At 65.5% G+C, this 54,789-nt stretch carries 58 protein-coding genes, 6 tRNA genes and 1 pseudogene; 46 read left to right on the forward strand and 19 right to left on the reverse strand.

The window, feature by feature from the left end; genetic code table 11:
* The first annotated feature begins 245 nt into the window (after positions 1–245).
* From tpiA to V3B46_RS20215, 28 genes are all read left to right on the forward strand, one after another.
* A complete protein-coding gene (tpiA, locus tag V3B46_RS20080) occupies positions 246–1,001 on the forward strand; it encodes a triose-phosphate isomerase (RefSeq protein ID WP_329892728.1) in 756 nt (251 codons plus the stop codon).
* Between the two features lie 31 nt (positions 1,002–1,032).
* A complete protein-coding gene (gene secG / locus V3B46_RS20085) occupies positions 1,033–1,470 on the forward strand; it encodes a preprotein translocase subunit SecG (protein WP_010486424.1) in 438 nt (145 codons plus the stop codon).
* Between the two features lie 51 nt (positions 1,471–1,521).
* Positions 1,522–1,606: transfer RNA gene (locus tag V3B46_RS20090), tRNA-Leu, on the forward strand.
* 111 nt (positions 1,607–1,717) lie between these two features.
* A complete protein-coding gene (locus tag V3B46_RS20095) occupies positions 1,718–2,074 on the forward strand; it encodes an NADH-quinone oxidoreductase subunit A (protein WP_008265012.1) in 357 nt (118 codons plus the stop codon).
* The gene (locus V3B46_RS20100) at positions 2,065–2,619 is read left to right on the forward strand and encodes a NuoB/complex I 20 kDa subunit family protein (protein WP_005410463.1); all 555 of its coding nucleotides are present in this window, start codon (positions 2,065–2,067) and stop codon (positions 2,617–2,619) included. The genes V3B46_RS20095 and V3B46_RS20100 overlap by 10 nt, the downstream gene beginning before the upstream one ends.
* A gap of 33 nt (positions 2,620–2,652) precedes the next feature.
* Entirely contained in the window at positions 2,653–3,402 is a 750-nt protein-coding gene (locus tag V3B46_RS20105) for an NADH-quinone oxidoreductase subunit C (RefSeq protein ID WP_005410462.1), read from the forward strand.
* Positions 3,399–4,706, forward strand: coding sequence for an NADH-quinone oxidoreductase subunit D (locus tag V3B46_RS20110; protein ID WP_006458796.1), 1,308 nt, complete (start codon positions 3,399–3,401; stop codon positions 4,704–4,706). The genes V3B46_RS20105 and V3B46_RS20110 overlap by 4 nt, the downstream gene beginning before the upstream one ends.
* Positions 4,707–4,803: 97 nt before the next feature.
* The gene (gene nuoE, locus V3B46_RS20115; protein ID WP_005410460.1) at positions 4,804–5,331 is read left to right on the forward strand and encodes an NADH-quinone oxidoreductase subunit NuoE; all 528 of its coding nucleotides are present in this window, start codon (positions 4,804–4,806) and stop codon (positions 5,329–5,331) included.
* A gap of 4 nt (positions 5,332–5,335) precedes the next feature.
* Entirely contained in the window at positions 5,336–6,676 is a 1,341-nt protein-coding gene (gene nuoF / locus V3B46_RS20120; RefSeq protein ID WP_005410459.1) for an NADH-quinone oxidoreductase subunit NuoF, read from the forward strand.
* The gene (nuoG, locus tag V3B46_RS20125; protein ID WP_329892729.1) at positions 6,673–8,907 is read left to right on the forward strand and encodes an NADH-quinone oxidoreductase subunit NuoG; all 2,235 of its coding nucleotides are present in this window, start codon (positions 6,673–6,675) and stop codon (positions 8,905–8,907) included. The genes nuoF and nuoG overlap by 4 nt, the downstream gene beginning before the upstream one ends.
* A complete protein-coding gene (gene nuoH, locus V3B46_RS20130) occupies positions 8,904–9,998 on the forward strand; it encodes an NADH-quinone oxidoreductase subunit NuoH (protein WP_006381129.1) in 1,095 nt (364 codons plus the stop codon). The genes nuoG and nuoH overlap by 4 nt, the downstream gene beginning before the upstream one ends.
* A 3-nt stretch (positions 9,999–10,001) precedes the next feature.
* Complete coding sequence (gene nuoI / locus V3B46_RS20135; RefSeq protein WP_006381128.1) at positions 10,002–10,490, forward strand: NADH-quinone oxidoreductase subunit NuoI; 489 nt, start codon at positions 10,002–10,004, stop codon at positions 10,488–10,490.
* Between the two features lie 9 nt (positions 10,491–10,499).
* Positions 10,500–11,156 carry an NADH-quinone oxidoreductase subunit J gene (locus V3B46_RS20140; protein ID WP_329892730.1) on the forward strand — a complete coding sequence of 219 codons (657 nt, stop codon included), beginning with the start codon at positions 10,500–10,502 and terminating at the stop codon, positions 11,154–11,156.
* Positions 11,153–11,458 (forward strand): NADH-quinone oxidoreductase subunit NuoK, encoded by a 306-nt coding sequence (gene nuoK, locus V3B46_RS20145; protein ID WP_005417921.1) that lies wholly within the window; start codon positions 11,153–11,155, stop codon positions 11,456–11,458. The genes V3B46_RS20140 and nuoK overlap by 4 nt, the downstream gene beginning before the upstream one ends.
* 7 nt (positions 11,459–11,465) lie before the next feature.
* On the forward strand, positions 11,466–13,643 hold the full coding sequence (nuoL, locus tag V3B46_RS20150; protein WP_329892731.1) for an NADH-quinone oxidoreductase subunit L: 2,178 nt from the start codon (positions 11,466–11,468) through the stop codon (positions 13,641–13,643).
* 23 nt (positions 13,644–13,666) lie between these two features.
* Positions 13,667–15,175, forward strand: a complete 1,509-nt coding sequence (locus V3B46_RS20155; RefSeq protein WP_024958700.1) for an NADH-quinone oxidoreductase subunit M — start codon at positions 13,667–13,669, stop codon at positions 15,173–15,175.
* A gap of 15 nt (positions 15,176–15,190) precedes the next feature.
* The gene (gene nuoN / locus V3B46_RS20160) at positions 15,191–16,651 is read left to right on the forward strand and encodes an NADH-quinone oxidoreductase subunit NuoN (protein WP_032128648.1); all 1,461 of its coding nucleotides are present in this window, start codon (positions 15,191–15,193) and stop codon (positions 16,649–16,651) included.
* Positions 16,652–16,778: 127 nt separating this feature from the next.
* Positions 16,779–16,855, forward strand: a tRNA-Met gene (locus V3B46_RS20165).
* An 84-nt stretch (positions 16,856–16,939) separates the two neighbouring features.
* Positions 16,940–17,016: transfer RNA gene (locus tag V3B46_RS20170), tRNA-Met, on the forward strand.
* A 367-nt stretch (positions 17,017–17,383) separates the two neighbouring features.
* Positions 17,384–17,974, forward strand: a complete 591-nt coding sequence (gene rimP, locus V3B46_RS20175; RefSeq protein ID WP_032128649.1) for a ribosome maturation factor RimP — start codon at positions 17,384–17,386, stop codon at positions 17,972–17,974.
* 4 nt (positions 17,975–17,978) lie between these two features.
* Positions 17,979–19,490: a transcription termination factor NusA gene (gene nusA / locus V3B46_RS20180; RefSeq protein WP_005410449.1), complete on the forward strand. Its 1,512-nt coding sequence runs from the start codon at positions 17,979–17,981 to the stop codon at positions 19,488–19,490.
* 92 nt (positions 19,491–19,582) lie between these two features.
* The gene (infB, locus tag V3B46_RS20185; RefSeq protein WP_329892732.1) at positions 19,583–22,228 is read left to right on the forward strand and encodes a translation initiation factor IF-2; all 2,646 of its coding nucleotides are present in this window, start codon (positions 19,583–19,585) and stop codon (positions 22,226–22,228) included.
* 90 nt (positions 22,229–22,318) lie between these two features.
* On the forward strand, positions 22,319–22,702 hold the full coding sequence (gene rbfA, locus V3B46_RS20190; protein WP_005410447.1) for a 30S ribosome-binding factor RbfA: 384 nt from the start codon (positions 22,319–22,321) through the stop codon (positions 22,700–22,702).
* A gap of 107 nt (positions 22,703–22,809) precedes the next feature.
* Positions 22,810–23,718: a tRNA pseudouridine(55) synthase TruB gene (truB, locus tag V3B46_RS20195; protein ID WP_164171626.1), complete on the forward strand. Its 909-nt coding sequence runs from the start codon at positions 22,810–22,812 to the stop codon at positions 23,716–23,718.
* Between the two features lie 173 nt (positions 23,719–23,891).
* Positions 23,892–24,152 (forward strand): 30S ribosomal protein S15, encoded by a 261-nt coding sequence (gene rpsO / locus V3B46_RS20200; protein ID WP_005410445.1) that lies wholly within the window; start codon positions 23,892–23,894, stop codon positions 24,150–24,152.
* 151 nt (positions 24,153–24,303) lie between these two features.
* Positions 24,304–26,412, forward strand: a complete 2,109-nt coding sequence (gene pnp, locus V3B46_RS20205; RefSeq protein ID WP_154353046.1) for a polyribonucleotide nucleotidyltransferase — start codon at positions 24,304–24,306, stop codon at positions 26,410–26,412.
* Between the two features lie 287 nt (positions 26,413–26,699).
* On the forward strand, positions 26,700–27,890 hold the full coding sequence (locus V3B46_RS20210; RefSeq protein WP_329892733.1) for a glycoside hydrolase family 18 protein: 1,191 nt from the start codon (positions 26,700–26,702) through the stop codon (positions 27,888–27,890).
* Positions 27,891–27,980: 90 nt separating this feature from the next.
* Positions 27,981–28,373, forward strand: coding sequence for a VOC family protein (locus tag V3B46_RS20215; RefSeq protein WP_329892734.1), 393 nt, complete (start codon positions 27,981–27,983; stop codon positions 28,371–28,373).
* Positions 28,374–28,502: 129 nt separating this feature from the next.
* On the opposite strand, the gene V3B46_RS20220 is transcribed toward V3B46_RS20215, so the two are convergent.
* From V3B46_RS20220 to V3B46_RS20230, 3 genes are read right to left on the reverse strand one after another with little or no spacing between them, the layout of a single operon-like run.
* Positions 28,503–30,062, reverse strand: coding sequence for a PepSY-associated TM helix domain-containing protein (locus V3B46_RS20220; RefSeq protein WP_329892735.1), 1,560 nt, complete (start codon positions 30,060–30,062; stop codon positions 28,503–28,505).
* A gap of 10 nt (positions 30,063–30,072) precedes the next feature.
* Positions 30,073–30,336: a membrane protein gene (locus V3B46_RS20225; protein ID WP_032128657.1), complete on the reverse strand. Its 264-nt coding sequence runs from the start codon at positions 30,334–30,336 to the stop codon at positions 30,073–30,075.
* Positions 30,336–30,632, reverse strand: coding sequence for a hypothetical protein (locus tag V3B46_RS20230; protein WP_005410439.1), 297 nt, complete (start codon positions 30,630–30,632; stop codon positions 30,336–30,338). Before V3B46_RS20230 ends, V3B46_RS20225 begins: the two co-directional genes overlap by 1 nt.
* A 428-nt stretch (positions 30,633–31,060) precedes the next feature.
* On the opposite strand from V3B46_RS20230, the gene thrS reads away from it, so the two are divergent.
* The 9 genes from thrS (at position 31,061) to V3B46_RS20275 (ending at position 38,851) form a co-directional block, all read left to right on the forward strand.
* The gene (gene thrS / locus V3B46_RS20235) at positions 31,061–32,962 is read left to right on the forward strand and encodes a threonine--tRNA ligase (protein WP_329892736.1); all 1,902 of its coding nucleotides are present in this window, start codon (positions 31,061–31,063) and stop codon (positions 32,960–32,962) included.
* A gap of 48 nt (positions 32,963–33,010) precedes the next feature.
* A complete protein-coding gene (gene infC / locus V3B46_RS20240) occupies positions 33,011–33,553 on the forward strand; it encodes a translation initiation factor IF-3 (protein ID WP_005410437.1) in 543 nt (180 codons plus the stop codon).
* 265 nt (positions 33,554–33,818) lie between these two features.
* Positions 33,819–34,016 carry a 50S ribosomal protein L35 gene (rpmI, locus tag V3B46_RS20245; protein WP_005410436.1) on the forward strand — a complete coding sequence of 66 codons (198 nt, stop codon included), beginning with the start codon at positions 33,819–33,821 and terminating at the stop codon, positions 34,014–34,016.
* Between the two features lie 11 nt (positions 34,017–34,027).
* Positions 34,028–34,387, forward strand: coding sequence for a 50S ribosomal protein L20 (rplT, locus tag V3B46_RS20250; protein ID WP_006380762.1), 360 nt, complete (start codon positions 34,028–34,030; stop codon positions 34,385–34,387).
* A gap of 192 nt (positions 34,388–34,579) precedes the next feature.
* Positions 34,580–35,575 (forward strand): phenylalanine--tRNA ligase subunit alpha, encoded by a 996-nt coding sequence (locus V3B46_RS20255; protein WP_005417865.1) that lies wholly within the window; start codon positions 34,580–34,582, stop codon positions 35,573–35,575.
* An 85-nt stretch (positions 35,576–35,660) separates the two neighbouring features.
* On the forward strand, positions 35,661–38,042 hold the full coding sequence (pheT, locus tag V3B46_RS20260) for a phenylalanine--tRNA ligase subunit beta (protein WP_329892737.1): 2,382 nt from the start codon (positions 35,661–35,663) through the stop codon (positions 38,040–38,042).
* A 27-nt stretch (positions 38,043–38,069) separates the two neighbouring features.
* Positions 38,070–38,369: an integration host factor subunit alpha gene (locus V3B46_RS20265; protein ID WP_005410432.1), complete on the forward strand. Its 300-nt coding sequence runs from the start codon at positions 38,070–38,072 to the stop codon at positions 38,367–38,369.
* Entirely contained in the window at positions 38,350–38,706 is a 357-nt protein-coding gene (locus V3B46_RS20270) for a MerR family transcriptional regulator (protein WP_005410431.1), read from the forward strand. Before V3B46_RS20265 ends, V3B46_RS20270 begins: the two co-directional genes overlap by 20 nt.
* A gap of 68 nt (positions 38,707–38,774) precedes the next feature.
* Positions 38,775–38,851 (forward strand) — tRNA-Pro (locus tag V3B46_RS20275).
* Between the two features lie 65 nt (positions 38,852–38,916).
* Here the strand turns inward: V3B46_RS20275 and V3B46_RS20280 are convergent.
* From V3B46_RS20280 to V3B46_RS20290, 3 genes are all read right to left on the reverse strand, one after another.
* Positions 38,917–39,357, reverse strand: a complete 441-nt coding sequence (locus V3B46_RS20280; RefSeq protein ID WP_329892738.1) for a GNAT family N-acetyltransferase — start codon at positions 39,355–39,357, stop codon at positions 38,917–38,919.
* Entirely contained in the window at positions 39,354–39,707 is a 354-nt protein-coding gene (locus tag V3B46_RS20285; RefSeq protein WP_329892739.1) for a DUF6713 family protein, read from the reverse strand. Before V3B46_RS20285 ends, V3B46_RS20280 begins: the two co-directional genes overlap by 4 nt.
* 88 nt (positions 39,708–39,795) lie before the next feature.
* The gene (locus V3B46_RS20290; protein ID WP_164171620.1) at positions 39,796–40,305 is read right to left on the reverse strand and encodes a DUF3011 domain-containing protein; all 510 of its coding nucleotides are present in this window, start codon (positions 40,303–40,305) and stop codon (positions 39,796–39,798) included.
* A gap of 240 nt (positions 40,306–40,545) precedes the next feature.
* Between V3B46_RS20290 and V3B46_RS20295 the strand changes: the two genes are divergently transcribed.
* Entirely contained in the window at positions 40,546–40,941 is a 396-nt protein-coding gene (locus V3B46_RS20295; RefSeq protein WP_100435043.1) for a hypothetical protein, read from the forward strand.
* 24 nt (positions 40,942–40,965) lie between these two features.
* Here the strand turns inward: V3B46_RS20295 and V3B46_RS20300 are convergent, their stop codons facing one another.
* Positions 40,966–41,658 carry an aspartate/glutamate racemase family protein gene (locus V3B46_RS20300; protein ID WP_329892740.1) on the reverse strand — a complete coding sequence of 231 codons (693 nt, stop codon included), beginning with the start codon at positions 41,656–41,658 and terminating at the stop codon, positions 40,966–40,968.
* An 85-nt stretch (positions 41,659–41,743) separates the two neighbouring features.
* On the opposite strand from V3B46_RS20300, the gene V3B46_RS20305 reads away from it, so the two are divergent.
* The 5 genes and pseudogenes from V3B46_RS20305 (at position 41,744) to V3B46_RS20325 (ending at position 44,059) form a co-directional block, all read left to right on the forward strand.
* A complete protein-coding gene (locus V3B46_RS20305) occupies positions 41,744–42,055 on the forward strand; it encodes an ArsR/SmtB family transcription factor (RefSeq protein WP_154353036.1) in 312 nt (103 codons plus the stop codon).
* Complete coding sequence (locus V3B46_RS20310; RefSeq protein WP_329892741.1) at positions 42,055–42,405, forward strand: SRPBCC family protein; 351 nt, start codon at positions 42,055–42,057, stop codon at positions 42,403–42,405. The genes V3B46_RS20305 and V3B46_RS20310 overlap by 1 nt, the downstream gene beginning before the upstream one ends.
* A gap of 37 nt (positions 42,406–42,442) precedes the next feature.
* Entirely contained in the window at positions 42,443–43,051 is a 609-nt protein-coding gene (locus V3B46_RS20315) for an ATP-dependent Clp protease proteolytic subunit (RefSeq protein ID WP_106468706.1), read from the forward strand.
* 98 nt (positions 43,052–43,149) lie between these two features.
* Positions 43,150–43,791 (forward strand): annotated as a pseudogene (locus tag V3B46_RS20320) (LysE family translocator).
* 94 nt (positions 43,792–43,885) lie between these two features.
* A complete protein-coding gene (locus tag V3B46_RS20325) occupies positions 43,886–44,059 on the forward strand; it encodes a DUF1328 domain-containing protein (protein WP_021202178.1) in 174 nt (57 codons plus the stop codon).
* Positions 44,060–44,081: 22 nt separating this feature from the next.
* Here V3B46_RS20325 and V3B46_RS20330 read toward each other — a convergent pair whose 3' ends face one another.
* The 4 genes from V3B46_RS20330 to V3B46_RS20345 all read right to left on the reverse strand — a co-directional run bounded on the left by V3B46_RS20330 (position 44,082) and on the right by V3B46_RS20345 (position 45,617).
* A complete protein-coding gene (locus tag V3B46_RS20330) occupies positions 44,082–44,414 on the reverse strand; it encodes an SMR family transporter (protein WP_329892742.1) in 333 nt (110 codons plus the stop codon).
* 13 nt (positions 44,415–44,427) lie between these two features.
* Positions 44,428–45,000, reverse strand: a complete 573-nt coding sequence (locus V3B46_RS20335) for a TetR/AcrR family transcriptional regulator (RefSeq protein WP_154353033.1) — start codon at positions 44,998–45,000, stop codon at positions 44,428–44,430.
* Between the two features lie 86 nt (positions 45,001–45,086).
* Positions 45,087–45,320, reverse strand: coding sequence for a DUF1653 domain-containing protein (locus V3B46_RS20340; RefSeq protein ID WP_329892743.1), 234 nt, complete (start codon positions 45,318–45,320; stop codon positions 45,087–45,089).
* 12 nt (positions 45,321–45,332) lie between these two features.
* Positions 45,333–45,617, reverse strand: coding sequence for a hypothetical protein (locus tag V3B46_RS20345; RefSeq protein WP_329892744.1), 285 nt, complete (start codon positions 45,615–45,617; stop codon positions 45,333–45,335).
* 403 nt (positions 45,618–46,020) lie between these two features.
* On the opposite strand from V3B46_RS20345, the gene V3B46_RS20350 reads away from it, so the two are divergent.
* From V3B46_RS20350 to V3B46_RS20360, 3 genes are all read left to right on the forward strand, one after another.
* The gene (locus tag V3B46_RS20350; RefSeq protein WP_057502001.1) at positions 46,021–46,227 is read left to right on the forward strand and encodes a hypothetical protein; all 207 of its coding nucleotides are present in this window, start codon (positions 46,021–46,023) and stop codon (positions 46,225–46,227) included.
* Positions 46,228–46,358: 131 nt separating this feature from the next.
* A complete protein-coding gene (locus V3B46_RS20355) occupies positions 46,359–46,922 on the forward strand; it encodes a DUF3011 domain-containing protein (RefSeq protein ID WP_329892745.1) in 564 nt (187 codons plus the stop codon).
* A gap of 169 nt (positions 46,923–47,091) precedes the next feature.
* Positions 47,092–47,295 (forward strand): hypothetical protein, encoded by a 204-nt coding sequence (locus V3B46_RS20360; protein ID WP_005417823.1) that lies wholly within the window; start codon positions 47,092–47,094, stop codon positions 47,293–47,295.
* Positions 47,296–47,448: 153 nt separating this feature from the next.
* Here V3B46_RS20360 and dxs read toward each other — a convergent pair whose 3' ends face one another.
* The 8 genes from dxs to V3B46_RS20400 all read right to left on the reverse strand — a co-directional run bounded on the left by dxs (position 47,449) and on the right by V3B46_RS20400 (position 54,751).
* Positions 47,449–49,356 carry a 1-deoxy-D-xylulose-5-phosphate synthase gene (gene dxs / locus V3B46_RS20365; RefSeq protein WP_329892752.1) on the reverse strand — a complete coding sequence of 636 codons (1,908 nt, stop codon included), beginning with the start codon at positions 49,354–49,356 and terminating at the stop codon, positions 47,449–47,451.
* Between the two features lie 105 nt (positions 49,357–49,461).
* Positions 49,462–50,127, reverse strand: a complete 666-nt coding sequence (locus V3B46_RS20370) for an HNH endonuclease (protein WP_019336875.1) — start codon at positions 50,125–50,127, stop codon at positions 49,462–49,464.
* 582 nt (positions 50,128–50,709) lie between these two features.
* Positions 50,710–52,500: an acyl-CoA dehydrogenase C-terminal domain-containing protein gene (locus V3B46_RS20375; protein ID WP_329892746.1), complete on the reverse strand. Its 1,791-nt coding sequence runs from the start codon at positions 52,498–52,500 to the stop codon at positions 50,710–50,712.
* Positions 52,501–52,565: 65 nt separating this feature from the next.
* Complete coding sequence (locus tag V3B46_RS20380; protein ID WP_106468697.1) at positions 52,566–53,042, reverse strand: LEA/WHy family protein; 477 nt, start codon at positions 53,040–53,042, stop codon at positions 52,566–52,568.
* Between the two features lie 164 nt (positions 53,043–53,206).
* Positions 53,207–53,758, reverse strand: a complete 552-nt coding sequence (locus tag V3B46_RS20385; protein WP_125894312.1) for a lipocalin family protein — start codon at positions 53,756–53,758, stop codon at positions 53,207–53,209.
* A 93-nt stretch (positions 53,759–53,851) separates the two neighbouring features.
* The gene (locus V3B46_RS20390) at positions 53,852–54,427 is read right to left on the reverse strand and encodes a hypothetical protein (protein ID WP_154264067.1); all 576 of its coding nucleotides are present in this window, start codon (positions 54,425–54,427) and stop codon (positions 53,852–53,854) included.
* 99 nt (positions 54,428–54,526) lie between these two features.
* A tRNA-Phe gene (locus tag V3B46_RS20395) sits at positions 54,527–54,602 on the reverse strand.
* Between the two features lie 73 nt (positions 54,603–54,675).
* A tRNA-Phe gene (locus V3B46_RS20400) sits at positions 54,676–54,751 on the reverse strand.
* Positions 54,752–54,789 lie beyond the last annotated feature (38 nt).

Below are 54,789 nucleotides of genomic sequence, written 5' to 3' on the forward strand. Positions count from 1 at the left end.
GGCGCGCCGCCCCCCCGCCCCCCCCCCCCCCCCCCCCCCGCGGGGGTCCCCGCCCCCCCCCCCCCCCCCCCCCCCCCCGGCCAAGCCCACCAATCCAACCGGGCTTTCTGCGACCAACCCAGCCAAACCCCCGCCACGAGGGGCTGCGCCGTTGGCTGAAAATCCATGTAACCGCTTACAAAGAAACGGATTTTTGCCGTAACGGGTATCATGACCGGCTGACTTCACACAGGAGCCACCCGCTCATGCGCCGCAAGATCGTCGCCGGAAACTGGAAGCTGCATGGCAGCCGTCAATTCGCCAATGAACTGCTGGGGCAGGTCGCCGCCGGGCTGCCGCTGGAGAGGGTGGACGTGGTGATCCTGCCGCCGCTGCCCTACCTGGGGGAGCTGGTCGAGGACTTCGGCGAGACCGGCCTGGCCTTTGGCGCGCAGGATGTGAGCAGTAACGAGAAGGGCGCCTACACCGGCGAGGTCTGCGCCGCCATGCTGGTCGAGGTCGGCGCCCGCTATGGCCTGGTCGGCCATTCCGAACGCCGCCAGTACCACCACGAAAGCAGCGAGCTGGTCGCGCGCAAGTTCGCCGCCGCCCAGCACGCCGGCCTGGTGCCGGTGCTGTGCGTGGGCGAGACCCTGGAGCAGCGCGAGGCCGGGCAGACCGAAGCGGTCATCGCCAGCCAGCTGGCGCCGGTGCTGGAGCTGGTCGGCGCGGCCGGTTTCGCCAAGGCCGTGGTCGCCTACGAGCCGGTCTGGGCCATCGGTACCGGCCGTACCGCTACCAAGGAGCAGGCGCAGCAGGTGCACGCCTTCATCCGTGGCGAAGTCGCGCGTATCGATGCTAGAATCGCTGATTCACTGCCCATTGTTTACGGCGGTAGCGTGAAGCCCGACAATGCCGGGGAACTGTTCGCGCAGCCGGATGTCGATGGTGGGCTGGTCGGCGGCGCCTCCCTGGTGGCCGCGGACTTCCTGGCCATCGCACGGGCGGCGGCCGCGAACTAATCCTAGAAGTTTTGTCCGAGGGCGGTTTCCAATGCTGATGTTGATCCTCAATGTCGTCTACGTGCTGGTCGCTGTGGCCATGATCGCGCTGATCCTGATGCAGCGTGGCTCGGGTGCGGCGGCGGGTTCGGGCTTTGGTGCCGGTGCCTCGGGTACGGTGTTCGGTGCGCGTGGCGCCTCGAACTTCCTGTCCAAGTCGACCAAGTGGCTGGCTGTCGTGTTCTTCGGCATCAGCCTCTTCATGGCCTGGTATGCCGGCCATGGCAGCCGCCCGGCGGCCGACCAGGATCTGGGTCTGATGTCCGCACCGGCGGCAGTTGCTCCGGCGGCTCCGGCGGGCGAACTGCCGGCCGTTCCGAAGGCCGATGCGGTCCCGGCCGCCCCGGTTCCGGCTGCGAATGTGCCGGCTCAGGCGGAATCTTCGGTTTCTGGTGAAGAAAAGCCTTCGGAAGGCTCCCAGAAAGACTGAAGCCGGTTACAATACGCGGCGCATCGGGAAGATAGTCTGATGTGATCGTTTGCCCAGGTGGCGGAATTGGTAGACGCACTACCTTGAGGTGGTAGCGACGCAAGTCGTAGGGGTTCGAGTCCCCTCTTGGGCACCATTTGTAAGTAAAGCGGGTTCGTCTGGCGCGCAAGGCGCCAGGCAGATTCCCGTCCACTCCCCCATGCCAAAGCGCCTGCAGGCGCAGCGGCAGAGGCAAGAGAGAATCGCTGTGCTGGCCGAATATTTGCCGTCTCTGCTGTTTCTGATCGTTGCCACCGGTATCGGCATTACGCTGATGCTGGTTGGTCGATTCCTCGGTCCCCGCCGCCCCGATCTGGAAAAGCTGTCGCCGTACGAGTGCGGCTTCGAGGCCTTCGAAGACGCGCGCATGAAGTTCGACGTGCGCTACTACCTGATCGCGATCCAGTTCATCGTCTTCGACCTGGAAATCATCTTCATCGTGCCGTGGACCCAGGTCTTCATGGAGCTGGGTGCCCGTTCGCTCATCACCATGGGCCTGTTCGTCGGCATGCTGTTCCTCGGTTTCATTTACGTCTGGAAGAAGGGAGCGCTGGAATGGGAGTGATACAGACTCTCGATGGCCTCATGAACAACCCCACGCCGGAAGGCCGGGTTGATGACATCCTGCGGCCGGAAGGCGACAACCCGCTGCTGGAAAAGGGCTTCGTCACCACCAGCGTCGATGCACTGCTGAACTGGGCACGCACCGGCTCGATGTGGCCGATGACCTTCGGTCTGGCCTGCTGCGCGGTCGAGATGATGCACGCCGGCGCCGCGCGCCTGGACCTTGACCGCTACGGCGTGGTGTTCCGCCCGTCGCCGCGTCAGTCCGACGTGATGATCGTGGCCGGTACCCTGGTCAACAAGATGGCCCCGGCGCTGCGCAAGGTCTACGACCAGATGCCGGACCCGAAGTGGGTCATCTCGATGGGTAGCTGCGCCAATGGTGGCGGCTATTACCACTACTCCTATTCTGTGGTGCGCGGCTGTGATCGCGTGGTGCCGGTGGACGTCTACGTCCCGGGCTGCCCGCCGACCGCCGAGGCGCTGGTGTACGGGATCCTGCAGCTGCAGAAGAAGATCTGGCGTACACAGACCATCGCCCGCTGACCCCTTCACCTGACAAGAGCGCGCCAAGCCCCCATGGCAGAGCAAGCATCCTTCATCGACCGACTCTCCGCACGTTTCGCAGGTGCGAAGGTCATCGTGGTCGAACCCCGCGGCGAAGTGACGCTGGAAGTGCCTGCCGCCGAGTGGCACGCCACCGCCCTGGCGCTGCGTGACGAGTTTGGTTTCGAGCAGGCCGTGGATCTCTGCGGCGTCGACTACCTCGGTTATGGCTCCGACGAATGGGACACCGCCGACGTGTCCTCGCAGGGCTTCAGCCGTGGCGTCGAAGGCAAGGCCCAGGGCCGTTTCGCGTGGGGCGAGTTCCCCACCGAGGAAAACGGCGCCGACGGTGCCCGCCCGCAGCACATGCCGACCCAGCGTTTCGCCGTGGTCGCCCAGCTGCGTTCGTACCAGCACAACCTGATGATGCACCTGCGCTGCTTCGCCCCTGACGAAGCGCTGCCGGTGGTGTCCTCGCTGACCGGCATCTGGCCGGGCCTGAACTGGTTCGAGCGCGAAGCGTTCGACCTGTACGGCGTGATCTTCGAAGGCCACCCGGACCTGCGCCGGATCCTGACCGACTACGGTTTCGTCGGCCATCCGTTCCGCAAGGACTTCCCGCTGATCGGCAATGTCGAAGTCCGCTACGACGAAGAAAAGAAGCGCGTGATCTACGAACCGGTCACCTCGGTGGAGCCGCGTGTCGGCGTGCCGCGCGTGATCCGCGACGACGCCCGTCTGCAGACCGCAGAGGGTGAGCGCGCGCAGGAGGCAGTGAAGTGAGCCACGTACACCAGGCCGGCGAGGCCTTCGCCAGCAACGCCGCCGAAAGCCGGCAGGAAATCCGCAACTACACCATGAACTTCGGCCCGCAGCATCCGGCCGCTCACGGTGTGCTGCGCCTGATCCTGGAAATGGACGGCGAAACCATCATGCGCGCCGACCCGCACGTGGGTCTGCTGCACCGTGGTACCGAAAAGCTGGCCGAGTCCAAGCCGTTCAACCAGTCGATCGGCTACATGGATCGCCTGGATTACGTGTCGATGATGTGCAACGAGCACGCCTACGTGCGCGCGATCGAGACCCTGATGGGCATCGAGGCGCCGGAGCGTGCGCAGTACATCCGCACCATGTACGACGAAATCACCCGCATCCTCAACCACCTGATGTGGCTGGGCTCCAACGCGCTCGACCTGGGTGCGATGGCGGTGATGCTGTACGCCTTCCGCGAGCGCGAAGAGCTGATGGACTGCTATGAAGCGGTCTCCGGCGCGCGCATGCACGCGGCGTACTACCGTCCGGGCGGTGTCTACCGCGATCTGCCGGACCACATGCCGAAGTACAAGGAATCGCGCTGGCACAAGGGCAAGGCGCTGAAGCAGCTCAATGCTTCGCGTGAAGGCTCGCTGCTGGACTTCCTGGAGAACTTCACCGTCGAGTTCCCCAAGCGTATCGACGAATACGAGACCCTGCTGACCGACAACCGTATCTGGAAGCAGCGTACCGTCGGCATCGGCGTGGTCACTCCGGAACTGGCCCATCAGTGGGGCATGACCGGCGTGATGCTGCGCGGCTCGGGCATCGCCTGGGACCTTCGCAAGAAGCGTCCGTATGCGAAGTACGATGCCGTCGATTTCGACATCCCGCTGGGCAAGGAAGGCGACTGCTACGACCGCTACCTGGTCCGCGTTGCCGAAATGCGCGAGTCCAACCGCATCATCAAGCAGTGCGTGGCGTGGCTGAAGGCCAACCCGGGCCCGGTCATGGTCAAGAACTTCAAGGTCGCTCCGCCCAAGCGCGAGGACATGAAGGACGACATGGAAGCGCTGATCCACCACTTCAAGCTGTTCAGCGAAGGCTATTGCGTGCCGGCCGGCGAAACCTACGCGGCAGTGGAAGCGCCCAAGGGCGAGTTCGGCTGCTACCTGGTCTCCGATGGCGCCAACAAGCCGTTCCGCGTGCACCTGCGTGCACCGGGCTTCGCCCACCTGTCCTCGATCGATTCGATCGTGCGCGGCCACATGCTGGCCGACGTGGTGGCGATGATCGGTACCTACGACCTGGTGTTCGGCGAGGTTGACCGGTAATGCCGTCCGCCACGCCAACGCCCGCTGCAGGCAGCCGGCGCAAGCCGGCGCCGCAGTTTCTGGAATTTCACGTTATGCATTTCGCTGAGGTCGGCCGATGAAGGCGACAGGTAATTTCGAGGCGGCGCGCGACGTCGACCCGATGGTGGTGCTGAGCGACAAGACCCGCGCTCACATCGATCACTGGCTGTCCAAGTTCCCGCCGGACCGCAAGCGCTCTGCCGTGCTGCAGGGCCTGCATGCGGCCCAGGAGCAGAACCAGGGCTGGCTGACCGACGAACTGATCGCCGGCGTGGCCAAGTACCTGGACCTGCCGCCGGTGTGGGCCTACGAGGTCGCCAGCTTCTACTCGATGTTCGAGACCGAGAAGGTGGGCCGCAACAATGTGGCCATCTGCACCAACATCAGCTGCTGGCTCAATGGCGCCGAGGACATCGTCCGCCATTGCGAGAAGAAGCTGGGCATCAAGCACGGTGAATCGACCCCGGACGGCCGCGTCTACCTCAAGCGCGAGGAAGAGTGCCTGGCCGGCTGCGGCGGCGCGCCGATGATGGTCATCAACGGTCACTACCATGAGCGTCTGACCCTGGAAAAGGTCGACGAGCTGCTGGACGGGCTGGAGTAAGGGCATGGCACATCACCACGAATCCAAGGGTCCGGTCGGCCCCGCGCCGCTGCCGCACCAGGTGGTCTACACCACCCTGCATTACGACACCCCGTGGTCGTACGAAAGCTACCTGAAGACCGGTGGCTACGCCGCCCTGCGCAAGATCCTCGAAGAGAAGATCCCGCCGGAGCAGGTCATCGAGATGGTCAAGGCCTCGGGCCTGCGTGGCCGCGGTGGCGCCGGCTTCCCGACCGGCCTGAAGTGGTCCTTCATGCCCAAGGGCAACATGCAGAAGTACATCCTCTGCAACTCGGACGAATCCGAGCCGGGCACCTGCAAGGATCGCGACATCCTGCGCTACAACCCGCATTCGGTGGTGGAAGGCATGGCAATCGCCTGCTACGCCACCGGTTCGACCGTGGGTTACAACTACCTGCGTGGTGAGTTCCACCACGAGCCGTTCGAGCACTTCGAGCAGGCCCTGGCCGACGCGTATGCAAATGGCTGGCTGGGCAAGAACGTGATGGGCTCGGGCGTGGACATCGACATCTACGGTGCGCTGGGCGCCGGCGCGTACATCTGCGGCGAAGAAACCGCGCTGATGGAATCGCTGGAAGGCAAGAAGGGCCAGCCGCGCTACAAGCCGCCGTTCCCGGCCAACTTCGGCCTGTACGGCAAGCCGTCGACGATCAACAACACCGAAACCTATGGTTCGGTGCCGGCGATCATCCGCAACGGTCCTGAGTGGTTCAAGGGCCTGAGCCTGACCGCCAACGGCGGCCCGAAGTGCTTCTCGGTGTCCGGCTGCGTGCAGAACGGCGGCAACTTCGAAGTGCCGCTCGGCACCAAATTCCACGACCTGCTGGAAATGGCCGGTGGCCTGCGTCCGGGCCGCACGCTGAAGGGTGCGATCCCGGGCGGCGTGTCGATGCCGGTGCTGACCGCGGCCGAGCTGAAGGACCTGCCGATGGACTACGACACCATCCGTGCGCTGGGCTCCGGCCTGGGTTCGGGTGCGATCGTGGTGCTCGACGACAGCGTCTGCTGCGTCAAGTTCGCCTGCCGCATCAGCCAGTTCTTCCACAAGGAATCGTGCGGCCAGTGCACCCCGTGCCGTGAAGGCACCGGCTGGATGCACCGCGTGCTGGAGCGCATCGTCGCCGGCAAGGCCACGATGGAAGACCTGCACCAGCTGAAGGCGGTGGCCGGCCAGATCGAAGGCCACACCATCTGTGCGTTCGGTGAAGCGGCTGCATGGCCCATCCAGGGCTTCCTGCGCCAGTTCTGGGACGAATTCGAGTACTACATCGTCAACGGTCATTCGATGGTTGACGGCAAGAAGGTGGAGGCAGCCGCCGCATGAGCGCGCAACCCGTAAACCCGAACGTGCCACCGGATCACGTGACCATCGAAATCGATGGCAAGTCGCTGGTCGTGCCCAAGGGTTCGATGATCATCCAGGCGGCCGACAAGGCCGGCATTTCGATTCCGCGCTTCTGCTACCACGAGAAGCTGCCGATCGCCGCCAACTGCCGCATGTGCCTGGTGGACGTGGAAAAGTCGCCGAAGCCGGCGCCGGCCTGCGCCACCCCGGTGATGGATGGCATGAAGGTCGCCACCCGCAGTGAAAAGGCACTGAAGTTCCAGCGCTCGGTGATGGAGTTCCTGCTCATCAACCACCCGCTGGACTGCCCGATCTGCGATCAGGGCGGCGAGTGCGAGCTGCAGGACGTGTCGCTGGGCTATGGCCGTTCGGTCAGCCGCTTCAACGAACGCAAGCGCGTGGTGCCGGACGAGGACATGGGCCCGCTGGTCGCCACCGAGATGACCCGCTGCATCCAGTGCACCCGCTGCGTCCGCTTCACCGCCGACGTTGCCGGTACCTACGAGCTGGGTGGCATGTACCGCGGTGAGAACCTGCAGATCGGTACCTTCGACGGCAAGCCGCTGACCACCGAGCTGTCCGGCAACGTCGTCGACGTCTGCCCGGTCGGCGCGCTGACCAACAAGGTGTTCCAGTTCCGCGCCCGCCCGTGGGAGCTGACCGCGCGCGAGTCGCTGGGCTACCACGACGCGATGGGTTCGAACCTGTTCCTGCACGTGCGTCGCGGCGAAGTGCTGCGCACCGTGCCGCGCGACAACGAAGCGGTGAACGAGTGCTGGCTGTCCGACCGTGACCGCTACTCGCACCAGGGCCTGTACAGCGAAGACCGTGCGGTCAAGCCGCTGCGCAAGGTCAATGGCGAGTGGAAGGAAGTGAGCTGGGCCGAAGGCCTGGCCGCGGCCGCCGAGATCCTCAAGGCCAACCAGGGCGACAACCTGGGCGTGCTGGTGCATCCGTCCACCTCGAACGAGGAAGGCGCGCTGCTGGCCCGCCTGGCCAAGGGCCTGGGCTCGAACAACATCGACCACCGCATCAACAACCGCGATTTCTCCGACGCCGCCACCGCCGAAGTGTTCGGCCTGCCGCTGGCCGAGATCGAAGGCGCCGACCGCATCGTCGTTCTGGGCAGCAACATCCGCCACGAACTGCCGCTGCTGCACGCCCGCCTGCGCAAGGCGCAGACCACCAAGGGCGCGAAGATCCACGTCGTCAACCCGGTGGACTTCGACTTCGCCTTCAGCATCGCCGGCAAGCAGATCGTCGCCCCGTCGAAGTTCGCCGACGCGCTGGCGAGCGAGGAACTGCGTTCGGCAGTGCAGGGCGGCAACAACACCGTGCTGATCGTCGGTGGCATCGCCGAGAACCACCCGCAGGCCGCCGCGATCCGCGCCGCTGCGCGTGACTTCGCTGCCGCCACCGGTGCCAAGCTGTGCCGCATCCCGCAGGGCGCCAATGCCGTGGGCCTGGCCCGCGCCGGCGTGCTGCCGGCCGGCAAGGACGTGGCCACCATGCTGGCGCAGCCGCGCCAGGCTTACGTGGTGTACGGCCTGGAGCCGGGCCTGGACTTCGCTGACGCTCCCGCTGCGCGCAAGGCGCTGGTCGGCGCCAAGGTGGTGGCCTTCAGCCAGTTCGCCTGCGTCTCCACCCGCGACGTTGCCGACGTGATCCTGCCGATCGGCGCACTGCCGGAAATCGACGCCACCCTGACCAACCTCGATGGTCGCGAGCAGTCGGCCCGTGCCGGCGGCAAGCTGCCCGGCGAGGCCCGTGAAGGCTGGCGCGTGCTGCGCGCACTGGGCGGCGAAATGGCGCTGGCCGGTTTCGACTTCACCGACCTGGCCGGCCTGCGCGCCAGCCTGGCCCCGGTGTCGGTCGCCGTTGCCGCCTCGGCACAGCCGGTGGTTGCCGGCGAAGGCCTGGAAGTGGCTTCGACCGCCGCGATCTACCGCACCGATGCGGTGGTCCGTCGGGCCCCGGCGCTGCAGTCGCATCCGCTCAACAACGCCCCGCGCATCGTGCTGAACGCTGAAGATGCCGCTCGCCTGCAGCTGCAGGAAGGGCAGATGGCCAAGGTCGGCACCGATGCCGGCAAGGCCACCCTGCCGGTGGTGATCGACGCCCGCGTCGCTGCGGGTTCGGTCTGGATTGAATCGGGCCACGGCGCGACCGCGCCGCTGGGTGCCGCTCGCGTAACGGTGGTGGCTGCATGAACGAATTGCTGTTGAACGCGGTCGACCCGCTGCACCAGTGGCTGCTTGGCCTCGGTGACATCGGCGCGCTGATCTGGATCATCCTGAAGATCCTGGTGATCACCGTTCCGGTGATCATCTCGGTGGCCTTCTATGTGGTCTGGGAACGCAAGCTGATCGGCTGGATGCACGTCCGCCACGGCCCGATGTACGTGGGCATGGGCATCTTCCAGGCCTTCGCCGACGTCTTCAAGCTGCTGTTCAAGGAAGTGGTCCAGCCGAGCAGCGCCAACAAGGCGATCTACCTGCTGGCACCGCTGATCACCCTGGCCCCGGCCTTCGCAGCCTGGTCGGTGGTTCCCTTCGATTCGCAGATCGTGCTCTCCAACGCCAACGCCGGCCTGCTGTACCTGTTGGCGATGACCTCGCTGGGCATCTACGGCATCATCCTGGCCGGTTGGGCATCCAACTCGAAGTATGCGTTCCTGGGTGCGATGCGCGCCTCGGCGCAGATGATCAGCTACGAAATCGCCATGGGCTTCGCCCTGGTCGGCGTGATGATCGCGTCGGGCAGCCTGAACCTGAGCAACATCGTGATGGCGCAGGCCGGCAACTCCGGTTTCTTCGACTGGTTCCTGCTGCCGCTGTTCCCGCTGTTCGTCATCTACTGGGTGTCGGGCGTTGCCGAAACCAACCGCGCGCCGTTCGACGTGGTGGAAGGTGAATCGGAAATCGTCGCCGGCCACATGGTCGAGTACTCGGGCGGTGCGTTCGCGCTGTTCTTCCTGGCCGAATACGCCAACATGATCCTGATCAGCTTCCTGATCTCGATCTTCTTCCTCGGCGGCTGGCTGAGCCCCATCCAGGGCTGGGTCAACTTCGGCGACGTCTCGCCGCTGGTCGACTGGATCTGGAAGGGCGGTGCACCGTGGCTGTTCGTCAAGGTGTTCTTCTTCGCCAGTGCCTACATCTGGTTCCGTGCCAGCTTCCCGCGCTTCCGCTATGACCAGATCATGCGCCTGGGCTGGAAGGTCTTCATCCCGCTGGCCATTCTGTGGATCGCGGTTACCGCCGTCATGGTGTTCTTCGGCGTGATTCAAAAGGGCGTCTAAGTGATGAACAGGATTACCCATTACTTCAAGAGCCTGCTGCTGCTCGAACTGCTGGGCGGCCTTTGGCTGACGCTGAAGTACAGCTTCAAGCCCAAGTACACGATGATGTACCCGATGGAGAAGTTCCCGCAGTCGCCGCGCTTCCGTGGCCTGCACGCCCTGCGCCGTTACCCCAACGGTGAAGAGCGCTGCATCGCCTGCAAGCTGTGCGAGGCGGTGTGCCCTGCATTGGCCATCACCATCGACTCGGCCAAGCGCGAAGACGGCACCCGCCGTACCACGCGCTATGACATCGATCTGTTCAAGTGCATCTTCTGCGGCTTCTGCGAAGAAAGCTGCCCGGTGGACTCGATCGTCGAAACCCACATCCTCGAGTACCACTTCGAGAATCGTGGCGAAAACATCGTTACCAAGCCGCAGCTGCTGGCCCTGGGCGACCGTCTCGAGTCCGAGATCGCCGAGCGTCGCGCCGCCGATGCCGCTTACCGCTGAGGTCGAGAGATGGATTGGGTAAATATCGCTTTCTGGGTGTTCGCCATCGCGGCAACGGTTTCGGCCGGTGCGGTGATCAGCGTGCGCAACCCGGTTCACGCCGTGCTCTGCCTGGTGCTGACCTTCTTCTCCATTGCCTGCGTGTGGCTGCTGGTCGGCGCCGAGTTCCTCGGCGTGGCGCTGGTGCTGGTCTATGTCGGCGCTGTGATGGTGCTGTTCCTGTTCGTGGTGATGATGCTCGACATCGACCCCACCAAGCTGCGTGAGGGCTGGGTCCGCTACCTGCCGGTCGGTCTCATTGTTGCCGTGGCGATGCTGGTGCAGATGCTGATCCTGATCGGCGTGAAGGGCAGGGCGGTTACCCCGTTCCCGGCCGACAACGCCGCTGCGGTCGCTGCCGACAGCTCCAACGTCACCTGGCTGGCGCGTACGCTGTTCACCGAGTACCTGCTGCCGTTCGAGTTCGCCGCCGTCATCCTGACCGTGGCCGTGGTTGCCGCCGTGATGCTGACCCTGCGCCGCCGTACCGGCGTGAAGAGCCAGAACCCGGGTGAGCAGACCATGGTCAAGGCCGGCCAGCGCCTGCGCATGGTCAAGATGGGCGCCGAAGCGCCGGTCGTGCACAGCAACAGCAAGCCGGCCGCCGGCGAGGAGACCCAGCCGTGATTACCCTTGGCCACATCCTTGCGCTGGGCGCGGTGCTGTTCGCCATCAGCCTGGCCGGCATCTTCCTCAACCGGAAGAACGTCATCGTCCTGCTGATGTCGATCGAACTGATGCTGCTGTCGGTGAACATCAATTTCGTCGGCTTCTCGCGTCAGCTGGGCGATCCGTCCGGCCAGCTGTTCGTGTTCTTCATCCTGACCGTCGCCGCCGCGGAAGCCGCCATCGGCCTGGCGATCCTGGTGACCCTGTTCCGTACCCGCCGCACGATCAATGTCGGCGAAGTCGATTCGTTGAAGGGCTGATCCACAGATGGAAATCACTCTCTCCAAGAGTCTGTTGATCGCAGTGGTGCTTGCACCGCTGTTCGGCAGCATCATCGCCGGCCTGTTCGGTCGCCAGGTCAAGCGCTTCGGCGCGCAGACCATCACCATCCTCGGCGTTGCGGTTGCCTGCGGCCTGTCGATGTACACGCTCTACCAGCTGCTCTGGGGCGGCGCACAGCCGTTCAACCAGAACATCTACACGTTCTTCGAAGTCGGCCAGTACTCGGCCCACGTCGGCTTCATGGTCGACAAGCTGACCGCGATGATGATGGTGGTGGTGACCTTCGTGTCGCTGCTGGTCCACATCTACACGATCGGCTACATGCAGGACGATCCGGGCTACCAGCGGTTCTTCAGCTACATCTCGCTGTTCACCTTCTCGATGCTCACCCTGGTGATGAGCAACAACTTCCTGCAGCTGTTCTTCGGCTGGGAAGCGGTGGGCCTGGTGTCGTACCTGCTGATCGGCTTCTGGTTCAAGCGCCCGACCGCGATCTTCGCCAACATGAAGGCGTTCCTGGTCAACCGCGTCGGCGACTTCGGCTTCCTGCTCGGCATCGCCGGCGTGCTGTGGGTGTTCGGCACCCTGGACTACTCGCAGGTGTTCTCGCAGGCCGGCATGCTGGCTGACCCGCGCGCCCAGCTGCAGATCTGGGACGGCACCATGTTCGGCATGCAGCTGCTGAACGAGCCGGTGATCTGGTCGATCGCCACCGTCATCTGCATCTGCCTGTTCATCGGTGCCATGGGCAAGTCGGCCCAGGTCCCGCTGCACGTGTGGCTGCCGGACTCGATGGAAGGCCCGACCCCGATCTCGGCACTGATCCATGCCGCGACGATGGTGACCGCCGGTATCTTCATGGTCACCCGCATGTCGCCGCTGTTCGAGCTGTCGCAGACCGCGCTGAACTTCATCCTGTTCATCGGTGCCACCACCGCGTTCTTCACCGGCCTGATCGGCATCGTGCAGAACGACATCAAGCGCGTCGTCGCGTATTCCACGCTGTCGCAGCTGGGTTACATGACCGTCGCACTGGGCGTGTCGGCCTATTCGGCCGCCGTGTTCCACCTGATGACCCACGCCTTCTTCAAGGCGCTGCTGTTCCTGGGTGCCGGCTCGGTCATCATCGCGATGCACCACGAGCAGGACATGCGCAAGATGGGCGGCCTGCGCAAGTACATGCCGATCACTTTCGTCACCATGTGGATCGGTACCCTGGCCCTGGTCGGTACGCCGTTCTTCTCCGGCTTCTACTCGAAGGACACCATCATCGAGGCCGCCGAGATCCACGCGCACATGCAGAACAGCTGGGTGGCCACCTACGGCTACTGGGCCGTGCTGGGTGGCGTGCTGGTGACCAGCTTCTACAGCTTCCGCCTGCTGTTCATGACCTTCCACGGCAAGGAACGCTTCCGCGACGCGCATGACGATCACGGCCATGGCCATGACGATCACCACGCCGCAGATGCGCACCATGCTGATGCCCATCATGGGGACGCGCACCATGACGATCACGGCCATGGCCACGGTCCGCATGAGCCGCATGAAACCCCGTGGGTGGTGACGCTGCCGCTGATCCTGCTGGCCATCCCGTCGATCGCCATCGGTTTCTTCAGCATCGGTCCTATGCTGCACGGCACCGACTGGGCCGGCCACCATGCGCACGAGGCCATCAAGGGCCAGGCGCAGACGTTCTTCACCGGCATCGTGAACTTCTACGATCCGGCCAAGAACACCGTTGGCTTCCTGGGCGAAGAGTTCCATGGTCCGGTGGCGTTCGCGCTGCACGGCATGATGCTGCCGCCGTTCTGGCTGACCCTGGCGGGCTTCCTGCTGGCTGCACTGTTCTACCTGTGGAAGCCGGACCTGTCGGGCAAGGCGCGCAAGACCTTCGCCCCGCTGGTGTCGGTGCTGGAAAACAAGTACGGCTTCGACAAGCTGTGGATCGATGGCTTTGCCGGCGGCAGCGTCAAGCTGGGCAAGGTCGCACGCTGGATCGACAGCAACATCGTCGACGGCGTGGTCAATCTTTCGGCACGTGTTGTGGACGTCGCAGCCGGCGTGCTGCGTCGTACCCAATCCGGTTTCCTCTATCACTACGCCTTCGCGATGATCATCGGCCTGATTGCCCTTCTGGGCGTGCTGATGCATTACCTGCGTTGATGACCTGTACGGAATAAGAAGACGTGTCGAACTGGCCTCTACTCAGTGTCCTCATCTGGCTGCCGATCATCGGTGGTGCCCTGATCCTTGCGATCCGTGATGCGCAGACCGCCCGCTGGGCGTCGCTGGGCGTAGCGGTGCTGACTTTCGTGGCGAGCCTCTCGCTGCTGAGCGGCTACAACGCGGGCATCGACGGTCTGCAGTTCGTCGAGACCCATGCCTGGATCCCGGCGTACAAGATCGGCTACAACCTGGGCGTGGACGGCATCGCCGTGGCGCTGATCCTGCTGACCACCCTGGTCAGCGTGCTTGCCCTGATCGGCGCCTGGAGCGCCATCGACAAGCGCGTGAACCAGTACGTGGCCGCCTTCCTGATCCTGGAAGGCGTCACCGTCGGCATCTTCGCCGCGACGGACGCGATGCTGTTCTACGTGTTCTTCGAGGCGATGCTGATCCCGATGTTCCTGATCATCGGTGTCTGGGGTGGCCCGCGCCGCATCTACGCCGCGCTGAAGTTCTTCCTGTACACCTTCCTCGGCTCGGTGCTGATGCTGGTGGCACTGATCTACCTGTACATGAAGGGCGGCAGCTTCCAGCTGGCCGACCTGTACGCGCTGCCGCTGTCGGCCAAGGAACAGACCTGGATCTTCTTCGCGTTCCTGATCGCCTTCGCGGTCAAGGTGCCGATGTTCCCGGTGCATACCTGGCTGCCGGATGCCCACGTGGAAGCGCCGACCGCCGGTTCGGTGATCCTGGCCGCCATCGCCCTGAAGATCGGTGGCTACGGCTTCCTGCGCTTCAACCTGCCGATCGTGCCGGACGCGTCGCAGGAATGGGCGTGGCTGGTGATCGCGCTGTCGCTGATCGCGGTGATCTACGTCGGCCTGGTCGCCCTGGTGCAGGACGACATGAAGAAGCTGATCGCCTATTCGTCGATCGCGCACATGGGCTTCGTCACCCTGGGCACCTTCATCGCGCTGTGGCTGGTGCGTGAAGCCGGCAACGCCGATGCCGCCCGCCTGGGCCTGCAGGGCGCCATGGTGCAGATGATCTCGCACGGCTTCGTGTCCGGTGCGATGTTCTCCAGCGTGGGCGTGCTGTACGACCGCATGCACAGCCGCCGCATCGCCGATTACGGCGGCGTGGTCAACGTGATGCCCTGGTTTGCGACCTTCGCCATGCTGTTCTTCATGGCCAATGCAGGCCTGCCGGGCACCAGCGGTTTCGTCGGCGAGTTCATGGTCATCCTCGCGGCCTTCCAGCGCAATCCGTGGATCGCGCTGGGCGCGGCCACCACCCTGATCATTGGCGCCGCCTACACCCTGTGGCTGTACAAGCGCATCTTCTTCGGTGAAGTGGCCAACAGCCACGTTGCCGAACTGAAGGACATCAACGGTCGCGAATGGCTGGTGCTGGGCGTGTTCGCCATCGGCGTGCTGGCCCTGGGCATCTACCCCAAGCCGCTGACCGACCTGATGGAGCCCTCGATCGCGAAGCTGGCGATGCAGATCGCATCCAGCAAGCTGCTGTAATTCCAGGATTTGATGATGACCACCTCGCCGCTGCTGCCATTGACCGCCGCTGACCTGCCACCGCTCGCTCCCGAGCTGGTGCTGATCGGCAGCGCTTTCGCCCTGATGATCCTCGACCTGTTCGTCAGCAACCGGAACAAGATCGTCACCCACCTGTTCTCGCTCGCTGCGCTGGCCGTGGTGCTGTTCATGCTGGCCACCGGCGTGGGCGGGCAGGGGGAGGTCTTCCATGGCATGTTCGTGCGCGACACCGCCGCGGACGTGATGAAGACCGGGATCGTGCTGCTCAGCGGCCTGACCCTGGTCTACGGCTGGCGCTACCTGCGCGACCGCAACCTGTTCCAGGGCGAGATCCCGGTGCTGATCCTGTTCGGCACCGCCGGCATGATGATCCTGGTCTCGGCCGGCAGCCTGCTGATGGTCTACCTGGGCCTGGAACTGCTGGCGCTGTGCTCCTACGCGCTGGTTGCCAGCAACCGTGAGAACGGCCTGGCCTCCGAAGCGGCGATGAAGTACATCGTGCTGGGTTCGCTGGCCTCGGGCCTGCTGCTGTACGGCATGTCGCTGATCTACGGCGCTACCGGCAGCCTCCACCTTGACGTCATCCGCGAGGCCATCCCGCACTCGGAAGAGCGCGTGCTGCTGATCACCGGTGCGGTGTTCATGATCGCCGGCGTCGCCTTCAAGCTGGGTGCCGCGCCGTTCCACATGTGGCTGCCGGACGTGTACCAGGGTGCCCCGGCGCCGATCGCGCTGTTCATCAGCTCGGCGCCGAAGCTGGCCGCCTTCGGCATGGCCTACCGCCTGCTGGAAATGGGCGTGGGCCCGCTGTCGACTGAACTGCAGCTGCTGATTGCCGGCCTGGCCGCGGTCTCGCTGGTCATCGGCAACCTGATGGCCATCGCGCAGAGCAACCTCAAGCGCATGCTGGCGTTCTCCACCGTCTCGCACATCGGCTTCCTGCTGATGGGCATTGCCGGTGGCGGTTCGCAGGGCTATGCCGCCGCGCTGTTCTACGCACTGGCCTACGCCATCATGTCCACCGCCGCCTTCGGCGCGATCATCGCGCTGTCGCGTGCCGGTTTCGAAGCCGAGAACATCGAAGACTTCAAGGGCCTCAATGCCCGCAACCCGTGGATGGCCGGCCTGGTGCTGTGCATCATGGCGTCGCTGGCCGGCATCCCGCCGTTCCTGGGCTTCTGGACCAAGCTGGCGGTGCTGGGTGCGGCCGTCAACGGTGGCCTGCTGTGGCTGGCCATCCTCGGCGTTCTGTGTGCCGTGGTCGGCTGCTTCTACTACCTGCGCGTCATCAAGGTCATGTACTTCGATGAGCCGGTGGGCGAGGCCATGCCGCGCAGCAACGACCGCGTGCTGGGCCTGGTGCTGGGCGTGAACGCGCTGGCACTGCTGGCGCTGGGCCTGGCCTGGAACCCGATCATGGTCTGGTGCCAGCAGGCATTTGCGCATCTTGCATAAAAGTTGACACAAAGCTGCGCGATTCGTGTAATATGCGCAGCCTGAGTTGTCACTGCAGCGGTTCAGCCAGAACATCGTTGCGGTAGCCCTCCTCGAGAGAGCAGGGCAGCAGTTCAAACACTTCCGGTGCGGGGTGGAGCAGTCTGGCAGCTCGTCGGGCTCATAACCCGAAGGTCGCAGGTTCAAATCCTGCCCCCGCTACCAACACATCGAATCGGCGCCAACCAGTTCGATGAATGAGGAAAAGCTTGCAGGTTTTGAAGTTATGCCTCATAATTCCGCTTCTGATGCGGGGTGGAGCAGTCTGGCAGCTCGTCGGGCTCATAACCCGAAGGTCGCAGGTTCAAATCCTGCCCCCGCTACCAAGTAAAGAGATCGCCTTCGAAGTCCTGCTTCGAGGGCGTTTTTCTTTGGGGTCTGCGTCGTTTCTGCGTGATCGGGGTCAGATCCCTTTTCCCCGGGGAAAAGGGATCTGACCCTGGCCCCGCACCTTGCACCAGCGCGGTGCAGTCGCTATCATCAGCGGCCTAGCAATACCCCTGAAGGCGGCCTCCCAGCGGGAGTCCGGACCCGGAAGGAGGGCCGCAACCGGCAGGCACTGCAGGTTGCAACCGGAATCCAGTCACCGGAGTCTTTCCGGAAAAGGGGCCCAGCGGGCCCTTTGTCGTTTCCGGGGCGTCATGTTTCCATGCCGGCCAAGGCCGGCACCCAACCAAGAGATCAAGGCAGGCTGTGAGCGACAAGGCAACCGACATCGCGAATCTGCTCGCCCCGACCGTTGTGTCGCTGGGCCTGGAGCTGCTGGGCGTTGAGTATCTGCCGGCCCCCGGCGGTGCGACCCTGCGCCTTTACATCGACGTGCCGCTGGCTGAACAGCCCGAGCGCATCATCAATGTCGACGACTGCGAGCGGGTCAGCCGCGAAGTGTCGGCACAGATGGACGTCGAAGACCCGATCAGCGGCAACTACACGCTGGAAGTGTCTTCGCCGGGCGTCGATCGTCCGCTGTTCAACCTGGAGCAGTTCGGCCGTCACCTCGGCGAAATGGCCAAGGTCACGCTGAAGCTGCCGCAGGACAACCGTCGCCGCCTGCAGGGCCGCATCGAAGCCATCGACGAGACCGCAGGTGCCATCACCTTCATCGTCGACAAGGCCGAAGTGGTGGTCTCGGCCGACAACATCGACAAGGCACGGATCATGCCCGACTGGGTGGCGCTGGGGCTGGCCCCGAGCAAGCCGACCGGTCCGGCACCGAAGCGTCCGAAGCCGAACACGAATTCTTCTTCCAACGAGCCGGCGGCAAAGAAGCCGCGCGCGGAGTGAGCCAATGAGCAAGGAACTGTTGCTGGTAGTCGACGCAGTCGCCAACGAGAAGGGCGTGCCGCGTGAAGTGATCTTCGATGCCATCGAGGCCGCCCTGGCCTCGGCAGCGAAGAAGCGCTATCCCGACGAGGAAGTGCTGACCCGCGTGGTCATCGACCACAAGGATGGCAGCTACGAAACCTTCCGTCGCTGGGAAGTGGTGGCCGATGACGTGGTCATGGAATCGCCGGACCGCCAGATCCGCCTGATGGATGCCGTCGATGAAGCCGAGGGCGTGGACGTCGGCGACTACATCGAAGAGCAGATCGAAAACCCGGACTTCGGCCGCATTGCTGCCCAGGCCGCCAAGCAGGTCATCGTCCAGCGCGTGCGCGAAGCCGAGCGCCAGCAGGTCGTGGATGCGTGGAAGGATCGCGTGGGTGAGCTGATCACCGGTGTGGTCAAGCGCGCCGAGCGCGGCAACATCTATGTCGACCTCGGTGGCAACGCCGAAGGCTTCATCCCGAAGGACAAGGGCATTCCGCGTGACGTGCTGCGCGCCGGTGACCGCGTGCGCGGCTACCTGGCCGAAGTCCGTTCGGAACCGCGTGGCCCGCAGCTGTTCATCAGCCGCGCCGCCCCGGAATTCATGATCGAGCTGTTCAAGCTGGAAGTGCCGGAAGTCGGCCAGGGCCTGGTGGAAATCAAGGCCTGCGCCCGCGATCCGGGCGACCGCGCCAAGATCGCCGTGCTCGCCCACGACCAGCGCACCGATCCGATCGGTGCCTGCATCGGCATGCGCGGTTCGCGTGTGCAGGCCGTGTCCAACGAGCTCAATGGCGAGCGCGTGGACATCGTGCTGTGGAACGATAACCCGGCCAACTTCGTCATCAACGCGATGGCGCCGGCCGAAGTGCAGTCGATCATCGTCGATGAAGACAAGCATTCGATGGACCTGGCCGTTGCCGAAGACCGCCTGGCCCAGGCGATCGGCAAGGGCGGCCAGAACGTGCGCCTGGCCAGCCGCCTGACCGGCTGGCAGCTCAACGTGATGACCCAGGACCAGGTCACCGCCAAGTCGGAGGCCGAGCAGGCTTCGGCCCGCCAGCTGTTCATGGACAAGCTGGAAGTGGACGAAGAAATCGCCGGCATCCTGGTGAGCGAAGGCTTCGGCACCGTCGAGGAAATCGCATATGTCCCGGTCGGCGAACTGCTGGCCGTGGAAGGTTTCGACGAAGACATCGTCGAAGAGCTGCGCGCTCGTGCCCGCGATGCGCTGCTCAATGAGGCCCTGGCAGTCGAGGAAGGCCTTGAAGACGGCCAGCCGGCGCAGGACCTGCTGTCCCTGAAGGGCATGGACGAAGCCACCGCGTATGCGCTGGCCGGCCACGGCGTGCGTACCAGTGAGGATCTGTCCGACCTGGCCGCCGACGAGGTCATGGACTTCGGCATCGAAGGGCTGGATCAGGCGCGCGCCGCTGCGCTGATCCTGGCCGCACGTGCCGAGGAGATCGCCCGACTGGAACGCGGCGAATGAGCCGGCAATGAACAGGGCCCTGAGCCGCTCAGGGCGTAGAATCCGCGCCACCTCCAGATGCGGGGGGGCGCCCACAAGATCATAGGATCCGAATGTCGCAGCAAACCACCATCCGCAAGCTTGCCGAACTGGTCAACACGCCGGTCGAAAAACTGCTGGAACAGCTGGCCGGTGCCGGCATGAAGTTCAGCGGTCCCGACCAGGTCGTGACCAGCACCGAGAAGGTGAAGCTCCTGGGCTTCCTTCGTCGTTCGCACGGCAAGCCCGAGCAGGCCCCGGAAGAAGCTGATCAGTCTGCAAAGAAGATCACGCTCAACCGCCGGAAACAGCAGGAAGTGACGGTCAGTTCCGGTCGCAGCAAGACGACCGTGAATGTCGAGGTGCGCCAGAAGCGTACCTACGTCAAGGATGGTGCTCGCGCCATGACGCCGGACGAAGAGCGCGCCGACATCCTGCGCAAGCTGGAAGAGTCGCGCGCGCGCAACCTTGCCGAACAGCAGGCGCTGGCCGAGAAGGATCGTCTGCGCGACGAAGCCATCGTCCGCGCCCGTGAGGAAGAGGTCGCCGCCAAGGAACGCGCAGAGGCCGAGAAGAAGGCCGCCGAGGAAGCTGCGGCCGCCGCCAAGGCTGCCGAGGCGCTGGCTGCCAGCAAGCCCAAGCGCGCTCCGATCGATGAAACCGCGCCGCGCCCGCCGCGTGCTCCGGCCGCCGCTCCGGCTGCGCCGCGCAGCGCTCCGCCGCCGCCGCGCAACGACGACCGCAACAACCGCAGCGCACCGCGCAGCGAGCGTGGCCCGGGCGACCGTTTCGCCGGCCAGATGCACCTGTCGGCTGCCGACCGCGCGCGTCGTGGCAACAGCAACAACAGCAACACCCGTGGTCGTCCGGGCGGGCGCAACCAGGCCGGTGGCCGTCGCGACATGTCGCGTGGTGGCAACAATGCAGGTCCGCACGCCTTCGAGCGTCCGACCGCGCCGGTGGTGCGTGAAGTGGCGATCGGCGACACGATCACCGTGGCCGACCTGGCGCAGAAGCTCGCGCTGAAGGGCGGCGAGGTGGTCAAGGCGCTGTTCAAGATGGGCGTGATGGCCACCATCACCCAGTCCATCGACCATGACACTGCCGCGCTGGTGACCGAGGAACTCGGCCACAAGGCGATCCGTGCCAACGACAACGACGCCGAAGATGCACTGCTGGCCTCGACCGGTGAAAACCAGGGCGAAGCCACCCAGCGTCCGCCGGTGGTCACCATCATGGGCCACGTCGACCACGGCAAGACCTCGCTGCTGGATTACATCCGCCGCACCAAGGTCGCCACCGGTGAAGCCGGCGGCATCACCCAGCACATCGGTGCCTACCACGTGGATACGCCGAAGGGCGTGATCAGCTTCCTGGATACCCCGGGCCACGCGGCATTCACCTCGATGCGTGCGCGCGGCGCCAAGCTGACCGATATCGTGGTGCTGGTCGTGGCCGCCGATGACGGCGTCATGCCGCAGACCAAGGAAGCGATCCAGCACGCGCGTTCGGCGGGTGTGCCGCTGATCGTGGCGATCAACAAGATCGACAAGTCCGATGCCGACCCGATGCGGGTCAAGAACGAACTGCTGTCCGAGCAGGTCGTGGCCGAAGACTTCGGTGGTGACACCCAGATGGTGGAGATCTCGGCCAAGACCGGCCTGGGCGTCGACGACCTGCTGGATGCCATCTCGATCCAGGCCGAACTGCTGGAACTGAAGGCCGTCGACGAAGGCCGCGCCTCGGGCGTGGTGATCGAATCGTCGCTGGACAAGGGCCGTGGCCCGGTCGCCACCGTGCTGGTGCAGCAGGGCCGCCTGAAGAAGGGCGACTACCTGGTGTGCGGCATCCAGTACGGCCGCGTGCGTGCGCTGTTCGACGAAACCGGCAAGCAGCCGGAATTCGCCGGCCCGTCCATCCCGGTGCAGGTCCTGGGCCTGTCCGGCGTGCCGGAAGCCGGTGACGACTTCGTGGTCGTCGAGGACGAGCGCCTGGCCAAGGACGTTGCCCAGCAGCGCGAGACCAAGCGCCGTGAATCGCGCCTGGTCGCCACCGCCGGCAGCCGCATGGAAGACATCATGGCGACCCTGGGCAAGGGCGAGGGCCAGCAGGTCCTCAACCTGGTCATCAAGGCCGACGTGCAGGGTTCGGTGCAGGCGCTGAGCCAGGCACTGGTCGCGCTGTCCAACGACGACATCCGCATCAACGTGATCCACTCCGGCGTGGGCGGCATCACCGAATCGGACGCCAACTCGGCGGCCGCTTCCAAGGCCACCGTCATCGGCTTCAACGTGCGTGCGGATGCTTCGGCCCGTCGCATCATTGAATCCAACGGCGTGGACCTGCGTTACTTCTCGATCATCTATGACGTGATCGATCAGGTGAAGCAGGTGGCTTCCGGTCTGCTGGGCGTGGAGATCCGCGAAGAGATCATCGGTATCGCCGAGGTCCGCGACGTCTTCCGCAGCTCCAAGCTGGGCGCCGTGGCCGGCTCGATGGTCATCGAGGGTGTGGTCAAGCGCAACAAGCCGATCCGCGTCCTGCGCGACAGCGTGGTGATCTTCGAAGGCGAACTGGAATCGCTGCGTCGCTTCAAGGAGAACGTCGAGGAAGTGCGCAACGGTACCGAATGCGGTATCGCGGTGAAGGCCTACAACGACGTCAAGCCGGGTGACCAGATCGAGTGCTTCGAGCGTATCGAAGTGCCGCGCACCCTGTAATGCTGTACGGGACCGGCCCTCACGGATCGGTCCGCCCCTTGGTAGGACCCGACCTTGGTCGGGTCACATTTGAATCGAGAGCCCGATCGCGTGCCCAAGACTTTCCATCGAACCGACCGTGTCTCCGCCCAGCTGCGCCGTGAACTCGGCACCCTGGTGCACAACGCTGTGCGCGAGCACGGGTTGCCCTCGGTGAGCGTGTCCGACGTGGAAATCACCCGCGACATGGCCCATGCCAAGGTATTCGTCACTGCGCTGATGCCGGAACGTTCGGCTGAAGCCGTGGCCGGCCTGAAGGAGCTGGGCTATCGCCTGCGCATGGACCTGGCCCGTGCGATGAAGCTGCGCCACGTGCCGGAGCTGCATTTCCACTACGACGACTCGGTCGACCGTGGTGAGCACATCGACAACATCCTGCGCGACCTGCCTGATACGCTGGCCGCGGAGAAGCGTCGCGAGAGCGACGAAGAATAACCGCGCGACGCCGGGCATGCCCGGCGTTGTTGCATTCCGGCTGCGCGATGTCTGATGCAGACCGCGCTGCAGCAGTCGAGCATGGTTCGACTCTACAAAATCCTGTCATGACCCGAATTCAGTTCCGCCGCCTGGATGGCATCCTGCTGCTCGACAAGTCGACTGGCATGAGCTCCAACGCCGCCCTGCAGGTGGCCCGTCGCCTGTTCCGTGCCGAAAAGGGCGGCCATACCGGCAGCCTCGATCCGCTGGCCACCGGCTTGCTGCCGCTGTGCTTCGGCGAGGCGACCAAGATTGCCGGACTACTGCTCGGCTCGGCCAAGGCCTACGACGCCGAGATCATGCTGGGCCAGACCACTGACACCGACGATTCCGAAGGCCAGGTGCTGCTGCAGCGCCCCGTGCCTTCGATCAGTGCCGAGGCCCTGCAGGCGGCGCTGGCACCGCTGACCGGCAGCATCCTCCAGCGTGCTCCGATCTATTCGGCGCTGAAGCAGGGTGGGGAGCCGCTGTATGTGAAGGCCCGCCGCGGTGACGTCATCGAGGCGCCGGAGCGCGAGGTGCAGGTACACGCCATCGAGGTGCTGGAGCAGCAGCCCGAGCGGTTGCGGCTGCGCGTGACCTGCGGCTCGGGTACCTACATCCGCAGCCTGGCCCGCGACCTGGGCGAGGCGTTGGGCTGCGGCGCCCACATCACTGCGTTGCGCCGGCTCTGGGTCGAGCCGTTCCGTGAACCGGCGATGGTCACCCTGGACCAGCTGCGGGCAATGGTCGAGGCGGGTGACGAGGCGGGCATGGACGCGCTGCTGCTGCCACTGGCGGTCGGCCTGGCTGAATACCCGCGGGTCGACCTCGATGCCGACCAGACCCACCGCTTCTGCGTCGGCCAGCGCCAGCGCGATCTGTCCTGGCCCCGTGGCCTGGTGGCCGTGTTCGGTCCGGACGATGCTGCCCAGGGGTTGGGCCAGGTCGATGACAGTGGCCTGCTGGCGCCGCAGCGTCGTTTCAACCTCTGACCGGGCCCGAGCGGTTCAGCCCCGGTCCTTGTCCCGGAAGCCCCCGACCGTTACAATTTCGCGGCCGTTTTCCGGCAGCCTGCCTCGCGCAGGTTTCATCCTCGTAGTCCACGGCGAGCCTGGCGGTGCGCGAAGCGCGTTCCTGCCGGCCACGCATCACAGAGAAAAAAGAAATGTCGATCGACACCCAGAAGGTCATTGAAGACAACAAGCGCAGCTCGGCTGACACCGGCTCCCCGGAAGTCCAGGTTGCACTGCTGACCGCCCGCATCGAACTGCTGACCGGCCACTTCAAGACCCACAAGAAGGACCACCACAGCCGCCGCGGCCTGCTGCAGATGGTCAACCGCCGTCGCAGCCTGCTCGACTACCTGAAGAAGAAGGACGTCGAGCGTTACAAGGCCCTGATCGAGAAGCTTGGCCTGCGTCGCTAAGCAACGAATCCCCCGCGGCGCAGCGATGCGCCGCGGTTTTGTTTTGTAGCACCGCAATCCCCGATTCAGGCCGGAACGATCCGGCCACCCGCTGGCGGCAAGGGTCGCCGACGGTCCAAATTCGCAGACAGCATCCCCAAGGACACCCTCCGTGGCAAAAATCACCAAAACCTTCCAGTACGGCAAGCACACCGTCACGCTCGAGACCGGCGAAGTCGCCCGTCAGGCCAGCGGTGCCGTCATCGTCAAGATGGACGACACCGTACTGCTGGTCACCGCCGTCGCCGCCAAGAGCGCGCGCGAAGGCCAGGACTTCTTCCCGCTGACCGTCGATTATCAGGAAAAGTTCTACGCCGGCGGCCGTATCCCGGGTGGTTTCTTCAAGCGTGAAGGCCGTGCGACCGAGAAGGAAACCCTGATCTCGCGTCTGATCGACCGTCCGATCCGTCCGCTGTTCCCGGAAGACTACAAGAACGAAGTGCAGATCATCGCCACGGTCATGTCGCTGAACCCGGACGTGGACGGTGACATCCCGGCCCTGATCGGCGCCTCGGCTGCCCTGGCCCTGGCCGGCACCCCGTTCATGGGTCCGATCGGTGCTGCCAAGGTCGGTTACAAGAACGGCGAGTACATCCTGAACCCGACCGTCAGCGAACTGGCTGACTCGCAGCTGGAACTCGTTGTCGCCGGCACCTCCAACGCCGTGCTGATGGTCGAATCCGAAGCCGCGCTGCTGTCCGAAGAAGTGATGCTGGGCGCCGTGACCTTCGGTCACCGCGAAATGCAGAAGGTCATCAACGCGATCAACGAGCTGACCGTCGAAGCCGGCACCAAGCCGTCGACCTGGGAAGCCCCGGCCAAGAACGATGCGCTGATCTCCGCCCTGAAGGAAGCCATCGGCCCGCGCCTGGGCGAAGCCTTCCAGGTGCGTGACAAGCTGCAGCGCCGCGACGCCATCTCGGCGATCAAGAAGGACGTGGTCGAAACCCTGGCTGGCCGCGTGGCCGCCGAAGGCTGGAACCCGGCCGAGCTGTCGAAGGAATTCGGCGAGCTGGAATACCGCACCATGCGTGACTCGGTGCTGGACACCAAGGTCCGTATCGACGGCCGTGCGCTGGACACCGTCCGCCCGATCGCCGTGAAGACCGGCGTGCTGCCGCGTACCCACGGTTCCTCGCTGTTCACCCGGGGCGAAACCCAGGCCATCGTGACCATCACCCTGGGCACCGCCCGTGACGGCCAGGTCATCGACGCCGTCGCCGGTGAGTACAAGGAAAACTTCCTGTTCCACTACAACTTCCCTCCGTTCTCGGTGGGTGAGTGCGGCCGCATGATGGGCCCGAAGCGCCGCGAAATCGGCCACGGTCGCCTGGCCAAGCGCGGCGTGCTGGCTGTCATGCCGTCGCTGGAAGCCTTCCCGTACACCATCCGCGTCGTCTCGGAAATCACCGAGTCGAACGGCTCCTCGTCGATGGCCTCGGTCTGCGGCTCGTCGCTGGCCCTGATGGACGCCGGCGTGCCGGTGAAGGCCCCGGTGGCCGGTATCGCCATGGGTCTGGTCAAGGAAGGCGATCGCTTCGTCGTCCTGTCCGACATCCTGGGTGACGAAGATCACCTGGGCGACATGGACTTCAAGGTGGCCGGTACCGCTGAGGGCATCTCCGCCCTGCAGATGGACATCAAGATCGAAGGCATCACCGAAGAGATCATGAAGCAGGCTCTGCAGCAGGCCAAGGCTGGCCGTCTGCACATCCTGGGCGAAATGGCCCACGGCCTGACCGCGCCGCGCGAAGAGCTGTCGGACTACGCGCCGCGCCTGCTGACCATCAAGATCCACCCGGACAAGATCCGCGAAGTGATCGGCAAGGGTGGTTCGACCATCCAGGCCATCACCAAGGAAACCGGCACCCAGATCGACATCCAGGATGACGGCACCATCGTCATCGCTTCGGTCAACGCCATCGCTGCCCAGGCCGCCAAGGCCCGCATCGAGCAGATCACCTCGGACGTCGAGCCGGGCCGCATCTACGAAGGCAAGGTCGCCAAGATCATGGACTTCGGTGCGTTCGTCACGATCCTGCCGGGCAAGGACGGTCTGGTCCACGTGTCGCAGATCTCCAGCGATCGTGTCGAGAAGGTCGGCGACGTGCTGAAGGAAGGCGATGTGGTCAAGGTCAAGGTGCTGGAAGTCGACAAGCAGGGCCGTATCCGCCTGTCGATGAAGGCCGTGGAAGAAGGCGACGCCGTCAGCGCCGAATAATCGACCTCTGGTCGATTACGGTAGGTGTCAACCTTGGTTGACACGCTTCTGGAATCGCTGAAATGAAAAAGCGGGCTTCGGCCCGCTTTTTCTTTGCCTCGATGTCATGAAGAGCCGCTCATCCGGGTCGCTGCATGTCCTGCTGCAGTGCGTGAGCGCCGCCACATGGCCATCCTTCTGTCACGGTTGCGCGGATCGCGCCTGTCCACTGGACGACATGCCGCGACATCCGTCCCACAGCCCCATCCGTTTGCTAACGTGGCGGCGCCTTCGAACCGGGAGTTCCCATGTTCCGCCAGACCGTGGCCGTTCTTGCCGTGCTGATTGCCGGTGCCTTGCCCATTGCCGCGCATGCCGCGCCCGCGCAGCCGCCGATCTTCGGTGCCTACTACCCCGGTGGTTCGGCCGAGCGCTACCCGGTGTCGAGCATTCCGGCCGAGCGCCTCACCCACCTGTTCTACGCGTTCTCCACCATCGAGGACGGGCGCTGCACGATCGGCGCGGAAGCGCCGAAGAATTTCGCGGCGCTGGCCGAGCTGAAGAAGGCGCACCCGCATCTGCGCACGCTGATCTCGATCGGTGGCTGGGGGGCAGGCGGGTTCTCCGATGCGGCATTGACCGAGGCCAGCCGCAAGCGCCTGGTCGACTCATGCATGGCGCTGTTTTTCGATCGTCATGCTGGCAGTTTCGATGGCGTGGACATCGACTGGGAGTTCCCGGTCAGTGGCGGGCCGAAGGAGCTGGCACACCGCCCGCAGGATCGCGCCAACCTGACCAAGCTCGCGCAGGCGTTCCGCGTGGCCCTTGATGCGCATGGCCGCAAGGCGGGGCAGCCGATGCTGTTGACCGCCGCGTTGGCCGCCGGTCGTCTGCAGACCGATGGCCCCTACGATCCGGCCGCAAGCTATGACCTGCCGGCGCTGGCCAAAGTGTTCGATTTCATCAACCTGATGAGCTACGACATGGGCACCGGCTTCTCGGCGGTGTCGACGTTCAATGCGCCCCTGCATGAAGTGCCGGCTGATCCGCTGGCGCCGGAACTGCGGCGCTGGAACAACGTCGCCGGCGCGGTGCAGTACTACCGCGAGCACGGGGTGCCAGCTCACAAGCTGGTGCTGGGTGTGCCGTTCTACGGGCGCGGCTTCAAGGTCACCGGCGATGCGCCGGATGGGCTGTACCAGTCCTACAGTGCGCCGGCCGATGCCGGAGACTGGCGCGTGATCAAATCGCGCTATCTCGACCAGCCGGGCTGGACGAAGCACTGGCAGCCGCAAGCGCAGAGCCCGTGGCTGTACAACGCCGGGCAGAAGATCTTCATCAGCTATGAAGACCCGCGCTCGATCGGCCTGCGTGCGCAGTTCGCCCGCGAGCAGGGCCTGGCCGGCGTCTTCATGTGGGAGCTGACTGGCGACGACGAACAGGCCAGCCTGCTCAACGCCATGCTGGGCCCCTGGCAGAAGGCGCGCATCGGCGATTGAGCTGCATCAGGCGATGTCCGGCGCAACGCCGCAACGCCATCGGCCCGACCCCGCACAGCATGTCCATGCCCGCAACGTTACGCTGCGGGCATGATCCATCTCGAACGCCTGGACCATCTGGTCCTCACCGTCGCCGACATCGACCGCAGCCGTGATTTCTACCAGCGCGTGCTCGGTATGCAGGTCGTGCACTTCGGCGCCGGCCGTACCGCACTGCAGTTCGGCCAGCAGAAGATCAACCTGCATCCGGCCAGCGCCCCGCTGCAACCGCATGCGCTGCGGCCCATGCCGGGCAGCGCCGATCTGTGCCTGGTCACGCGCACGGCGACGACCGATGTGCTGGCCCACCTGCAGGCGCAGTCCGTTGCAGTGGAGGAGGGGCCGGTCGCACGTACTGGCGCGCTGGGGCCGATCGAATCGGTGTACTTCCGCGACCCGGATGGCAACCTGATCGAAGTGAGTCGTTACCCCGGCGAGGCATGATCCTGCTTGTGTAGCGTCGAGCTTGCTCGACGGTGCTTGGCGCGAAATCAACGCCAGTCGAGCAAGCTCGACGCTACAGGGGGTGTTGCGCGCAACGGTAGGTAGCGCCGGGCCATGCCCGGCGAAGGCTCAGTTGGCCCAGACGCTGTTGGGATCGCCGTTGCGGGCGCGGCGTTGGCTGGCCACAGCCAGGCGGGCGAAGCCGAAGGCCATGGCCAGCGCGATGGCATCGACCCAGAACAGTGGCCAGTGCCCATGCGCGGCCGCACGCCACAGCCAGTCGCCACTGAGTGCACCGTGCAGGATCGGCACCAGCGCGGTACTGATCGCCGCCGCCCACAGCAGTTCGCGTGCCGCCTGCGCCGGGCGTCGCAGCGCGGCCCACAGCGCACAGGCCGCCCAGCTGCCGAAGCAGGCCCAGCGGATGCCGTGGTCGACTGCCGACGGTGCCAGCCGCTCCAGCACCAGGGCGGTGACGAAGGCGACCGAGATCGCCACGCACAGGCCGATGCAGACGCCGACCGTGGCCCGCGCCATGTTCACGCCGGCACGCGGCTGCTGCGGCTGGCGACGCTTGCGTCGCGATTCGATCCACAACAGGTTGCCGGAGTAGAACAGGAAGGCACCGCCGAGGCCGAGCAGGAAGTACAGCCAGACCACCACGCCGTTGCCGAATTCGCCGAAGTGCAGCGCGTAGGCGGCGCTGAGCGTGGCGTGGTTGGCGTCGCGCTGGCCCGGCAGCTGCGAGGCCAGAACGTTGCCGGTGGTCACGTCCAGCGCCACCGCGCCAAGTGGGCCGAGCGTGCCGGTGGATTCGCCGGTGATCTCGATGGTGGCGTTGGCATCGCCGGCGTTGGCCAGCTTCAGGTAGGCCGGCTCGAAGTTGGCCACGCCTTGTGCACGGGCGACTTCAAGCGCGCGTGCATGCAGCACGAGCAGGCTGCCCGGCGGCGCCGGAATGCCACTGGCGTCGCGCACCGGCGCGGTGTCCATCGCCGTCGGCACCGCCTGCAGGACCTTGCCGTCGTAGATCAACGGGTTGAGCAGGGCCATCTGCACGAACACCAGGCAGAGCAGGGCGCCGGTCACCGCGAACATCAGATGGAAGGGCAGGCTGAGCACGCCGATCACGTTGTGCGCGTCCTGCCACAGCTGCTTCAGGTTGCGGCCCGGACGCAGCGCGAACAGATCGCCGAACAGCTTCGGCAGGTGGATCACCAGGCCGCTGAGCAGGGCCATGCCATACAGCAGGCTGACGATGCCCATCACGTAGATGCCGGCCACCGGCAGTCCGAGGCTGTAATGCAGTTCGTTGACCAGTTCGGCCAGCCCGGTCTGTGGCGGCGTGGTGCTGCCGGCGATCTGTCCCGGCCAGGCGTAGCGCCAGCTGCCGTCATCGGCCTGCCAGTACGCCAGAGGCTGCGGGTGGTCGGCGCCAGGGAAGGTCATGCCGACGTGGCGACGTGCTTCCGGATGCGTGGCCAGCACGTCCTCCAGCAGGTACTGCGCATCGTCCAGCCCGGCTGGCAGTGCGGTAGCTGCGCCTGGCGTCTGCCACAGCGGCAGGTCGTGATGGAACAGGGTCAGCGCACCCGCGTAGAAGGCCACGAACAGGCCGAAGCCGGCAACCAGGCCGACCCAGGTGTGCAGGGTGGTGAACGTGCGCAGCGTCTGCGAACTGAACTTCATGGGAGAGGTCTCATTGCACCGCGCCGGTCAGGCGCAGCAGCCCGAGCACGGCAAAGCCGGCGGCGGCGCTGCCGGCCAGCACCAGCCAAGCGCGCAGCGCGCTGCGGAAACTGAACGCCCACAGGGCGGCCAGCATCCACAGCGGGATGAAGGCGATGAGGGTCGGCACCAGCGCCCGTTGCCACGGGCCGGGCGGCAGCCACGCCAGCAGGCCGGTGACGGCGGCGGCGAGGAGGAAGCCGGCGATGATGCCGGCAAGGGCACGCGGCCACATCAGGGCGACTCCGTACCGGGGCGGTGCCAGGCCGCCAGCGCCGGCAGCAGCATGGCGGCCAGCATCCAGGTGCACAGCATCGCCACCAGGCCGGCGGCAAAACCAAGCTCGGCCATCCACAGCCAAAGCGCGGCGGCAGCAGCGACCAAGCCGATCTGGCGGCCAAGGCGACCGGCGCGGCGCAGGCGCGGCCAGCGGCAGTGCGGTGAGGCGGCATAGAAGGCCAGCGCCGAGAACATCGCCGCCAGCATGCCCAGGCTGCAGAAGCCGAGCGTGGAAAGGCCGACGGTGATCATCGCGGCCGGCCAGCGTGGCAGCGGGCCGGCGAACGCGGGGCACGGGCGGGGCCGGCGGGAGCCGGTCGGAGCGGGTGGCGCATCACGGGGTCCTGGGGGAAAGCGGGCAGGCTGGCACAGGGGGCCTGCGCCGACATGGTAATCATTGCAATTTCACGCCGCCAGCGAGACCCATTCAGCGGACCGTACGGCAGGCCTTGGGCTTTCCCCTGTGCTGGTTTAAGATCAGCGTAGAACCCTGACTGGAACAAGGTGGCCCGCGCCCAGCGCCGGCCGAGCGTGCGACATGAGCACTACCACCGCCCACTGTTGACCTGCCCCCGAAGGCCCTGTGTTGCAGGCGCCCTCGCGGCGCTTTTTTATTGCCCGGGCGCCGCCCCGGGAACGCTTTCCAGCCCGCCCCGCGGGCCCCGCACGAAGCCACTGCGATGATCAACATTACCCTTCCCGACGGCAGCCGCCGCGAATTCGAAAACCCCGTCAGCGTCATGGAGGTCGCCCAGTCGATCGGCGCCGGCCTGGCCAAGGCCACCATCGCCGGTGCCGTGGATGGCGTGCTGGTCGATGCCAGCGACGTCATCGACCACGATGCCAGCCTGCGCATCATCACCGCCAAGGACGAGGAGGGCGTGGAGATCATCCGCCACTCCTGCGCCCACCTGGTCGGCCACGCCGTCAAGCAGCTGTACCCGGACGTGAAGATGGTGATCGGCCCGGTCATCGCCGAGGGCTTCTACTACGACATCTACTCCGAGCGCCCGTTCACCCCGGACGACATGGCCGCGATCGAGAAGCGCATGGGTGAACTGATCGCCCTGGACTACGACGTCATCAAGAAGGTGACGCCGCGCGCCGAAGTGATCGAGATCTTCAAGGCCCGTGGCGAGGACTACAAGCTGCGCCTGATCGAGGACATGTCCGACGACATCCAGGAGATGGGCATGTATTACCACCAGGAATACGTGGACATGTGCCGCGGCCCGCACGTGCCGAACACGCGCTTCCTGAAGGCCTTCAAGCTGACCCGCATCTCCGGCGCCTACTGGCGTGGTGATGCGCAGAACGAGCAGCTGCAGCGCATCTACGGCACCGCCTGGGCCGACAAGAAGCAGCTCGAGGCGTACATCAAGCGCATCGAAGAAGCCGAGATGCGCGACCACCGTCGCATCGGCAAGCAGCAGGACCTGTTCCACCTGCAGGAAGAAGCGCCGGGCCTGGTGTTCTGGCACCCGAAGGGCTGGGCGTTGTGGCAGGTGGTGGAGCAGTACATGCGCAAGGTGTACCGCAGCAGCGGCTACGGCGAAGTGCGATGCCCGCAGATCCTGGACGTGAGCCTGTGGAAGAAGTCCGGCCACTGGGACAACTACCAGGACAACATGTTCTTCACCGAGTCGGAGAAGCGCACCTACGCGGTCAAGCCGATGAACTGCCCGGGCCATGTGCAGGTGTTCAACCAGGGCCTGCACAGCTATCGCGACCTGCCGATCCGCTACGGTGAGTTCGGTTCCTGCCACCGCAACGAGCCGTCCGGCGCGCTGCACGGCATCCTGCGCGTGCGTGGTTTCACCCAGGACGACGGCCACGTGTTCTGCACCGAGAGCCAGATCGAGTCGGAAGTGACCGCATTCCACCAGCAGGCGCTGGCGGTCTACCAGCACTTCGGTTTCGATGAGATCCAGATCAAGATCGCACTGCGCCCGGAATCGCGCCTGGGCGACGACGCCACCTGGGACAAGGCCGAGGGTGCACTGCGTTCGGCGCTGTCCAGCTGTGGCGTGGAATGGCAGGAGCTGCCGGGCGAGGGCGCCTTCTACGGCCCGAAGATCGAGTACCACCTGAAGGACGCGATCGGCCGTACCTGGCAGCTGGGCACGATGCAGGTCGACTTCATGATGCCGGGCCGTCTGGGCGCCGAGTACGTGGACGAGAACAGCCAGAAGAAGCACCCGGTCATGCTGCATCGCGCCATCGTGGGCTCGATGGAGCGCTTCCTGGGCATCCTGATCGAGCACCATGCCGGCCAGTTCCCGACCTGGCTGGCACCGACCCAGGTGGTGGTGGCCAACATCACCGACGCCCAGGCCGAGTACGTCGCGGGCGTGACCAAAACCCTTGCGGAGCAAGGCTTCCGCGTCAGCTCGGATTTGCGTAACGAGAAGATCGGCTATAAAATCCGCGAGCATACGTTGCAGCGCGTGCCCTACCTGCTGGTCATTGGTGACCGCGAGAAGGAAAATGGGGCTGTGGCGGTGCGTACGCGTTCTGGCGAAGACCTGGGCAGCATGAGCCTGCAGGCCTTCATCGAGCGGCTCCAGGCCGAGGGCGCGTAAGCAAAGGTCCGGTCCGGGGGCACAGGCACCCGGACCGGTTCGATACCCTTGGGAGAACGTAATATCAGCACCCCTGACAACAAACAGAACCGCAAGAATCAGGAAATCCGTGTGCCGCGCGTCCGCGTGATCGGCAGTGACGGAGAAATGATCGGCGTGTTGTCGCGCGACGAAGCGCTGTCCATGGCCGAAGATGAAGGCCTGGACCTGGTCGAAATCCAGCCGCAGGCCGATCCGCCGGTCTGCAAGATCATGGACTTCGGCAAGTTCAAGTTCGAAGCGCAGAAGAAGGCCAGCGAGGCCAAGAAGAAGACCAAGCAGGTCGAGATCAAGGAAGTGAAGTTCCGTCCGGTCACGGACGAGGGCGACTACCAGATCAAGCTGCGCAAGATGCGCGGGTTCCTCGAGGATGGTGACAAGATCAAGGTCAACATCCGTTTCCGTGGCCGTGAAATGAGCCACCAGGAACTGGGCCGCGAAATGGCCAACCGGATCGAGACCGATCTGGGCGAGGACATCGTCATTGAATCCCGTCCGCGCCTGGAAGGGCGTCAGATGGTCATGATGATCGCGCCGAAGAAGAAGACCTGAGGCCTGACGGGCCGCCTTCCGGGGCGCCTGGCTGAATGGTTCAGGGTAAAGGGACGCCATGGGCGTCCCTTTGCTTTTGCAGGAAGCCGGAGAATTACCGGCGAAAGGGTTGCAGGGGCTGGTGGCAGGGCGGTTTTGCCTGTATCATGCCCGGCTCGACCCACCCAGGACGGGTCGTACGCCGATCATGGCAGGACGGAAAGAGCGGCCCAGGCCGCCGCCAGATCAGTCAGAAACCAGGGTCACCCCCATCAAGGACATTGCAATGCCCAAGATCAAGACCAACCGGGCAGCGGCCAAGCGTTTCCGCAAGACCGCCTCGGGCAAGTACAAGTGCGGCCACGCCAACCGTAGCCACATCCTCACGAAGAAAGCGACCAAGCGTAAGCGTAATCTGCGTCAGACGGGCCATGTCCGTGCAGAAGACGCAGGCCGTCTGGACCGCATGCTCCCTTACCTCTGAGGAACTGAAAAATGGCACGAGTTAAGCGTGGCGTACAGGCGCGTCGCCGCCACAAGAAAATCCTGGATCTCGCCAAGGGCTATTACAACGCCCGTCGCAAGGTCTTCCGCGTCGCCAAGCAGGCGGTCATCAAGGCACAGCAGTATGCCTACATCGGCCGTAAGCAGAAGAAGCGCAACTTCCGTTCGCTGTGGATCACCCGTATCAATGCGGCTGCCCGCATCAACGGCCTGAGCTACAGCCGCTTCATGAACGGTCTGCTGAAGGCCGGCATCACCCTGGATCGCAAGGTCCTGGCTGACATCGCCGTGCACGACGCAGCCGGCTTTACCGCGCTGGCCGAAAAGGCCAAGGGCGCGCTGGCGGCATAAGTCCTTCCCGATGCCGTAACCGTTCACTCGGACGGTGTCAGGTCAAGGCAATGCATGGGGAAGGGCGCAAGTCCTTCCCCATTCTTTTTTGGGTCCCGGCGAGGCCACAGTGGCAGCGCGGGGACGGCGGTGGCGACAGGGGTCGGCCCTTCGCGCATCGCGATGGCAGATCGACTGGAGTTCCAGCCCCCCATGAGCGACATCCAATCCCTCACCACCCAGGCGCTGGCTGATGTGGCCGCCGCACAGAGCCCCGACGTGCTGGAACAGCTGCGCGTGGCCCTGCTTGGCAAGAGTGGCAGCATCACCTCGCAGCTCAAGCAGCTCGGCGCCCTGCCGGCCGACGAGCGCAAGGCCGCCGGTGAAGCGATCAACCAGGCCCGCGACGCGCTGACCCGCGCGCTGGGTGAGCGCAAGGCGCTGCTGGAAGACGCGGCACTGGATGCGCGCCTGGCCGCCGAAGCCATCGACATCACCCTGCCGGGCCGCAATGGCGACCGCGCCGGCCTGCATCCGATCACCCGCACCCTGGAGCGCATCACCGGCATCTTCGGCCGGCTGGGCTACGAGCTGTCGGAAGGGCCGGAGATCGAGGATGACTGGCACAATTTCGAAGCGCTGAACTTCCCGCCGCACCATCCGGCGCGCGCCATGCACGACACCTTCTACTTCGGCGACGGCCGCCTGCTGCGCACGCACACCTCGGGCGTGCAGGTGCGCTACATGGGCGACCACGCGCCGCCGCTGCGCATGATCGCCGCCGGCAAGGTGTACCGCAGCGACAGCGACCAGACCCATTCGCCGATGTTCCACCAGGTGGAAGGCCTGCTGGTGGACGAGCATTCGACCTTCGCCGACCTGAAGGGCACGCTGGCCGAGTTCGTGCGTGCGTTCTTCGAGCGCGACTTCGAGATGCGCTTCCGCCCCAGCTACTTCCCGTTCGTTGAACCGGGTGCGGAAGTGGACATCGCCTGGCAGCAGCCCGATGGCAGCACCCGCTGGCTGGAAGTGCTCGGCTGCGGCATGGTCCATCCGAACGTGCTGCGCAACGTCGGCATCGATCCGGAGCGCTACACCGGCTTCGCCTTCGGTATGGGCGTGGAGCGCTTTGCGATGCTGCGTTACGGCGTCAACGACCTGCGCGCGTTCTTCGAGAACGACGTGCGGTTCCTGAAACAGTTCGCGTAAGCGCCAGTCCGTAGCGTCGAGCTTGCTCGACTGCTTCTAAATTCGCAGGCCCAGGCGCATGCGCCGGGCCCACCAGGGTGACACCATGAAATTCTCCGAAAACTGGCTGCGCAGCCACGTCCCGACCGGCGCCTCGCGCGATGAACTGAGCGCGGTGCTGACCGCCATCGGCCTGGAAGTGGAAGAAGTGACCGCGCTGGGCGAAGGCCTCGATCAGGTGGTCGTGGCACGCATCGTCGACGCCGTGCGCCATCCGGAAGCCGACCGCCTGCAGGTGTGCAGGGTCGATGCCGGGCAGGGCGAGCTGCTGCAGATCGTCTGCGGTGCGCCGAACGCGCGCCCGGGCCTGGTCGCGCCGCTGGCGATGGTCGGTGCGCAGATCGGCGAGCTGAAGATCAAGCCGGCCAAGCTGCGCGGCGTCGAGTCCAACGGCATGCTGTGCTCGGCCAAGGAACTGGGCCTGGACAACGATGCGTCCGGCCTGCTGGAACTGCCGGACGACGCACCGGTCGGCCAATCCCTGGTCGAGTATCTGGGGCTGCCGGACGCCAGCATCGAGATCAAGCTGACCCCGAACCGTGCCGACTGCTTCAGCCTGCGCGGCATCGCTTACGACGTCGCCGCCGCCACCCGCAGCGAAGTGCTGGATTTCGCCGCTGACGCCATTGCGGCCGTCGGCAGCCGTGAGCTGTCCATCCAGCTCGACGCTGGCGCTGAAGCGCCGCGTTACCTGGGCCGCGTCATCGAAGGCGTCAACGCCGCTGCCAAGACCCCGCTGTGGATGGCAGAGCGCCTGCGCCGCAGCGGTGTGCGTCCGGTCTCGCTGCTGGTCGACATCACCCAGTACGTGATGCTGGAACTGGGCCAGCCGATGCATGCCTACGACCTGGGCACCCTGCAGGGCAGCATCGCCGTGCGCCGTTCGCGCGCGGGCGAGACGCTGAAGCTGCTGGACGGCCGCGATGCCGCGCTGGACGACAGCTTCCTGGTGATCACCGACGCTGATCGTGCGGTCGGCCTGGCCGGCCTGATGGGCGGCTTCGACACCCGTGTCACCGACGCCACCACTGCCGTGTTCCTGGAGGCCGCGCATTTCGCGCCGGCCGCGATCATGGGCCGTGGCCGCAAGCTGGGCCTGCACACGGATGCCGGCCACCGCTTCGAGCGGGGTGTCGACCCGGCACTGCCGCGTACCGCCATCGAGTACGCCACCCGCCTGGTGCTGGACCTGGCCGGCGGTACCCCGGCGCCGGTCACCGAGGCCGTGCGTGAGGCCGACCTGCCGCAGCCGGCAACCATCGTGCTGCGCCGCGCGCGCATCACCCGCGTGCTCGGCATCACCATCGAAGATTCGGAAGTGGAGCGCATCCTGCGCGCGCTGGGCATGGACGTGGTCGCCACCGCCGACGGCTGGCAGGTGGTCGCGTCGAGCCGCCGCTTCGACATCGCCATCGAAGAGGACCTGATCGAAGAGCTGGCGCGCATCCACGGTTACGAGCAGATCCCGACCACGCTGCCGGGCGGCGCCTCGCGCGTGGCGATGCCGAGCGAGACCCAGCTGGACGCAATGAGTGTGCGCCGCCAGCTGATCGCCCGTGACCAGCAGGAAACCGTCAATTTCGCCTTCGTCGACGACGCACTGCTGAGCCAGTGGCAGCTGCGCGGCGGCCTGGTGCCGCTGGCCAACCCGCTGTCGGCCGAACTGGCGGTGATGCGCCCCTCGCTGCTGCCGGGCCTGGTTGCCACGCTGGGCCGCAACGCGGCCCGCCAGTTGGGCCGCGTGCGCCTGTTCGAGCTCGGTCGCGTGTTCGCCCAGCAGGTTGGTGATGGCCAGCCGGCACCGCTGGAAACCCCGCGCGTGGCCGCTGCGGTCTGCGGCGAGGCGCAGGCGGTGCAGTGGGGCCTGCCGACCCGCAAGGTCGATTTCCATGACCTGAAGGGTGATCTGGAATCGCTGGCCGCTGCCAGTGGTGCGGTACTGGAGTTCCGTCCGTCGGCGCGCGCCTACGGCCACCCGGCGCGTTCGGCCGAGGTGCTCCGCGATGGCGTGGCGATCGGCTGGATCGGCCAGATCCACCCGCGCCTGGTCAAGGCAATGGACATCGAAGCCGACGTCTATGCCTTCGAACTGGACCTGGAGCCGCTGACCGCCCGCCGCCTGCCGCGTGCCGGCGAGCTGTCGCGCTTCCCGGCGGTGCGTCGCGACCTGGCATTCCTGGTGCCTGAACAGGTGGCCTGGGCCGATCTGGCGGCCACCGTCCGCCAGGCCGCTGGCCCGCTGCTGCGCGACCTGAACCTGTTCGACCGCTACGTCGGCCAGGGCGTCGAGCCGGGATTCAAGAGTCTCGCTATGGGCTTGATTTTGCAGGACAAGTCGCGCACTCTGACGGACCGCGACGTGGATGCGGTGGTGGCCGAGGCGGTCACTGCCATCGAGCGTGAACATCACGCCCGGATCCGCGGCTGAGCGGGCAGCACTCGGGGGTAGCAGGCAATGGCATTGACCAAGGCGGAGATGGCGGAAAAGCTGTTCGACGAAGTCGGTCTGAACAAGCGGGAAGCCAAGGAATTCGTCGACGCGTTTTTCGATGTGCTGCGTGAAGCATTGGAACAGGGACGTCAGGTGAAGCTGTCGGGCTTCGGCAATTTCGATCTGCGGCGCAAGAACCAGCGCCCGGGTCGCAACCCCAAGACCGGCGAGGAAATTCCGATTTCCGCCCGTACGGTGGTCACCTTCCGTCCGGGCCAGAAGCTCAAGGAGAGGGTGGAAGCTTATGCTGGATCCGGGCAGTAACCGCGAACTACCGCCGATCCCGGCCAAGCGCTACTTCACCATCGGTGAGGTCAGCGAGCTGTGCGACGTCAAGCCGCACGTCCTGCGCTACTGGGAAACCGAGTTTCCCAGCCTTGAGCCGGCCAAGCGCCGAGGCAACCGCCGCTACTACCAGCGCCATGACGTGCTGATGGTGCGGCAGATCCGCAGCCTGCTGTACGAACAGGGCTACACCATCGGTGGTGCACGCCTGCGTCTGGACGGTCCCGATGCCCGCGAGGAATCGGCGCTGAGCAACCAGATCATCAAGCAGGTGCGCATGGAGCTGGAAGAAGTGCTGCAGTTGCTGCGCCGCTGACCCCATTTCCATCGTAATCCGCTATACTTCACGGCCCGCCGCACTGGCGGGTACATCGCAGCATCAGTCGGGGCGTAGCGCAGCCTGGTAGCGCATCTGCCTGGGGGGCAGAGGGTCGTCGGTTCGAATCCGGCCGTCCCGACCACTGTGATGAATCAAGAAGCCTGCGCAGCGATGCGTGGGCTTTTTTGTGCGTGCGGCAGAGGCCGATCATGCACCCGCGAAGCGGTAGATCAGCTCCGGGTCGCCCTCGTCCAATCCGTGCACGATGCCGCTGTCGATGAATCCCGATGCAGCGAGCAGGCGCTGCATGCCGATGTTTGAGGCATTGGTCGAGGTGAACAGTTTGCGCCGGCCGTGCAGTGCGATAGCCTTGCGCAGCAGTGCGGTACCGATGCCCTGGCCGCGCTGTGCGTGCGCCACCATCAGCATTTCGACGAAGGCTTCGCCGAAGAAGTGGTGATGAATGACCAGGTAGCCGACGGCCCTGCCGTTCTGCTCGGCAACCTGCACGCCGCCGCGTGCCAGCCAGTCGCCGATCTGCAGGGCCCGGCCTGGATCGTTGGCCGCCACGTTGTCGAGCGCAATCAAGGCATCGGCGTCCTGGATGCTGCCGTCACGCAGGTGTGCGGAGTGGGAAGTCCGGCTCATCGCGGGCGCAGCTGCAGCAACAAGCCGCCGCCCGACACAAAGCAGGCGAGCAGGACGGCGATCGACAGCGGTTGGTGGAATTCATCGCGACCGAACAGGGCAAACGCCAGATGGATCAGCGCCGTGCCAATACCGAGTGCGCCACAAACCAGCGCATGGCCGCGCGCCGACGATGTGCCCAGCAGGGTCTGGCGATACCCCCAAAGCACGAAGCCGATCGCAAGCAGGTTGAACAGCAGGAAGCCCTGGATGCCACCGGGCACATGGAACATGGCCCATTCCTGCCAGAACGCAGCGTCGATCTGATGCAGGATCAACGCCAACAGCGTCGCCAGATACCATCGTTCCATGTCGCGCTCCCTGCCATGTACAGGCCATAGTCTATCGGCTCTGTCCCGCACGCATGCCTACCCGCCGCAGCCAGCGCGTGCTCGGCAGTCAATGCACCCGGAACTCGGCACGGCAACCGTCACTGACCCACACGCCGCGGCGGTCCCAGCCCCAGTTGCGATCCTCGATGCAGGTCGTCACTGACTTCTGTTTGACCAGGCGCACGTCGCGACGAACACGGATGCGGCATTCCTTTTCCTTCTTTTCATAGGACTCGCAGACCAGGCGTTCGCCGTCATCGTCGCGGTCCCGGCCGCGCCCGGGCCAGCGTCCGCGCCGCTGTTCGTCGGCAACGAACTCGGCGCGGCAGCCATCGGTGACCCACAGCATGCGACGGCTCTGGCCCCAGTTCCTGTCCTCGACGCAGCGGGTGACTGAGAGCTGCTTTGCCAGGCGCATGCGGCCCTCGATCGGGCACTGCTGGGTCTTGTTGAACTGCGATTCGCAGCGCAGCGCCGGAATGTGATCGGTGTCGTAGTCCTGGGCGGCCACGGCAGTAGCGGCCAGCAGCAGGGCAAGCGAGGTGCCGGTGATCGTCAGTAGCAGGCGATGGGACATGTGCAGGCTCGGTGGGGATGGGGCGGCAAGAATGGCCCAGTCCGGGGCTGCCGGAACGCTTCGTTCCGAAGATGGCTCAGTGGCGGTTTAGTAGTACGCGCGGGCCCATGCAGAGGCTTACATCCCGTATCATCGCTGCACATCCGATCGCATCGGTTTACACCCTCTTACATGTCTCCCACGCCGGTCGGCACAGCCTGTGGCTGTTGTCACTGGCATGCGGCCGGCGCGTGGAGGAGGATGCGCGGACCACGACGACCACAGGGGGTTGCGTTGATCAGCAGTACCGTCATTCATCGCTCGGCCGACGCAGGCGGCGCCGAGGTGCGGGTCCTGGACACCACGTTCAAGGGCAAGCATGTGTTCATCGCCTGGGGCCTGCGCGGGCCGGAACTGACCCGAAGCGCGGACCCGGCCGCCACCGTGGCCGCACGCAAGGCGCTGCACGCGGTTGCCGGTCATAGCGAGGGGCCACGCAGCCCGGAAGTGTTCATCGCCAACCAGTCGGCGGTGGCGATCACCGTCTATCGCCTGCTCACCGAAGCGCGCTCCGGCGATGCCATCTTCTTCCTGTGTGATTCGCAGGCAGTGGTCGACTGGCTGATCACCGCACTGGAAGTGCAGGGTGCGGACTGATTCCGCGCCGTGTCGCAAGCAGGATCAGGCCAATGCCGCGTCGACCGCGGCCCGCGCATGCAGGGCAGTGGTATCGAACAACGGCACTGCACTGTCCTCCGGGCGTACCAGCAGCATGATCTCGGTGCAGCCGAGAATGATCGCTTCGGCGCCGCGTTCGACCAGGCGTGCGATCACGTCGACGTAGACCTGTCGTGAGCGCTCGCGGACCACGCCGGCAATCAGTTCCTGGTAGATGATGTCGTGCACGCTGCGACGATCGCCGGCATCGGGGACCAGTACCTCCAGGCCGAAGCGATCCTGCAGCCGACCGCGATAGAAGTCCTGTTCCATGGTGAAGGCGGTGCCGAGTAGGCCCACCCTGCGTACGCCTGCCTGCACGATCGCCGATGCGGTGGGGTCGGCGATATGCAGCAGTGGTAGCGGGCAGGCCGCCTCGATGCGGCCGGTCAGCTTGTGCATGGTGTTGGTGCAGACCAGCAGCAGATCGGCGCCACCGGCCTGCAGGCGCCGCGCAGCGTCGACCATGTGGTCGCCCAGTGCAGCCCAGTCGCCGTCATGCTGCAGCTGCTTGATGTCGGCGAAATCCACCGACCACAGCAGCAGCTGCGCCGAATGCGCGCCACCGAGGCGCTGCCGCACGTCCTCGTTGATGAGCCGGTAGTACTGCGCCGAGCTTTCCCAGCTCATGCCGCCGATCAAGCCAAGGGTCTTCATGCACAGCTCCATGCCAGGGGCCGTCATTGCAGCACAGCCCACGGGGGAGTTGCACTACACATTAGTGGTTGCTAATGTGTTGATCATGATCGAGAACGCCCTCTTCAAAGCGCTGGCCGACCCCACCCGCCGCCACATCTTCGAAAAGCTGGCTGAGGGCGGGCAGCATGCCAGCGCACTGCGCGAGGGCATGGCGATCAGCCAGTCCGCGATGTCCCAGCACCTGGCGGTGCTGCGCGATGCGGGGCTGGTGAGCGAACAGCGCCACGGCCGCTTCGTCCACTACGAGGTCGATCCGCGCGGGCTGGCGCACATCGGCAACTGGCTGCAGCGCTACCGGGCCTACTGGCCCGCGCGGATGGATGCCTTGCAGGATCTGCTGAAGGAGATGGACTGATGGACGATGTTCTGAACGAAGCGGCTCCCGCGTTGGTGATGGAGCAGTGGCTGCCAGCGCCACCGGAACGGGTCTGGCGCGCACTGTTCGATCCGGCGCTGCGTGAGCGCTGGTTGCCTGCGGCCGATCTTGCCGATCCGCAGCCCTGCCTGTGCGAAGAGAGGCGGGAGCTGGGTTTCCACCTGCGAGACACGCATCCCCCACATCTGCACAGCCTGGTGTGTTTCCTGCTGCGCGCGGACGAGGGTGGGGGAACGGTGCTGACCATCGTGCATCGGCTCACCGACCTGCGCGCGCTGATGCCGCCGGCCTCCAACGACGACCATCGCACGGTGATGCGCGCGGCTTGAGCCGGCGCCTGGATCGAACACTACAGGGAGCAGGCACATGCGTGACAGAATGCAGCTGGTACCGATGGTGGTGGAACGCAGCGAGCGCGGCGAGCGCTCCTATGACATCTACTCGCGGCTCCTGCGCGAGCGCATCATCTTTCTCAACGGTGAAGTCGATGACACCGTGTCGGCTCTGGTCTGCGCGCAACTGCTGTTCCTGGAATCGGAAAATCCGGAGAAGCCGATCCATCTGTACATCAACTCGCCGGGTGGGGTGATCTCCAGCGGCCTGGCGATGTACGACACGATGCAATACATCTCGGCCCCGGTGCATACGCTGTGCATGGGCACCGCGCGGTCGATGGGTTCGTTCCTGCTGATGGCCGGCGAGCCGGGTCACCGCGCGGCGCTGGCCAATGCCAGCCTGCACGTGCACCAGCCGCTGGGCGGGGTGCAGGGCCAGGCGTCGGACATCTTCATCCACGCCGAGGAAATGCAGCGCACCAAGCAGCGCATCACCCGGCTGTATGCGCAGCATTGCGGGCGCAGTGTCGAGGAGGTCGAGCAGACCCTGGACCGCGATCGTTTCATGAGTGCCGAGCAGGCATGCGAATGGGGCTTGATCGACCAGGTACTGGTACGGCGCGACGCGCTCGCGGCCTGAGCCTGCCTCTGTAACCACCGCATCCATGCTGCGCTGTGTGTGCCGCGCCAGGCCGGCGCACTCTATGCTGGTTGGATCTCCTGAAGTGGATGTCCGATATGGCCCTGCATACCTGGTGGTGGTTCCTCGCCACGGTGTTCGTTCTGTGAGGTACGCCGGGGCCGAACATGCTGCATATCCTTGGTCGCAGCGTCGGGCTCGGCTTCCGCGGTAGCGTGCCGGCGATGGCCGGCTGCCTGCTGGCGATGCTGCTGGTGCTGGCGGCCTCCGCGGCAGGCCTGAGTGCGTTGCTGCATTCCTCGCCGATGCTGTTCGAGGTGCTGCGCTATCTGGGCGTGGCCTATCTGGCCTGGCTGGGCCTGAAGGCATGGCGTGACAGCTGCCGGCCGGCACCACCGGTGACAGTCGATGCCGCGCTGCCGGTTGCGGCGTCGCTGGGTGCGTGGAAGGTGTTCCGTGGTGGCCTTCTGGTGGGCCTGAGCAATCCCAAGCTGCTGCTGTTCGCTGCGGCGTTCCTGCCGCAGTTCGTCGACCCGTCGCGTGGCCAGGCGCTGCAGTACAGCGTGCTGGTTGCCACCTTCGCCGGCTGCGAACTGTTCTGGTACGTGATGTATGCCGCCGGTGGCCATGGCCTGCGCCGTTGGTTGGCCAAACCCTTCGCGCGGCGCTGGTTCGAGCGGCTGGTGGGCAGCGTGTTCCTGGCCTTCGCGGTGGCCCTGCTGCGTTTCCGCCCGCGCTGATTCACGCCCCGCACGCAGGCTGTTCACGACTGCCGCATCGGCTACGGCCTAGCCTGATCATCCAGTACGCAGTCCCCACGGGGAAAGGTTTGACATGATCAAGTGGGCCATCATCTTCGCCATCATCGGCGTTATTGCGGGCGTGCTCGGCTTCGGCGGCATTGCCGGTGCCTCGGTCGGCATCGCCAAGTTTCTGTTCTGGGCCGGCATCATCATCGCCGTAGTGCTGTTCCTGCTCGGCATGACCGTAGCGAAGAAGGTCAGCTAGCGTTGATCGCGCAGCAGCGTACTCAGTGTGCGCTGCTGCGCGAGAACAGATTGATCACCAGTACGCCGGCGCAGATCAGGCCGATGCCGATCAACGCCGGTGCATCCAGGCGCTGCTTGAACACAATCAGACCGATCAGCGAGATCAGCACGATGCCGACGCCGGACCAGATGGCATAGGCGATGCCGGTCGGGATCGACTTCATGGTCACCGACAGCAGGTAGAAGCACAGTCCGTAGCCGACCAGCGCGCCCAGCGTCGGTGCCAGCCGGCTCATGCCGTCGGAGGCCTTCAGCAGCGACGTGGCGATCACTTCCAGCACGATGGCAGCGGAAAGGTAGAGGTAGGGATTCATTGAGCGCTCCTGCTCACTGCGGGTCGCATAGTTTCAGGGCCTGTTCGGCCATCGCCAATGCGTTGGCGCGTTCTTCCTCGTCCAGCGGTCGCCCATAGGCCGTGGCCCAGTAGCCATCGGCAGCGCAGCGCGCCGCATACAGTCGCGGATCGTTGGCTTCGCCGGCGAACTCGGCCAGCATCGCACGCTTCCAGGTGCGCCAATGCGCGAGCAGGGCTGGTTCCATCAGGTTGCCCAGGGTCAGGCCGATGTCGTTGTCTTGTTCCTGCTGCAGCAGATGCTCGAAATTGGCCTGCACATAGGCGCGGCTGAAACGACCATGGCCTTCGGGGCTTTCCTGCAGCAGGGCACGTACCCGCGCTTCGAATTCGCCGATGAGCGCTCCGATCGCTTCATCCACCAGTGCCTGCTTGCTGCTGAAATGATGGAACAGCGCACCCTTGCTGACACCGGCGGCCTGCGCGACGTCCTGCACGGTCAGCGCGGCCAGGCCATTACGGCCGATCACTTCAATGGTGGCCTGCAGCAGTGACTGGCGCACGCTGTCGGGCGCCTTGCGGCGCGAACGGGAGGGGGATGCGGACATGGCGGGAAGAAACCGACTGGACGGTACGATTGTAACGCAGGCCCGCGGTGTTACCGCGCTGCCGGCCAGGGCCGGCAGCGGAACCGTCATGCGTCGATGCGGGCGAAACGCGGCTGCGGTCCGTGTTCGCCCGGTACGTGTTCGACGAACATGGCGTACGGCCGCACCCACAGGCCGCCTTCGCCATGGAGCGCGCGATACAGCACCAGTGGCTCCAGCGTCTCGCTGCTGCGGACGATATCGAGCACTTCGTACTCGCCGCCCTTGAAGTGGCGGTAGCGACCCGGGGCCAGAGTGGGTAGCGGGCTCAGCTCAGCCATGGGGTGCGGGCCTCACTTGCGTGCCGGGCTGGCCGGCTTCGCGCAGTAGGCATCGATGGCCTCGGCGGTATTGGCCAGGCCCTGTGCCTGTGCCAGTTCCCACGGGCGTTCGCAACGCTGGCTGTGCTCGCACCACTGGTAGCCGGCCGAACCAATGCATCCGTGGGCATCGCGATCGCCGCCCACCTTCGGTATCGCAGACGAGGTGGTCGCCGCATCAGCACGTGCGGCGGCGTCGTGCTGGTTGGCGCACGCGGCCAGCACCAGCAGGGCTGGAATCAGAAGAAGCGCTTTCATCGGGCGGGCTCCGTGCCTAAAGCGACAGTGTCTGTCGCAAATAGCCCTCCAGCAAGCGCTCAGTGCATGGCGGCGCGGATCAGTTCCTCAATCAGCACGACGTAGCTGGCGACGAAGTAGAACTTCAGCAGCGTCCAACGCTGCTGGGAGAAGAAGGTGCGCATGTGGAAGGGGCCCCTGTTGGTGACGATAGTGTGAAGCCCTGCTGACTCCGTGACAAGGATCACGGAAAGAACAGGCTAAACGGGCTCAGGGATGTGAGGGCAGGCAAGGGCTGACCGGAGGGTGCGGCATTTTCGTACAAATCTGATGGGCCATCCCTGAGGTGATCGCTAGCCTGAAGGTGTACCGGCACGTGGCCCTTCCGCCTGCCGTCGCATCCTTCCAATCGCAGGAGCCCCTCATGGTCATTACCGTTCAATGCAACGCCCGGCACTGGTCCGTGCTGGATCCGCAGGCGCATGACGCAACCCGTTATGCACGGGGCGCCGAGGCTTTCGATGTCGCCGCGGCGCGGGCCCTCGAGCACCACCGTCGCACCGGCCAGCGCAGCACGGTGCGGGTCGAGGCGCTCGGCAGCACGGTGGATGCCCTGCATGTCGGAGACTGACGCCGACCGCAGTGGTGCAGTCAGCTACGGTTCCGTTGCTTGAATGGGGAAAAACCGCCGTCACGCGCCCCCCTGTGCGCCGTGCCGCGAATCCCGGATGCTTGCGCCATCGTATTCATCTGGAGATATCGATGGGCAAGGCACTCACCTGGCGCACCCTGGCCTGCACCCTGCTGCCGATGCTGGCGGCCGCAGGCGGCGCGCAGGCGCAGAGCTATGGCTACGGTTATGACGACGATCGCTATGGCGGTCGTGATGGCAGCGGCATCGTGCGCTGCGAATCGATCAAGAACCGCAGCAATGAGTGCCGTCTTGAAGGCCGGGCGCGGATGATCCGCCAGTTGTCCGGTTCACCCTGTGTGGAAGGTGAGACGTGGGGCCAGTCGCGCTACGGAGTCTGGGTGACCCAGGGCTGTCGCGCCGAGTTCGTTGGCGAGTACCGCCGCGGCGGTGGCTGGGGTGGTGGCCATGGCAACGGCTGGGGCAACGGTGGCAATGGCTGGGGCGGGGGTGAAGTGATCACCTGCCATTCCAACGGCCACCGCCAGGAGTACTGCGAAGCCCGCATCCGTCGTGGCGTGCGCCTGGTCCGCCAGGATTCGCGCAGCGCCTGCATCGAGGGCCAGACCTGGGGCTGGAACCGTCGTGGCATCTGGGTCAGCGACGGCTGCCGGGCGCAATTCCAGGTGAATTGAGCGCGCCCCTCGAAAATCAGAATAATCTGATAGAGCTCACATTTTGAACGTCGTATCTTCTGCGATCAGGGGCACCTCTGTGTGCGCCTGACTCGTCGCGCCAATGCCTGCCGCAAACGGCGCATATGTACCGCCCACCGTCGATACGCTGCCTCAAGGAGTGAGCTGCATGTTGATCCGCCTGCAATGCGAGCAACGCCAATGGCGCGTGCTGCACCCGGACCGGCCGGAACCGATCGAGTTCCGCGATGGTGCCCGGGCCTACGATTTCGCTGAAACCCTTGCTCGCCTCCACTTCGTCGACACCGGGCAGCGCGCCGCGGTGCGGGTGGAGGCCAGCGGCGCGTTCGTGGAAGCGGTCAGCTACGGCTGAGGGTTGGGGCTCCCGGCCAGATCCTGTTTCCGGAGCCCGCTATCCACGCATGGCGTGGATCTACGTTGCATCTGCTTTCACGCATGGCGTGGATCGACCCTTGTTTCGCAGTGGATCCACGCCGTGCGTGGAACCGCTGGGTAGTGATCGGTCTCAGCCAGCCGCACTGAGCGGCGGGGTCCCGGCAGCCAGCTGCGGCCAGCGCTTGAGTACCGCCGCGCGGATGCCTGCGGCGTCGATGCCGGCTTCGGCCAGCAGGTCCTCGCGGCTGGCGTGGTGCTGGTAGCTGTCGGGCAGGCCCAGATGCAGGATCGGGCGCAGCACGCCTTCGGCATTGAGCAGCTCACCGACGCCGGAGCCGGCGCCACCGGCGACCACGTTGTCTTCGATCGTCACCAGCCCCTCGTGCTGGGCGGCGATAGTCAGCACCAGCTCGCGGTCCAGCGGCTTGATGAAACGCATGTTGACCACGCTCAGGCCCAGTTCGCGTCCGACCTGTTCGGCGGCGGCCACCGTGCTGCCGAAGGCGAGCAGAGCGATACGACTGCCCTGCAGGCGCAACTCGCCCTTGCCGATCGGCAGGGTGGACAGGTCGGTGCCGGCGGCCACGCCGGTGCCGGTGCCGCGCGGATAGCGCACGGCGGCCGGGCCCGGGTGCTGCAGGCCGGTGCTGAGCATCTGCCGGCACTCGGCTTCATTGGACGGTGCCATCACCACCATGTTCGGCACGCAGCGCAGGAAGCTCAGGTCGAGATTGCCGGCGTGGGTCGCACCGTCCGGGCCGACCACGCCGGCGCGGTCGATCGCGAACAGTACATCCAGGTCCTGGATGGCCACGTCGTGCACCAATTGGTCGTACGCGCGTTGCAGGAAGGTCGAATAGATCGCCACTACCGGCTTGCCACCCTGGGTCGCCATGCCGGCCGCCAGCGTGACCGCGTGCTGCTCGGCGATCGCCACGTCGAAATAGCGCTGCGGGTATTCCTTGCTGAAACGCACCAGGCCGGAGCCTTCGCGCATCGCCGGGGTGATGCCGTACAGGCGCGGCTCGGCGGCGGCGGCGTCACACAGCCAGTCGCTGAACACATCGGTGTAGGTCGGCTTCTTGGCACCGGCCTTGGCCACTAGGCCCTTGTCCGGATCGAACGGGCCGACGGCGTGGTAACCGATCTGGTCGCCTTCGGCCGGCTCGTAGCCCTTGCCCTTGGTGGTCATCACGTGCAGCAGCTTCGGGCCCTTGGAGGCGCGCAGCGTCTTCAGCGTGGACAGCAGGGCGGGCATGTCGTGGCCGTCGATCGGGCCGGTGTAGTGGAAGCCCATTTCCTCGAACATCGTGGACGGCACGAACATGCCCTTCCAGTGTTCTTCCCAGCGCTTCACGAAACGCGCCGGGTTGTTCTTCTTGTCGCCGAGGATCTTCTTGCCGCCTTCGCGCAGCGCATTGAGCGTACGGCTGCCGGTGGCGCGGCCGAGCATCTTGGTCAGGCCGCCGACCGCCTCGGAGATCGACATGTTGTTGTCGTTGAGGATCACCAGCAGGTTCGGCTCGGGCTCCATGCCACCGGCGTGCATCAGCGCCTCGAATGCCATGCCGGCGGTCATTGCGCCATCGCCGATCACTGCAACGACCTGGCGGTTGTCACCTTCGGACTGGCGGGCGATGGCCATGCCGAGTGCAGCCGAGATCGAGGTCGAAGAGTGGCCGACGCCGAAGGTGTCGTACTCGCTCTCTTCGCGCTTCGGGAACGGCGCGACGCCGTCCTTCTGCTTGACGGTGTGGATCTCGTCGCGGCGACCGGTCAGGATCTTGTGCGGGTAGGTCTGGTGACCGACGTCCCAGACCAGCTGGTCCTGCGGGGTCTGGTACAGGTAGTGCAGGGCCACGGTGAGTTCGATCACGCCCAGGCCGGCGGCGAAGTGGCCGCCGCTCTTGCCCACCGACTCGATGAGGTAGGCGCGCAGTTCGTCGGCGACCGCCCTCAATTCGGATTCGTCGAACGTGCGCAGGTCATCCGGTGTCTGGATGCGCGCGAGGCGGGGATAGCAGGCAGAGTCGATCATCATGTTCGCACTTGTTCTGAACGCCCATTTTCGCCCTCAAACGGGGGTGGGGCAAGCAAACGCCGCCGCCCGTGACAGGACGGTGAGGGTTGCATTTTCAGCGATTCAGGTGCTCAGTTTTGACCGCTTGGGCAATTGCGCCTTCAGGAAGGCCATCTGGTCGGCCAGGATGTTGCGGTTGGACAGGATCAGATGCTCGATCCAGCTGGGCCGGTAAGGCACCGCCAGCAACGGCATTCCGGCCTGCTGCGGGGTCCGGTCGCTCTTGCGCGAGTTGCAGTGGAAGCAGGCGGTGACCACGTTTTCCCAGCAGTCCAGGCCACCCTTGGACAGCGGCATGACGTGGTCGCGGGTGAGCGTGGGGCGGTTGAACTGCTGGCCGCAGTACATGCACAGGTGCGCGTCGCGGGCGAACAGGGCCGGGTTGGTCAGGTTCGGCGTGGGGTCGATCGCGCGGGAGCGGGCGTGGCCGCGGGCGGCAATGATCGGGTGCAGGTCCATGCCGCTCTGCAGGCCGCTGAAGCGGTTGGTGCCGCCGTGGATGTGCAGGCAGGGATCGCCGAGTGTCCAAGCGACGGCTTCGCGGGCGTAGAGGCACGCCGCATCCTGCCAGGTGATCCAGTCCAGTACGCGTCCGTGGGCATCAAGCGAGAGCAGCCGGACCGAACCGGGGCGATGCAGCGTCGTGGCGTTGGGCGATGCTTCGGCGCCCGGAGCAGAAAACGGAGCTCCGGCTTCGATCAGACCCAAGCGTGTAGTGTCTGTCTCCATCGGGAGAACAGCTTATACCTGAATGTTGACGATTTGTGTATCGCCTGTCGGCGATACGCAAATCGTCAACATTCAGGTCCACGCATTCCTCCTATCCCCCGCACCTGTCGGTGCGCCCCCCTTAACAAAGGGGGGCTTGTCTCCAGAGAGATCCCGGTGGTTTCCATCCACGCGTGGCGTGGATCTACCGTGTCGACCAAGGTCGACACCCACCAGCAGCAGAAATCTGTCGAAGGCGGGGTGGGTCCGGTTGCGGGGGCGTGAGCCGCATGGGCTCGAGGCATGCCTCGGGCGGGTTGGGCAGGACGCCCAACCCCGGTCCTGCCGTGTGCACAGGACTGCGCACACGAGCAAGCGGCGACCGAGCTTACATGGGTGAGGGCGCTTTGCTTGCGAAGCACTGCTTCGCAAGCGCCCGAACGCACAGCCGCCAGCGGCTGGGCCGGGCCCCGGGGGGGGACTTGCAGCGTCCCCCGCAATTGGACCCACCTCGCTACCCTGCAGGAAGCCAGCTCTTGCCGTTGCTGTTGCGGTTGCCGGCCAGCGGCCGGCACTACCGCGGGTGCCGGGCGGCCGCCCGGCTCAGGCGCCGAAGCGCTCGTCGTCTATTGCCATCAGCGGGGCGGCGCCGGCCTGGATCGCGGCGGCGTGGGCGAGGGTGCGCGGCAGCACGCGGGCGAAGTAGAACCGTGCGGTCTCGCGCTTGCCCTGGGCGAAAGCGGCGCCGTGCGCGCTGGCATCGGCGGCCGCCACGCTGCGGGCCCACCAGTAAGCCAGCACCACGTAGCCCGAATAGAACAGGTAGTCGTAGCTGGCTGCGCCCAGTTCGTCCGGGTTGGCGGCCGCGCGCTGCAGCACGTCCAGGGTCAGCTTGCCCCATTCGGCGGCCTTGGCGCGCAGCGGGCCGATGAACTCGGCCAGTGCTTCGTTGCCTTCGTTGGCCTTGGCGAACGCCTCGATCTCGGCCAGCATCAGCTTCAGGCCTGCGCCCTGGCTGGATGCGGTCTTGCGGCCGATCAGGTCCAGCGCCTGGATGCCGGTGGTGCCTTCATACAGCGTAGTGATGCGGGCATCGCGGGCCAGCTGCTCCATGCCGTGTTCGCGGATATAGCCGTGGCCACCGAAGCACTGAAGGGCGTTGTAGGTGTTCTCGATGCCCCATTCGGTCTGGCAGGCCTTCGAGATGGGCGTGAGGAAGCTCACCAGGGTGTCGGCGCGCTCGCGTTCGGCGGCATCCTCGGCATGGTGGGCGACATCGATCAGGGTAGCGGCGTGCAGGGCCAGCAGGCGGCTGCCTTCGACCAGCGACTTCACCGTCAGCAGCATGCGGCGCACATCCGGGTGGACCAGGATCGGGTCGGCCGGCCTGTCCGGGAACTTGGCGCCGCTGAGGGCACGCGACTGCAGGCGTTCACGGCTGTATTTCAGCGCGTTCTGGTAGGCGCGCTCGGACAGGCCGATGCCCTGCAGGCCCACACCCAGGCGCGCGGTGTTCATCATGGTGAACATGGCCTGCAGGCCCTTGTGCGGCTGGCCGACCAGGTAACCCTGCGCACCATCGAAGTTCATCACGCAGGTGACCGACCCTTTGATGCCCATCTTGTGCTCGATCGAGCCACAGCGCAGTGCATTGCGCTCGCCGACGTTGCCTTCGCGGTCGACCTTGAACTTGGGGGTGACGAACAGCGAGATGCCCTTGGCACCCGGAGGGGCATCGGGCAGCTTGGCCAGCACCAGGTGCACGATGTTTTCGGTCAGGTCGTGCTCGCCGGCGGTGATGAAGATCTTGGTGCCGGTGATCGAGTAGCTGCCATCGGCATTCGGTTCGGCCTTGGTCTTGAGCAGGCCCAGGTCGGTGCCGCAGTGCGGTTCGGTCAGGCACATGGTGCCGGTCCAGCGGCCTTCGATCAGCGGCTTCAGGAAGGCCTCGTGCTGCCAGGCCTCGCCGTGCTGCTTCAGCGCTTCGATGGCGCCGTGCGAGAGCAGCGGGAAGTTGCCCCAGGCCAGGTTGGCGGCGTTGATCATCTCATTGAGCGGCACGCCCAGGGTGTGCGGCAGGCCCTGGCCGCCCAGCTCCGGCGAGGCGGTCAGGCCGGTCCAGCCGCCATTGACGAACTGGTCGTAGGCCTGCTTGAAGCCGGGCGGGGTGGTCACTTCACCGGTGGCCTGGTCGAGCACGCAGCCGATCTCGTCGCCGACGCTGTTGAGCGGGGCCAGCACGGTGGCGCTGAAGCGGCCGGCTTCTTCCAGCACGGCATCGACCACGTCGGCGGTGGCGTCTGTGAAGCCCAGGCGGGCGAACAGGGGTTCGACCTTGAGCACATCGTGCAGGGCGAAACGGAGGTCGGAAAGCGGGGCGGTGTAGCTGCTCATCGGTACGTCTCGATTTGATCAGGGACAGGGGGAGCGGCGCCGGGCGCCGCGGCGGAAAGCGGGAGTCAGCGCAGCACGCCCGGCAGGCCCGGGGCCTGGTTGAGGGTGCTGCGGCTGCTGATGTCGAAGCTGCGCTGCTTCTTTTCCTGCGGCGTGGCCGCCACCGTTCCCTTCAGGCCATAGGCCAGGGTGCGGTTGCCGGCCAGCGCGTCGGCCACTACCAGGCGTGCGGCCGAGCTGGGCACGAGGTCGACATTGATGACATCGGCGGAAGTGCCGCCGATGGAAATGCCCGGCTTGGCCTGCAGGGTGCCGGCGTCGCTGTCGCCGACGGTCAGCGCCAGCGCGACGTCATCGAAGGTCATGGGCATGGAGCTGTAGTTCTGCAGGCGCAGGGCCACGGTCCAGTTGCCGTCGGCGCGCACGGTCAGCTGCTGCAGGCTGGCCGCCGGTTCCGAAACACGCTTGACGATGCCGTTGCCACAGGCGGCAAGGGCGAGGGTGCTCAGGACGATCAAGGCGATACGGAAACGGTGGAGCATGGGCGCAGGTCCTCTGGAGGCGGTGCGTTGGAGTAAGCATACTACGGCGTATGGTCGTTTGGATCGCCTGTGGCGAGCCGTCGCAGAGGGTAGCGCGTGAAGATGGCGGCCGGGCGTGCGCGGCGCCGGATGGCGCGCGCGTGGTGCGCCGGATGCGGCGCGGCTCAGTCGGCGGGCGTATCGCGAATCGGAGCCATCAGGCGCAGTGGGCCGAGGTCGTAGCCCATCGTCTCGGCTTTCTCTTTCAACTGTTCGAACCGGGCGCGATCCATTTCCGGCAGGCGCGAGAGGATCCACAGGTACTTACGGTCCGGCTCACCGACCAACGCCCACTGATAGTCCGGGTCCAGTGCCAGCACCCAGTAGTCGGCCCAGACCAGTGGCACCCAGCTCAGCCAGTCCGGCACGAAGCGCACCTGCAACTGGCCGGGATGGCCGGCAACCGGGCGCGCCACGCCTTCAGCAACCACGCGTTCGCCATCGCCGTTGCGGCAGGCATTGGTGACACTGATGCGGCCATCGCGGCGCAGCCCGTAGTTGGCGGTGATCTCGCCGACACACTGCTTCTGGAACGACACCGGCAGGTGCGCGATCTCGTGCCACTGGCCTGCATAGCGGTCGATGTCCAGCGTGTCGACTGCGCGCACCGGCTCGGCGGCGATCACCGGGGAGGCGGCCAGCAGCAGGCAGGCGAGCAGGGCGGGGCGCAGAGGCATCGGCGTACTCCGGTCAGGAGTCCTGAGCTTAGGCGAGCGGCCACGGGCGCGTGTAAAGGTTCCATGCGCCGGCACCATTGCCGTCGTCAGGGGCTACTGCTCGAACGGGCGTTGACTGCGTTCGTCGCCGTCAAAGGTAAGTGTCCGCGTATGCAACGTGCCGCTGCTCATATCCCATTTGAAGGTGTCCAGCCCTCCGCCGCCAGTTCCCTTGGAATGCAGGCGTACTGCGCCGCGGGTCAGATTGTCGGTCAGCAGCAGTTGCGCGGAGCCGTCGGCGTCCACACGGAGTCCGGCCCGGTCCCGCCACCGGTCCTCGCCCTGTCCCTTCGGGGCGTCCAGAGCAAGAGCGACGCTGTTGTCCTCGAACGTGCTCAGGCCGCCTCGCTCGGCGCCGGAAGCGTCGAAAATCAGGATGCCGGCAGCGCGGCTTCGTCGCCCTTCTTCTACGCTGTCCTGGCCAATCTCCACCCGTACCACGCCGTGCTCGTCGAGTACCCGCAGCTGCCGCGTGCTCAAAAGATCGACGTGTAATGGGGCATCGCGCTGCGGAAGCAGCCAGGCCGTGACTGCGGCCAAGCCAAGCAACAATACGGACAGCCCGGCAACCAGCCATTGCAGGCGTCGCAGCGATTGCTGTAGTTGGGACAGGGAAGGGGTGTCATCCATGTCATCAGTGCTCCATGCAGTGAACCAAGGACGGTACTACAGAGACGGCAGGCACGGTCGCGAAAAAAAAAGACCTGCATTTCTGCAGGTCTCTGAAGATGGTGGCCGAAGACGGAATCGAACCGCCGACACGGGGATTTTCAATCCCCTGCTCTACCAACTGAGCTACTCGGCCAAATTGTGTGGCAACCGTGATCAAACCCGGTTTCCGGAAAAAAAAGCCCCGCATTTCTGCAGGCCTTCGAAAGTGGTGGCCGAAGACGGAATCGAACCGCCGACACGGGGATTTTCAATCCCCTGCTCTACCAACTGAGCTACTCGGCCACGTGTTTCGTTGCAGCGAGGTCGCTGCCAAGGACGCG

Origin of the sequence: Stenotrophomonas sp. SMYL11 (assembly GCF_036320005.1) — a bacterium.
Classification (GTDB): Bacteria; Pseudomonadota; Gammaproteobacteria; order Xanthomonadales; family Xanthomonadaceae; genus Stenotrophomonas; species Stenotrophomonas maltophilia_A.

Coding starts and splice junctions, on each gene's coding strand:
- tpiA (WP_329892728.1), top strand. CDS start 246: ATGCGCCGCAAGATCGTCGCCGGAAACTGGAAGCTGCATGGCAGCCGT.
- secG (WP_010486424.1), top strand. CDS start 1,033: ATGCTGATGTTGATCCTCAATGTCGTCTACGTGCTGGTCGCTGTGGCC.
- V3B46_RS20100 (WP_005410463.1), top strand. CDS start 2,065: ATGGGAGTGATACAGACTCTCGATGGCCTCATGAACAACCCCACGCCG.
- V3B46_RS20105 (WP_005410462.1), top strand. CDS start 2,653: ATGGCAGAGCAAGCATCCTTCATCGACCGACTCTCCGCACGTTTCGCA.
- nuoE (WP_005410460.1), top strand. CDS start 4,804: ATGAAGGCGACAGGTAATTTCGAGGCGGCGCGCGACGTCGACCCGATG.
- nuoF (WP_005410459.1), top strand. CDS start 5,336: ATGGCACATCACCACGAATCCAAGGGTCCGGTCGGCCCCGCGCCGCTG.
- nuoG (WP_329892729.1), top strand. CDS start 6,673: ATGAGCGCGCAACCCGTAAACCCGAACGTGCCACCGGATCACGTGACC.
- nuoH (WP_006381129.1), top strand. CDS start 8,904: ATGAACGAATTGCTGTTGAACGCGGTCGACCCGCTGCACCAGTGGCTG.
- nuoI (WP_006381128.1), top strand. CDS start 10,002: ATGAACAGGATTACCCATTACTTCAAGAGCCTGCTGCTGCTCGAACTG.
- V3B46_RS20140 (WP_329892730.1), top strand. CDS start 10,500: ATGGATTGGGTAAATATCGCTTTCTGGGTGTTCGCCATCGCGGCAACG.
- nuoL (WP_329892731.1), top strand. CDS start 11,466: ATGGAAATCACTCTCTCCAAGAGTCTGTTGATCGCAGTGGTGCTTGCA.
- nuoN (WP_032128648.1), top strand. CDS start 15,191: ATGACCACCTCGCCGCTGCTGCCATTGACCGCCGCTGACCTGCCACCG.
- nusA (WP_005410449.1), top strand. CDS start 17,979: ATGAGCAAGGAACTGTTGCTGGTAGTCGACGCAGTCGCCAACGAGAAG.
- infB (WP_329892732.1), top strand. CDS start 19,583: ATGTCGCAGCAAACCACCATCCGCAAGCTTGCCGAACTGGTCAACACG.
- truB (WP_164171626.1), top strand. CDS start 22,810: ATGACCCGAATTCAGTTCCGCCGCCTGGATGGCATCCTGCTGCTCGAC.
- rpsO (WP_005410445.1), top strand. CDS start 23,892: ATGTCGATCGACACCCAGAAGGTCATTGAAGACAACAAGCGCAGCTCG.
- V3B46_RS20210 (WP_329892733.1), top strand. CDS start 26,700: ATGTTCCGCCAGACCGTGGCCGTTCTTGCCGTGCTGATTGCCGGTGCC.
- V3B46_RS20215 (WP_329892734.1), top strand. CDS start 27,981: ATGATCCATCTCGAACGCCTGGACCATCTGGTCCTCACCGTCGCCGAC.
- V3B46_RS20220 (WP_329892735.1), bottom strand. CDS start 30,062: ATGAAGTTCAGTTCGCAGACGCTGCGCACGTTCACCACCCTGCACACC.
- V3B46_RS20225 (WP_032128657.1), bottom strand. CDS start 30,336: ATGTGGCCGCGTGCCCTTGCCGGCATCATCGCCGGCTTCCTCCTCGCC.
- V3B46_RS20230 (WP_005410439.1), bottom strand. CDS start 30,632: ATGATCACCGTCGGCCTTTCCACGCTCGGCTTCTGCAGCCTGGGCATG.
- thrS (WP_329892736.1), top strand. CDS start 31,061: ATGATCAACATTACCCTTCCCGACGGCAGCCGCCGCGAATTCGAAAAC.
- rpmI (WP_005410436.1), top strand. CDS start 33,819: ATGCCCAAGATCAAGACCAACCGGGCAGCGGCCAAGCGTTTCCGCAAG.
- rplT (WP_006380762.1), top strand. CDS start 34,028: ATGGCACGAGTTAAGCGTGGCGTACAGGCGCGTCGCCGCCACAAGAAA.
- V3B46_RS20255 (WP_005417865.1), top strand. CDS start 34,580: ATGAGCGACATCCAATCCCTCACCACCCAGGCGCTGGCTGATGTGGCC.
- pheT (WP_329892737.1), top strand. CDS start 35,661: ATGAAATTCTCCGAAAACTGGCTGCGCAGCCACGTCCCGACCGGCGCC.
- V3B46_RS20265 (WP_005410432.1), top strand. CDS start 38,070: ATGGCATTGACCAAGGCGGAGATGGCGGAAAAGCTGTTCGACGAAGTC.
- V3B46_RS20270 (WP_005410431.1), top strand. CDS start 38,350: ATGCTGGATCCGGGCAGTAACCGCGAACTACCGCCGATCCCGGCCAAG.
- V3B46_RS20280 (WP_329892738.1), bottom strand. CDS start 39,357: ATGAGCCGGACTTCCCACTCCGCACACCTGCGTGACGGCAGCATCCAG.
- V3B46_RS20285 (WP_329892739.1), bottom strand. CDS start 39,707: ATGGAACGATGGTATCTGGCGACGCTGTTGGCGTTGATCCTGCATCAG.
- V3B46_RS20290 (WP_164171620.1), bottom strand. CDS start 40,305: ATGTCCCATCGCCTGCTACTGACGATCACCGGCACCTCGCTTGCCCTG.
- V3B46_RS20295 (WP_100435043.1), top strand. CDS start 40,546: ATGCGCGGACCACGACGACCACAGGGGGTTGCGTTGATCAGCAGTACC.
- V3B46_RS20300 (WP_329892740.1), bottom strand. CDS start 41,658: ATGAAGACCCTTGGCTTGATCGGCGGCATGAGCTGGGAAAGCTCGGCG.
- V3B46_RS20305 (WP_154353036.1), top strand. CDS start 41,744: ATGATCGAGAACGCCCTCTTCAAAGCGCTGGCCGACCCCACCCGCCGC.
- V3B46_RS20310 (WP_329892741.1), top strand. CDS start 42,055: ATGGACGATGTTCTGAACGAAGCGGCTCCCGCGTTGGTGATGGAGCAG.
- V3B46_RS20315 (WP_106468706.1), top strand. CDS start 42,443: ATGCGTGACAGAATGCAGCTGGTACCGATGGTGGTGGAACGCAGCGAG.
- V3B46_RS20325 (WP_021202178.1), top strand. CDS start 43,886: ATGATCAAGTGGGCCATCATCTTCGCCATCATCGGCGTTATTGCGGGC.
- V3B46_RS20330 (WP_329892742.1), bottom strand. CDS start 44,414: ATGAATCCCTACCTCTACCTTTCCGCTGCCATCGTGCTGGAAGTGATC.
- V3B46_RS20335 (WP_154353033.1), bottom strand. CDS start 45,000: ATGTCCGCATCCCCCTCCCGTTCGCGCCGCAAGGCGCCCGACAGCGTG.
- V3B46_RS20340 (WP_329892743.1), bottom strand. CDS start 45,320: ATGGCTGAGCTGAGCCCGCTACCCACTCTGGCCCCGGGTCGCTACCGC.
- V3B46_RS20345 (WP_329892744.1), bottom strand. CDS start 45,617: ATGAAAGCGCTTCTTCTGATTCCAGCCCTGCTGGTGCTGGCCGCGTGC.
- V3B46_RS20350 (WP_057502001.1), top strand. CDS start 46,021: ATGGTCATTACCGTTCAATGCAACGCCCGGCACTGGTCCGTGCTGGAT.
- V3B46_RS20355 (WP_329892745.1), top strand. CDS start 46,359: ATGGGCAAGGCACTCACCTGGCGCACCCTGGCCTGCACCCTGCTGCCG.
- V3B46_RS20360 (WP_005417823.1), top strand. CDS start 47,092: ATGTTGATCCGCCTGCAATGCGAGCAACGCCAATGGCGCGTGCTGCAC.
- dxs (WP_329892752.1), bottom strand. CDS start 49,356: ATGATCGACTCTGCCTGCTATCCCCGCCTCGCGCGCATCCAGACACCG.
- V3B46_RS20370 (WP_019336875.1), bottom strand. CDS start 50,127: ATGGAGACAGACACTACACGCTTGGGTCTGATCGAAGCCGGAGCTCCG.
- V3B46_RS20375 (WP_329892746.1), bottom strand. CDS start 52,500: ATGAGCAGCTACACCGCCCCGCTTTCCGACCTCCGTTTCGCCCTGCAC.
- V3B46_RS20380 (WP_106468697.1), bottom strand. CDS start 53,042: ATGCTCCACCGTTTCCGTATCGCCTTGATCGTCCTGAGCACCCTCGCC.
- V3B46_RS20385 (WP_125894312.1), bottom strand. CDS start 53,758: ATGCCTCTGCGCCCCGCCCTGCTCGCCTGCCTGCTGCTGGCCGCCTCC.
- V3B46_RS20390 (WP_154264067.1), bottom strand. CDS start 54,427: ATGGATGACACCCCTTCCCTGTCCCAACTACAGCAATCGCTGCGACGC.